The organism is Lysobacter sp. M2-1 (assembly GCF_022662495.1).
Classification (GTDB): domain Bacteria; phylum Pseudomonadota; class Gammaproteobacteria; order Xanthomonadales; family Xanthomonadaceae; genus JAKPBU01.
This window is the reverse complement of record NZ_JAKPBU010000005.1, coordinates 340,119-397,789: the sequence shown is the minus strand read 5'-3', so window position 1 is coordinate 397,789 and position 57,671 is coordinate 340,119. Positions and strand designations below refer to the sequence as shown.

Below are 57,671 nucleotides of genomic sequence, written 5' to 3'. Positions count from 1 at the left end.
GATTGCTGTTGACCAGGATCACCCGGTAGCCCTCGTCGCGCAGCGCCTTGCATGCCTGCGCGCCGGAGTAATCGAATTCGCAGGCCTGGCCGATGACGATGGGCCCGGCGCCGATGATCAGGACGCTCTTGATGTCGGAACGGCGCGGCATCTCAGTGCGTCTCCATTGCGGCGATGAACTTGTCGAACAACGGCGCCACGTCGTGCGGACCGGGCGATGCTTCCGGATGTCCCTGGAAGCTGAAGGCGGGTGCGTCGGTCAGCTCGATCCCCTGGTTGGAGCCGTCGAACAGCGAGCGATGGGTCACCCGCGCGTTTTCCGGCAGCGTGGTTTCGTCCACCGCGAAGCCGTGGTTCTGCGAGGTGATCATCACCCGGCCCGACGCCAGGTCGATCACCGGGTGGTTGGCCCCGTGGTGCCCGAACTTCATCTTCATCGTCTTCGCGCCCACGGCAAGGCCGAGCAGCTGGTGGCCGAGGCAGATGCCGTAGGTCGGCAGCTTGCGGTCGATGAACTCGCGGATCGCGGCAATCGCGTAATCGCAGGGCTCGGGATCGCCGGGGCCGTTGGAGAGGAACACGCCGTCGGGTTTCATCGCCAGCACATCGGCGGCGGATGTCTGGGCCGGGACCACGGTGACGTCGCAGCCGCGCTCGGCCAGCATCCGCAGGATGTTGCGCTTCACGCCGAAATCGTAGGCCACCACCTTGTACTTGCCCCCGCCCTCGGCGAAGGCATTGCGGTCCAGATCGAGCTGTCCGGCGGTCCATGGGTACGCCGCGGCGGTGGTGACTTCCTTCGCCAGATCCATGCCCTTCAGGCCCGGAAATTTGCGCGCGGCCTCGATCGCGCGATCCGCATCCGGTTTCCCGTCCGCAGCCGCACACGCCATCAGTGCTCCGTTCTGCGCACCCCGATCGCGCAGCAGGCGGGTCAGCTTGCGCACGTCGATGTCGGCGATCGCGACGATGCCGCGCGCCTTCAACCAGTCCGGCAGCGATCCTTCGCTGCGCCAGCTGCTGGGGCGCCGCGGTACGTCGCGCACGATCAGGCCGGCGGCCCAGACGGTGTCGGCTTCGTCGTCCTGCGCCGTGCAACCGGTGTTGCCGATATGCGGATAGGTCAGCGTCACCAGCTGGCGCGCATACGAGGGGTCCGTGAGCACTTCCTGGTAGCCGGTCATGGCCGTGTTGAACACGACTTCGCCTACGCTCAGGCCGTTTGCGCCCACGGAAATGCCCTCGAAGACCGTTCCGTCTTCAAGCGCGAGGATGGCGGGATCTGTCACTGGCTTCGCCTACGTCTGGTTGCGGAAAGCAAGCTGCAAAAAGCCGCCGAAGCGGTCTACACCGGTCCGGAGGCATGAGGAATCAGGCGAGCGAGAATTCTATCGGGGATCGGGTCGCGATGCCAGCGCGGATTATCCGAACAGCAGATCGCGCAGCCGGTAGACGCCGGCCGGGCGGCTGGCCAGCGCCTCGGCCGCGTGCAGCGCGCCGCGCGCGAAGATGTCGCGGTCGGTCGCGCGGTGAATCAGCTCGATGCGCTCGCCCGCGGCGGCGAACTGCACCACGTGCTCGCCGACGATGTCGCCTGCCCGGATCGAGGCATACCGCGGCCGCGCGCCGCCCTGCGTGGCCGAATGCCCGAGTGCCAGGGCCGTGCCGGAAGGCGCATCCTTCTTGTGCGTGTGGTGCTGCTCGAGGATGTCGCAGTCCCAGCCTGGCAGCGCGCGCGCCGCGCGCTCCACCAGCTCGTCCAGTACGGCGACGCCGAGGCTGAAGTTGGCCGCCCAGAGCACCGCGATGCGCGTGCCGGCCAAGGCGATCGCTTCGCGCTGCGCGTCGCCGAGACCTGTGGTACCCGAGACCATGGGTCTGCCGCGCTGCACGCACAGGGCGAGCACCGGATCGAAGCCCTCCGGCAGGCTGAAGTCGATCGCGACGTCGAACTCGGGTGTGCCCGCCAGCTCGGAGGCGGCGAATTGCGGAACACCATCGATCACCCGCTGCCCGACCTTGCGCGACACAGCGCCCACGACGCGGCAGGCCCCGTTACCGGCGCATAGCCGTTGCAGGGCCTGGCCCATTCGCCCATTGGCGCCGTGGATCAGCAGTTTCACCGGTTCGCTCATGCGCTCAGGCTAGCGGCAGCGGCCAGCCGCCCACAAGGGGCTTACCTGTCTTGCGTAGGAGCGGCGTCAGCCCGAGTTCTTTGGGAGGTTCTAGATATCCGACAACAGCAGGAACTCGCGGCTGACGCCGCTCCTACACGAGGCCGATGCGTCAATCGCCCTGGTCGGGGTCGCGCACGACCTCTGCGCTTTCCGGCAGCGGTCCGGCGGCGAAGGCGGCCCGCATCTGCGCATCGTTGCGCAGGCCCTCCCACTTCGCCACGACCATCGTGGCCACGCCGTTGCCGATGAAATTGGTGATCGCGCGCGCCTCGGACATGAACCGGTCCACGCCCAGCACCAGGGCCACACCTTCTACCGGGACTTTTCCGCCCAGCGCGGCCAGGGTCGCGGCGAGGGTCACGAAACCCGAGCCGGTTACGCCGGCCGCACCCTTCGAGGTCAGCAGCAACACCCCGATCAGGGTCAGCTCCTCGCCCAGGGTGAGGTCCACGCCCACCGCCTGGGCAATGAAGATCGCGGCCATGGTCAGGTAGATGCAGGTTCCGTCCAGGTTGAAGGAGTAACCGGTCGGCACGACCAGGCCCACCACCGCGCGGTCGCAGCCGACGTCCTCCAGACGGTTGAGCAGGCGCGGCAGCGCGGATTCCGAACTCGACGTGCCCAGCACCAGCAGCAGCTCGCCGCGGATGTACTTGATGAATTGCCACAGCGAGAAGCCGGACAGCCGCGCCACCAGTCCGAGCACCACGAACACGAACGCAAAACAGGTCAGGTACACCGAAGCCAGCAGCCAGCCGAGCGAGGCGAGCGAACCCAGGCCGAACTTGCCGATGGTGAAGGCCATCGCACCGAACGCACCGATCGGCGCCAGCCGCATGATCATGCCGACGATGTTGAAGAACACGTGCGACAGGTCTTCGGCGATGTCCAGCATGCGCTGGCCCACCCTGCCCATCTGGGTGAGCGCCACGCCGGTAAGGATGGCCACCAGCAGCACCTGCAGCAGCTTGCCCTCGGTGAACGCGGACAGGAAATCGTGCGGGATGATGTCGAGCAGAAAGGGGATCGTGCCCTGCTCGTGCGCGGCCTGCTGGTACTGGGAGACGCCCGAGGCATCGATCTGCGCCGGATCGATGCCCATGCCGGCGCCGGGCCTGACCAGGTTGGCCACCACCAACCCGATTACCAGGGCCAGGGTGGTGAGCACCTCGAAATAGATCAGCGCCTTGAGCCCGATCTTGCCGACATGTCTCAGGTCCCCGATCTTGGCGATGCCGGCAACAATGGTCAGGAAGATCACGGGGGCGATGATCATCTTCACGAGCTTGATGAAGCCATCGCCCAACGGCTTCATCTGCTGGCCGAGCTCGGGCCGGAACTGGCCCAGCACGATGCCGATCGCGATCGCGATCAGCACCTGGACGTAGAGGTTCTTCCACCAGCCTTTCGCCATGCTGGCGAGGCTAGCATGCGTAGGTCGGGGCTACGTCCCCGACGGATGCGTGGTGCCGCGCGGGGCGTGATGTCTCGTACGCGTAACCGGGAAGCGTCGGCCGCGTAGGGCCGACCTACGACACCATGCGATCCCAGAACCCCTTCACCCCATCGATGAAGGTGCTGGATCGGGGCGAATGGCGACGCGCGCCTTCGCCGCTGAAGGTCGCTTCGAACTTGTCCATCAGATCGCGCTGTTCGGCGGTGAGATTGACCGGGGTTTCCACCACCACCTTGCAGTACAGGTCGCCGGGCGCGCGGCTGCGCACGGACTTGACGCCCTTGTCGCGCAGGCGGAAGACCTTGCCGGTCTGGGTCTCGGCGGGAATGCGGATTTCGGCCTCGCCGCCCAGCGTGGGGACGCGCACCGTATCGCCGAGCGCAGCCTGGGAGATGCGAATCGGCACCTCGCAATGCAGGTCGTCGCCATCGCGCTCGAAGATCTCGTGCGGGCGTACCCGCACTTCCACGTACAGGTCTCCGGGCGGTGAGCCCGCAGGCCCCGCCTCGCCCTCGCCGGCCAGGCGGATGCGGTCTCCGCTGTCCACGCCTGCCGGGATCTTGACCGACAGGATCTTCTCTTCCTCGACCCGGCCGTTGCCGTGGCAGATCTTGCACGGGTTGGCGAAGGTCTTGCCGCGGCCGCCGCAGTGCGGACACGGCTGCTGCATGGTGAAGATGCCGCGCTGCATGCGCACCTGGCCACGGCCGTGGCAGGTGGCGCAGGTGTCGAGCTTGCCGTCTTCCGAACCGGTGCCCTTGCACGGCTCGCAGGCCGCGAGCGTGGGCAGCTCGATGCGCTTCTCGACGCCGGCGACGGCCTCCTCGAGATCGAGCTCCATCACATAGCCCACGTCGGCGCCGCGGCGCGGGCCACGCGAGGCACCGCCACCAAAGATGTTGCCGAAGATGTCGCCGAAGATGTCGCCGACGTCGTGGAAGCCCGGCCCGGCGTTGCCGCCGCCCATCCCGTGCTCGAACGCAGCGTGCCCGTGCTGGTCGTACATGCGGCGCTTGCCGCCGTCGGACAGCACTTCGTAGGCCTCCTTGCACTCCTTGAACTTCTCGAGCGCGTCGGTATCCGCAGAATTGCGGTCCGGGTGGTACTTCATCGCGCAGCGGCGATAGGCCTTCTTCAGCTCATCCTCGCTCGCGTTGCGCGCGACGCCGAGGACTTCGTAGTAATCGCGCTTGCTCATCGCCGCCTGCTCATTTGCAACCTGCCTTCCTCAACACAACGGGCAGGACCTGCCTGCCCGTTGTCAGCTGCCATCGTCGATCAGGCCTGCTTGTCGTCGTCTTTCACTTCGGTGAACTCGGCGTCGACAACGTCCTCGCCCTTGGCGGATGAGGATGCGCCTGCACCACCCTGGCCTTCCGTGCCCGGCTGCTGGGCGGCGGCGGCCGCTGCGAACAGCGCCTGCGCCGCTTCTTCCAGTGCCTTGCTCTTGGCCTCGATCTGGGCCTTGTCGTCGCCCTTCATCGCGGTCTCGACCTCGGCGATCGCGCCCTCGGCGCGCCCGATCAGCTCGCCTCCGACCTTGTCGCCGTTGTCCTTGATCGCGCTGCGGGTCGCATGCACCAGCGCGTCGGCCTGGTTGCGGGCGTTGACCAGCTCATGGAACTTCTTGTCCTCCTCGCGATGGGCCTCGGCGTCCTGCACCATCTTCTGGATCTCGTCGTCCGACAGGCCCGAGCCCGCCTTGATCTCGACCTTCTGTTCCTTTCCGGTCTTCTTGTCCTTGGCAGTGACGTGGACGATGCCATTGGCGTCGATGTCGAAGGAGACCTCGATCTGCGGCATGCCGCGCGGAGCGGAATCGATACCGGTCAGATCGAAGCGGGCCAGCGACTTGTTGTAGCGGGCCTGTTCGCGCTCGCCCTGCAGCACGTGCACGGTTACCGCGGACTGGTTGTCCTCGGCGGTGCTGAAGGTCTGCGAGGCCTTGGTCGGGATGGTGGTGTTCTTGTCGATGATTTTGGTGAACACGCCACCCAGGGTCTCGATGCCCAGGCTCAGCGGGGTCACGTCGAGCAGCAGCACGTCCTTGACGTCGCCCTGCAGCACGCCACCCTGGACCGCGGCGCCCACGGCGACCGCCTCGTCCGGGTTCACGTCCTTGCGCGGCTCCTTGCCGAAGAACTCGGCCACGGCCTGCTGCACCTTGGGCATGCGGGTCTGGCCGCCGACCAGGATCACCTCGCTGATGTCGCTCGAGCGCAGGCCGGCATCGTTCAGCGCCACGCGGCACGGCTCGATGGTCTTCTTCACCAGATCGTCGACCAGCGACTCCAGCTTGGAGCGGGTCAGCTTGATGTTGAGGTGCTTCGGACCCGAGGCATCCGCGGTCACGTACGGCAGGTTGACGTCGGTCTGCTGCGAGCTGGACAGCTCGATCTTGGCGCGCTCGGCCGCATCCTTCAGGCGCTGCAGCGCCAGCGGATCCTTGCGCAGGTCGATGCCCTGCTCCTTCTGGAACTCGTCGACCAGATAGTCGATGACGCGCTTGTCGAAGTCCTCGCCGCCCAGGAACGTGTCGCCGTTGGTGGACAGCACTTCGAACTGCTTCTCGCCGTCGACTTCGGCGATCTCGATGATCGACACGTCGAAGGTGCCGCCGCCCAAGTCGTAGACCGCGATCTTGCGGTCGCCACCGGCCTTGTCCAGGCCGTAGGCGAGTGCCGCGGCGGTGGGCTCGTTGATGATGCGCTTGACGTCGAGTCCGGCGATCTTGCCGGCGTCCTTGGTCGCCTGGCGCTGGCTGTCGTTGAAGTAGGCCGGCACGGTGATGACCGCTTCGGTCACGGTCTCGCCCAGATAGGCCTCGGCGGTCTTCTTCATCTTCTCGAGGATGCGCGCGGAAACTTCCTGCGCGGACAACTTCTTGCCGTCGCTGGTCGCGACCCAGGCATCGCCGTTGTCGTGCTCGACAATCGCATAGGGCACCAGGTCCAGGTCCTTCTTGACTTCGGCATCGCTGAACTTGCGCCCGATCAGGCGCTTCACCGCGTAGAACGTGTTCTTGGGATTGGTTACCGCCTGGCGCTTGGCCGAGGCGCCGACCAGGACCTCGCCGTCCTTGGTGTAGGCCACGATCGAAGGCGTGGTGCGGTCGCCTTCGGAATTCTCGATCACGCGGGTCTTGCCGCCCTCCATGATCGCCACGCACGAATTGGTCGTGCCCAGGTCGATGCCGATGATCTTGCCCATGATGCTGCTCCCTCTCGATTGCTTATGTGTGCGGGCGCCGCTGCGCCGATGTGCGGTATTTAGGGGTTCGGGTGGTCGATTCAAGGGCCGGGGCCCAGCCGCGTGCGCCTGTGTCGCAGGACGGCAGGCCTGCCTCGCTCAGGGCAAAAGGCCGCACCTTCGAATCGACACCCGTTCCCGCTGCGCTAGTCCTTTGCCACCACCACCAGCGCCGGACGCAGGAGGCGATCATTCAGCACATAGCCCTTCTGGAAGGTCTGGGCTACCGCGCCAGGTGGGACGCCTTCGGCTTCGACCACGCTCATGGCCTGGTGACGCTCGGGGTCGAAACTGTCGCCGGAAGCCGGGGCGATTTCGCTCAGCCCGTTCTTCTCGGCGATGGTGTGCAGCTGCTTCAGGGTGAGCTCCAGGCCGGCGCGCAGCGGATCGTTCTGGGCGGCGTTCGCCAGCCCGGCTTCCATGCTGTCGAACAGCGGCAACAGCTCGCCCAGCAGGCGCTCGTTGGCGAACCTGCGGGCGTTGTCGACGTCGCGCGCCAGGCGCTTGCGCTGGTTCTCCAGGTCGGCGCGCTCGAGCAGCGATTGCGCCCGGAGCTGCTCGAGCTCGCCCTTCAGCGCCTCGATCTGGTCCTCAAGGCTGTCCTGGGCGGCAGTGGCAGCACCGTCGGTTTGGGGCAAGCCCTCTTCGTCGGCCGCGGGATCGGTCGTATGGTTCATCGGTCGCGAGCTTCCAGGCGGTCGGTCGGCCGCCCAACCCCGTCCCTATGAGGGCTGCCCTTCCGGATTCAAGGCGCCACCCAGGACATCGGCGGCCGCCTGCACCAGCGGGATGACCCGCTCGTAGGCCATGCGCGTGGGGCCGATCACCCCCAGCACCCCGAGCACCTTGCCGCCCGATGCGTAGGGCGCGGTCACCAGCGACACGCCTTCCAGCGGTGCCAGCCCGGTTTCCTCGCCGATGAAGATCCGCACGCCCGGCGCGCGGATGGTGCGTTCGAGCAGCTGCAGGATCTCGCGCTTGCGGGCGAAGGCCTCGAACAGTTCGCGCAGGCGATCCAGGTCCGAGAGGTCCTGCACCCCGATCAGCCGGTTCTGCCCGGCCAGCAGGATGTCCTCCGCCCCCGTGCTGCCGGCTGCCAGCGCCTGCTCGGCCAGCTCCACGCTGCTTTCCAGCAGCCTGCCCATCTCGTCGCGGGCATTGCGCAGCTCATGCAGCAAGCTGGCGCGGATCTCGGTCAGCGGCCGACCGGCGAAGTGCTGGTTCAGGTAGTTGGAGACCTTTTCCAGCTCGCCTGCGTCGAACAACCTCCGTGTATGGATGATCCGGTTCTGCACGTCGTTGTCGGCGAACACCAGGATCGCAAGCACCCGCTGGCCATCCAGCGGCACGAAGTCGATGTGCCGGAACGCGAACTGTTCGCGCTTGGGTGCACTGACCACGCCCACGAAATGGGTCATGGCCGAGAGCAGCTCGGAGGCGTTTCCGAGCAACGACTGGGTGCTGGTGCCGCTGGCGATTTCGCTGCGCAGTCGCGCCAGTTCGGCCTCGCGCAGCGGCTTGACCTGCAACAGCGAGTCGACGAACACCCGGTAGCCCTGCACGGTGGGGACGCGCCCGGCCGACGTGTGCGGCGCGCTCAGCAGCCCGATGTCTTCCAGGTCGGCCAGGATGTTGCGGATCGTGGCCGGGCTGACGTCCAGGCCGGCGTGCCGCGCCAGGGTCTGCGACCCGACCGGCTCGCCATCGTGGATGTAGCGGCCGATCAGGGTGCGCAGCAGCTGTCGCGCCCGGGGATCGAGCCGGTCGGGGGCGGTGCCGCTGTCGTCGCGCCTGCTGCGAATCATGGATGGCATATATGCCGACCACGCTGCCGGCGCAAGCCGACGCCCACCTCGGCTCAGGCACAATTCCAACCGCATGCTGACCCAACTATCCATCCGCGACTTTGCCGTCGTCCGCGCTGCCGAGCTGGAGTTCGGGCCTGGCCTCACGGTGATTTCCGGCGAAACCGGCGCCGGCAAGTCGTTGCTGGTCGATGCGCTGGGCTTCCTGTCCGGCCAGCGTGCCGACAGCGGCATGGTCCGGCACGGGGCGGAGCGCGCCGAGTTGTCCGCGCAGTTCGACCTGATCGACGCGCCGTCGGCTCGCGATTGGCTGAACGAGCAGGACATGCTAGACGACGCCAGCAGCAGGGAGTGCCTGCTGCGTCGCACCCTGCGCGCCGATGGTGGTTCGCGCGCGTGGATCAACGGCCGCCCGGCGACCCTGGCGCAGCTGGCCGCACTGGCTGCATGCCTGGTCGAAATCCATGGGCAGCACGAACATCAGGCATTGCTGTCGAAGGCGGCGCAGCTCGCGCTGCTGGATGATTTCGGCGGCCACGGCGCGGCGCTCGCCGCAGTCCGCGACGCCGCAACGACCTGGAGCGCCCTGCTGCGCGAGCGCGAACACCTGTCCGGCCAAGGAGATGTGAGCGACCGCATCGCCCTGCTCGAACACCAGCTGGGCGAACTCGAACGCGAAACCCTTGAGCCCGATGCCATCGCCGAACTGGTGGCCGCGCATCGCCGCCAGGCGCATGCGGCGGCGTTGATCGCTGCCTGCGAATCCGCAGCCACTGGCCTGGGCGACGACGACGGCTCTGGAATCGGCAGCCTGCTGCAGCGGGTTCGCGGCGACCTGGCCCGGGTCAGCGAACACGAAGCCCGGCTGGGCGAGGTCGAAGCCATGCTCGAAGCCGCGTCGATCCAGCTCGACGAGGCCCTGCTCCTGCTCGAGCGGGTCCGCGACGACCTGGACCTGGACCCTGCCCGCTTCGACGAACTCGATCAGCGCCTGGGCCGCCTGCATGAGCTGGGACGCAAGCACCGCGTCGCGCCCGACGCGCTGGCCGGGATGCGCGACGCCGTCTGTGCAGAGCTCGAAGCCCTGTGCGGCGCGGGCGAGCGCCTGGTGGCGCTCGACGCGGAAATCGACGCCGCTGCGGCGCGCTGGCGCGATGCCGCGCAGGTCCTGACGGACGCCCGGAAACAGACCGCGGCCACCCTGGGACAGCGCACCACGGCCTTGATCGGCGAACTAGGCATGGGTGGCGGACGCTTCGAGATCGCGGTCGAACCCGCCAATCGCGATCGCCCCGACCCGCACGGCGCCGAGCGGGTGGAATTCCTGGTCTCCGCCAATGCCGGCCAGCCCCCGCGCCCGCTGCGCAAGGTCGCTTCTGGCGGCGAACTTTCACGGATCTCCCTCGCGATCGAGGTTGCCGCGCTCGGCCACGACCTGGTCCCGACCATGGTGTTCGACGAAGTCGATTCGGGCATCGGCGGTGCCGTCGCCGAGATCGTCGGCCAGAAGCTGCGCGCCCTGGGCGCGCAGCGGCAGGCGCTGTGCGTGACCCACCTGCCGCAGGTGGCCGCGCAAGGACATGCGCATTACCGGGTGAGCAAAGCCGAAGCCTCCGGCATGACCCAGAGCGCGGTCGTGGTGCTGGATGGCGGTGCCCGCGCCGAGGAACTGGCCAGGATGCTCGGTGGCGTGGAGGTCAGCCGCGAAGCGCGCGCTGCAGCCAGGCGCCTGCTGCAAAACGCACGTTGAGCGCGATGCAGGCGCGCTCCTGCCGATCGGCGCTCTTTCGCGAATGCAACCCCGCGCAGCGCCTCAGCGCTTCTTGCGCACGTACAGGACCAGCGAATGGTCCTCGATCTGGTAGCCGTGGCGCGTGGCGATCTCGGCCTGCAGGCGCTCGATCTCGTCGCTCTGGAATTCGATCACCTTGCCCGTGTCCATGTCGACCATATGGTCGTGGTGCTCGCCGCGGTCCAGCTCGTAGACCGCGTGTCCGCCCTCGAAATTGTGCTTGAGCACCAAGCCGGCCGCCTCGAACTGGGTCAGGACCCGGTATACCGTCGCCAGACCGATCTCCTCGCCGTTCTCCAGCAGGTGCCGGTAGATGTCCTCGGCGGTCATGTGCCGCGGCCGGGTCTGTTCCAGCAGGTCCAGGATCCGCATCCGCGGGTGCGTGACCTTCAGGCCGGCCTTGCGCAGTTCTTGCGATTCCATCGTGGCTCCGTTGCGGGGCAACGCCCGCTAAACAGCGGTCGCTGCAGGCCGCGAATGCAAGCCTGCAGTGTATCATCCGCGGGTTTCCGCACCGACCCCAACGCATGCGCAAGTTCCTGCCCCAGATCGCACTCGTCGCCCTCCTGGCGTCCGCCACCGCCGGCTGCGGCATCCTGTACAAGCAGCCGATCTACCAGGGCAATTTGCTGGAGAAGGCACAGGTCGACCAGTTGCAGGCCGGCATGAGCAAGCAGCAGGTCGACGCGCTGATCGGCTCGCCGTCGATCGCCGATCCGTTCCACCACGATCGCTGGGACTACACCGCCACCGAGCGCACCGACCGCCGCGGCACCACCCAGGTCAAGAACATGACCCTGTGGTTCGAAAACGACGCGCTGGCCAAGTGGGAAGGCGAGTACTTCCCCGAGCAGGACCAGGAACTGTCGACGTTAGTGATCCGCAAGTTCGGCCGCAATCTCGCCAAGGACGACAAGGACAAGCGTCGCGCACGCTAGTTCCGGCCGCGCTGCGTTCGTTCAAACCGTGTCGGTGCCCTGCCCTGACCGCGCCCCAGCGCGGCGCCGGCGTGCTTCCTTGGGATCGGCCTGCAGCGGGCCGAGCAGTTCCACCCGGTCGCCTTCGCGCAGTCGGTGCGTCGGCTCGACCCGTTCGCCGAATACGGCCAGGCCTGCGACCCCGCCACAGTCGATTCCGCTGAGGGCGATCGCTTCCGCGACGGTGGCTCCGTCGGCAAGTTCCATTTGCCGGCTGTCGTACCGGCGCGGCCATGCACGCACGACTTCGACCTTCATGCGACTCAGGCCTTGCGGTCGGCCACGCGGACGAAATCGTCGACCATGCGATCGGCAAGCGCCTGCATGCCCAGGCTCAACGCCGGCAGCAGCAGCAGGCTCTGCGGCTCGAAGTCGAGGGTCAGCGTGACTTTGCAGGCCGACTCGTCGAGCGCATGGAACTGCCAGCGCCCGTCGAGCCGCCTGAACGGGCCGTCGCGCAGCCGCATGTCGATGTGATGCGGCGGCGAAAGGGTGTTTTCGGTCGTGAACCAGGTATGGAAGCCTCCAAGACCCAGATCCAGGCGCGCGACGACCCGCTCCTCATCGGCATGCACGATCTCCGCCGCTTCGCACCAGTCGAACCGGCGCGGGTAGGCGGCAACGTCGTTGACCAGTGCGAACATGCGGGTTGCGGAGTGCTCGACCAGGGCGCTGCGCTGGATCTTCGGCATCGATCGATTGGCCCGGGTGAGTCGATTCGGTGACAATGGCCGCGATGGCCAAGCAATCGGGCAAGGATAAGGGAAAGAACGGCGCGGGCGGGACCATCGCGCTGAACAAGCGTGCGCGCCACGATTACCACCTCGAGGAGAGATTCGAAGCCGGCCTGGCCCTGCAGGGATGGGAACTCAAGGCGATTCGCGCTGGCCGCGCACATATCGGCGAGAGTTATGCAGTGGTCCGCGATGGCGAACTGTTCCTGTTCGGTTCGCAGATCACGCCCCTGATCTCCGCTTCCAGCCACGTCGTGGCCGACGACCGCCGCACGCGCAAGCTGCTGCTGCATCGGCGCGAGATCGACCAGCTGGTCGGCAAGGTGCAGCGCGACGGCTACACCGTGGTGCCGACATCGCTCTACTGGAAAGGCAACAAGGTCAAGGCGGAACTGGCGCTGGCCAAGGGCAAGCAGGCGCACGACAAGCGCGATGCGAGCAAGGAGCGGGATTGGGAACGGGAAAAGCAACGAGTCATGCGCCGGCATAACCGCGACGCCTGAGAACAACCCATCCCGGCGAGCGTGCGGCGACGCGCGCTGCGGCATTCCGGCGCACTGGAAGCATCAGCTACGCGGGCAGGGTCGCATCGCGGATTCGCGGCGCAGCCTATTCGGCAACCGGGGCCTGGGGCAGTCCGAACACGAACGTGGCACCCTTCCCCACTTCGCCTTCGGCACGGATGGCTCCGCCGTGCCGTTCGACGACCCGTTTGACCGATGCCAGGCCGATGCCGTGACCGGCGTATTCGGCTTGGGTATGCAGGCGCTGGAACGGCCGGAACAGCTTGGCGGCGTATTCCGTGGCGAACCCGGCGCCGTTGTCGCGGACGAAGAATTCTCCCTCGCCATTCCTGCCGACCTCGATCCGCGCATCCTTGCACGCGCGGGTGAACTTCCAGGCATTTCCCATCAGGTTGTCCATCAGGTTGCGCAACAGCGCGGGATCGCCGTGCGCGACCAGGCCCGGTGCGATGTCGAAGGCGACCTGGCGCGATGGCTCGCTGTTGCGCAGTTCCGCGGCGATATCGTGTGCCATCGCGGTCAGGTCGACTTGCGCATACTTCAGTTCACCACGGGACACGCGCGACATCTTCAGCAGCGCGTCGATCAGGTCGCTCATCCGCGCGCTCGCGCTGCGGATGCGTTTCAGGTAATCCTGGCCGCTGACGTCGATCGAATCCCGGTAACGCTCGCTCAGCAAGCGGCTGAATCCGTCGATTGAACGCAACGGCGCACGCAGGTCGTGGGACACGCTGTATGCGAACGCCTCCAGCTCCTGGTTGGCATGGCTGAGCTCGCGCGTACGCAGCGCAACGCGTGCTTCCAGGGTGCGGTTGAGCGCCTGTACCCGGGCTTCCGCGCGCATCCGCTCGGTCACGTCTTCGACCTGGACCAGGCTGGCGAAGTGCTCTCCCACCTCGCCCGGCACCATCGCAAAGGTCAGGCTGGCATGGCGCACGTCGCCGTCGCTGCGGCGCAGGCGGCGGGTCACGCGATAGGCGCCTTCGGACAGCGCCTCGCGTTCGACCGTGCGCATGGTGTCGTATTCGCCGTCGACGAAGTGCTGGCCCAGCGTGGTGCCGACCAGCGCCTGCTCGTTGATGCCCAGGATCTGGCCCATGGCCGGGTTGGCCTCGACGATCCGGCCATCGCGGTCGAGCAGCGCCTTGCCGATGGCGGAGTAGCGCATCGCACTCCGGAAGCGTTGCTCGCTGCGTCGATACGAAGCGCTCATCTGTGCCGCGAGGGCTTCTGCGCGCGACTGGGTCCGCGCCAGGTTGAGGGCGATCCCGAACAACAGCAACGAGCCAAGCAAGCCTCCGAGCAGGGTCGTCCGCAATCCCGGGATCGTATTGCGGACTTCAGCCATTGGCTCCGACTCGAAGTCGACGCGCCAGTGGCGTCCCATGATGTCCAACCGCAAGCTCTGCACGAACGCCGGGCGCATCGAGTCGTCGAGCTCGCCCGCTCGTTCCCCCAGGAAGTCCTGGTCCGCGTAGACGAGGCGCCCCTCACCGTCGGTCGCATCCACGATCCGCAGCTGGCTGGCCCGCTCGAATGCCTGCAGCGCGGCCCGTACGAAGCCCGCCGCGTCGACTTCGATGAACACCCAGCCACGCAGATCCTGGAGATGCGGTCCGTCCCGTCCCGGGGCGTAGACCGGGGCAAACACGACGAACTCGCGTGCCGGATCGTCTTCCGCCGCCAGGATCGGGGGGACCGGAGCGCTGATGCGCAGTTCACCCGTGGTCGCCGCCTGTTCCATGGCGTGCCGGCGACCCGGGTGCGCCGCGAGGTCGATGCCTGAAATGCCCTTGTTGGCGCCCTGCTCGGGCGCGGCGTACAGGACCAGCGCGTGGCGTCCCTGGGCATCGGTGAAGTCCGGGGTCGATGCGCCCCACACCACACCGGGCAGCGCCTGGCGCAGGGCGTCGAGCTGCTGCGCGTTGACGTCGAGGGCGAACCCCAGCGCCTGCACAGAGGGGAACCGCCTGACCATGTCCAGGCCGGCGACATAACGCTGCCACTGCTCGCGACTGGGCAGCGGCAGCGATGTCTGCAGCGATGCGCCGCCGCGTACCAGCAGCTCGAAGTTGATGATCCGCTGCTGCAGCAGGCGCAGCACCTGGCGGTTGGTGCTCTGGAAATCGGCCTCGGCAGTGCGCAGGCCGCGTTCCTGCATGTTGTGCCAGTAGACCAGCACGAGCAGCAGCGATGCCACGAGCACCACCGTGGCCAGCGCATGGCTGATCCAGCCGTGCCGCGCCGCCGGCGGCGCCTGTTCGGGCGGTTCCAGATTGCTGGGCATTTGCGCAGGATAGCGGCTCGCGGGTGCACCGCCTCCGAGGCTGAACCGTCGGCGATTCCAGCCGTCGGTTCCCTTGTGCCGGCGCCGCCCGCCCCTATACTCGTCGGGTCAGCGCTTTTGTTGTTCCCCGGGGGTGCACCTGGCTTCGACGGGGGTTGCGAAATCGCCTGGCGCATGCCGAGGGGGCAGCTTTCCTCGTAAATCCAGCGGCAAACTTCTAGTTGCCAACGACGACAACTACGCTCTGGCCGCTTAAGGCCTAGCCCCGAAACTGCTTGTGTCCGTGTTCGCAGCGTAGGGTCATTATCACGGAATCGCCGGAGGCGGCTGCCTGTCAGCCTCCGGTCAACTCAAAACAGGCTGGTTCCCGGATGCGCTTCGCGCGCCGTGCTGTCCGGGGGCGAGACCTAACGGAGCGCTAAGCATGTAGTGCCGGGGATGGAGTGCCTTCGGACGGGGGTTCGATTCCCCCCACCTCCACCATCCAATGACGTCCATGGGCGTCCAGTCAAAGGCCGAAGATTCCGCTAAAACGGGTCTTCGGCCTTTCTGTTTCCGGGAATCACAACCACTCCATCAGGAACCAGGCCGCGATCGTGGCGCCAGGCGGCAACCACGCCGGTTCGATGTTGAATCCATCCGGTGGACCGCTCTGTGGCTCGAAGCAGGTGGCATGCGCCACTTCGTCATACACCACCCAGTGACTGCAGCTGGACGTGAGTCGCAGGCTCTGCCCGCTGCGGTGGATCAGCACCGGACGGCGGTTGATGAAGCAGTCGTCCCATGGACCAGGGTCGGGCTGTGCCAGGGGACGCGTGGCGATGCCTTCTGCGTCGCGCGGATACATGTGCGTCGGCGAGAACTCGACCCGGTCGGGCTTGCGGAACCACGGATGCCAGCCGATCACGACGGGCATCGCAAGCGCGCCGGCGCTGACCGACAGCGACATCCTCAGCTGGCGATCGCCTGCCTCGATGCGCTGAAAGCAGGTGCCGCCGAACGGCCAGCGCTCGTCCACGGGCAATGCCAGCGAGAGCTCGGCATGGCTGGGCGAATGCGCTTCGACCCGCCATGGCAGTCCGAACGCGACCCCATGGATCGCATGACCATCGAGGTTGAGAGGAAGCTGGTAGTTGCGGTCGCGGAAAGCGAATCTTCCATGACGGATGCGACCCGCCCAGGGCGCCATGGGATAGCACCCCCAGGCGATCATCGCGCTCTGGCCTGCGCTACCGTCCACCAGCCAGTCGGTCCCTTCCCAAGTGATCTGCGCAAGGCGTCCACCCGCCTGCGCTGCGATGTCGACGGCAAGCGGCCCTTGGCCAATCGTCGTCAACGGCCCCGGTGGGAACGGGATCATTGCGCCGGAAGGAGGCGCTTCGGACTGGTGATCAAGCTCCATGAAGTCAGGATTCCGCATGTTTTGTGCAGCGATCGGTGAACTTGCTCGATGGCAGATCGGCCCGTTCGAGCTTCCGCTTACCGCAACCCGGATCGGGCTTCGGCGCGGCAGCAGACTCTAGCAGCGAACGCTGCAATGGGTCCGCTGCAATACACATCGCCGCCATGGCGCCGCTGAAACATGCCGTCGACGGCCTCGTTCCGCGCCCATTCGGAGGCGGTACCCAAACGAAGAACGGGCCGCAAGCGGCCCGTTCTGTTTTTGCGTGTAACGAGTCGGGTCAGCCCTGCATCGGCACCAGGGTGATCTCGACCCGGCGGTTCTGCGCGCGGCCGGATTCGGTGTCGTTGCTGGCCACTGGACGGGTTTCACCGGCACCGCTCACGACCATGCGGCTGCTGGCGACGCCGCGGCTGCCCAGATAGCCGGCGACCGCATTGGCGCGATTCTGCGACAGGGTCATGTTGTAGGCGTCGGTGCCCTTGCTGTCGGTATGTCCAGTGACCTCGATCCGGGTCTGGTTGTACTCGTTCAACGTATTGGCGAGGTTATCCAGCACCGGGCGGAACTCGGGCTTCAGATCGGCCCGGTCGAAGTCGAACGTGATGCCACTGGGCATGTTGAGGGTGATGTTGTCGCCCTGGCGTCCAACCTCGACGCCGGTACCCTCCATCTGCCGGCGCAACGCGGCTTCCTGGCGATCCTGGTATGCGCCCACGCCGGCACCGATCGCGGCGCCCGCTGCGGCACCGACGGTGGCGCGCTGGCGGCGTTCGGTGGCATCGCCGCCGCTCGCGGCACCGAGCACCGCGCCCGCAACCGCGCCGATCGCGGCGCCACGTCCGGTGCGGTTCGGATCATTCGGATCGCTGGTCTGGCCGGTGTAGGTCGCGCAGCTGGTGAGCAGCAGCGCGCCGGCGATGGCGGCGGTCAGGCCGGTGTATGCGAACTTGTTCATGGGGAGCTCCTCGTCGTTCGGGGGCGGCCCGGTTACGGGCCGGTTGCAAGCGGCGACAAGCTAAACACGGGTCCATGAGCGAAGAGTGACGGGGCGCCGCCTATCGCAAGGCCGCGTTCAGGCACCGTCCATGACCGCTTCCGCGTCGACCGAATCGAACGGGCGTTCCCAGTCCGACATCAGCGCCAGATACAGCAGCTTGTCGAATTCCGGTCCGAAACGACGGATGACCGCATCCGGATCGGGAATGAGCTTTGCGTCGGCGATCAGGCCGAAGTGGACGCAGTTGTCGTAGCTCAGGATCGAGATCCCCAGGCCGATCGAACCGGTCTGCGGCACCCAGAACATCAGCTCCCGGATCGGAATCCCGGCGAGATATAGCGGCTGCTGCGGCCCGGGCACATTGGTCGCCACGGCCGTGGCCTTGCGGCTGAAAAGCTCCAGGGCGACTTCCTGCAACGCTTGAGGTGCCATCCCCAAGGCGGCGAGGAGTCCAAATGCAACAATGGCTTGGCGCGAATTCTTCAATTGATTCATGCACTCGGCGACGCGCTCCAGCCGGCGCACGGGATTGGCCTCGCCTACCGGCAGGTCCAGGAACACCAGACCGAAGTGGTTGCCCAGCTTGCGGGCGTGCTCCAGCGGACGCAGGTTGACCGGCACGGTCGCGCGCAGGGTCATGCCGGCGACGTCGTCGCCACGTTCGAGCATGTAATCGCGCAGCGCACCTGCGGCGGCGGCCATCAGCACGTCGTTGACCGTGCAGCCGCAGGCACGGCCGACCGCCTTCACCTCGTCCAGGTCCAGCGGCGGCGCCCAGGCGACGCGCTTGCTGACGCCCAGCCGGCCGCGCAGCATCGACGGCGGATCGTCCGGCAGAGCCAGCGCCACCAGCAGTTCCCGCGCGATCTCGCCGCCCTCTTTCGCCAGCATCGCCGCAAGGCTCGGGTCCTGCACCATCTCCATGCCCTTGCCGAGCATCTTGCCGCCGAGCCTGGTATAGCGCTCGATCGCGCCGACCCGCCGCGCGACCCCGGCACCGTCATCCTTGAGCCAGGTTTTGGCCAGCGGCCTGGCCTTGTGCGCATCGGCGGAGGTATCGGTCAGCGACAGCAGCACCTGGATCAGGGCGATGCCGTCGGCATAACAATGATGGATGCGCACCACCAGCGCCGATCCGCCCTGGTAGTGCTCGACCAGATGGAACTGCCAGAGCGGCCGACTCTTGTCGAGCGGACTGGAGGCGAGCTGGCTGACGAATTTCTCCAGCGCCCGCTTCTCCGATCCGGCCGTGTTGCCGCGCGCCGGCAGTGCCGAAAGCCGCACATGCCAGTCCAGGTCGAAATGCTCGTCGTCCTGCCAGGACGCGCCTGCGGGCGCATCGACCGGTTTGCAGCGGAAGCGCGGATAGGCGTCGACGAAGCGGCGCTGGATGACCTTCCGCAGGCGCGCAACCGGCATGCGCTCGGCGAGCATCAGCACGCCGGTGATCATCATCGGATTGGTCGGCCGCTCCATGCGCAGCCAGGCGGTGTCGACCCGCGACATCGGTTCGCGCCTGCTCCTGCGCGGTGCGGTTCCTGCCGTGGCCATGCCGGTCTCCTCGAGGCTGGCGCGAGTGAATCACGCGGGCGCGAAGAGCGTCAACGCGAGCGCACCCATTGAGCCGGGCAGACCACAGGGTTCTCGTCGCCCACCTTCGGGATCACGGACGTGCCCGTGCAACTGCCACCGCGCCTATCGCGAAGCCTGATACGCCGCCAAAGCCTCAGCGCGACCCTGCTCCAGATCGACGATCGGCCTGGCCGGATAGCGCGGCGCGAGCGTTGCGGCGAGTGCAGCATGGGTCCACGGCGCGAACCGCGCTTGCGGCGGAAGTCTCGCCAGTTCGGGCACCCAGCGCGCGATGTAGTCGCCGTGCGGATCGAATTTGCGGGCCTGGGCAACCGGATTGAAGACCCGGAAGTATGGAGAGGTATCCGCGCCCGTGCCCGCGATCCACTGCCAGCCGAGGGTGTTGTTGGCCAGGTCCGCGTCCAGCAGCGTGTCCCAGAACCAGCGCGCACCCTCCAGCCAGTGCTGGCGCATGTGCTTGCACAGCCAGCTGCCCACGAGCATGCGCACGCGGTTGTGCATCCATCCGGTCTGCCACAGCTCGCGCATGCCGGCGTCGACAATCGGAACGCCGGTCAGGCCGCGCTTCCATGCCGTGAATTGGCGCGGCTCGCGCCGCGCCCATCCGAACCGGTCGAAACGCGGATTGAGATTGGCGTCGGCGGTGTGCGGAAAGTGATGCAGGAGATGATGCGCGAACTCGCGCCATCCGAGCTGGCGGACGTAAGCGTCGATTCCTGCACCGGTTCCGACCCGCCGCTCGCCCTCGATCGCCGAGACGATCCGCCACGGAGCGATCTCGCCGAAGTGCAGATGCGGCGACAGCCGTGAGGTCCCGGTCCGATCCGGGCGCTCGCGCTCACTGCGGTAATCGCGCAGCGCACCGTCGATGAACACCTCCAGAGCCTCGCGCGCGCCCTCCTCGCCGGGCGACCAGGACTCCCAGAAACCGCTGTCCCAGCCGCCGGCTGGCGCCAGCTTCAGGACTTCGAGCCCGATCCCGTCGGGGCCATCCTCGGTGTCTGGAATCTGGGTGGGCACATCGGTGCATGGAGCGAGCTGCCACTGCGCTATCGCCGTGCGCCAGAACGGCGTGAAGACCTTGTAGGGCCCGCCGGCTTTGGTTTGCAGTTCCCAGGGTTCGAACAACAGACTGCCGTTGAAGCTCTGCGCATGCAGGCCCTGGCGGCGCAATGCTGCCTTGATCGCGGTGTCGCGCTGTTCGACCGCCGGCTCGTAGCGCCGGTTCCAGTACACCGCTTCCGCATCGCAGGCGAGCGCGAGCGTCTGCAGGGTCTGCAGACTGGGACCGGCGAACAGGCGCAGCCGGCTGCCCCTGTCACGCAAACGCGCATCGAGCGCCGCCACCGAACGATGTCGCCACGCATTCGACGCAGCGCCCGGGGCCCATGCGCCTTCCTCGTCGGGCGCATGGATGTAGACGCAGACCGGCGTCTGTCCTGCCTCCAGCGCAGCCTGCAGCGCAGGGTTGTCGGCAAGGCGCAGGTCGTTGCGGAACCAGACCAGGGCGTTGGGCATGGCGCAGTATCCGGCGCCGGCGTGGATGCGGCGTCAGCAGCCGCGGGTCAGGCTTCGACGAAACGCACCCTTCGCGTGATCGAACACACCGGCTCGTAGCCGATCGTGCCGGCATCGTCGGCGATCACTTCCACGGGCAGGCCTTCGCCCCACAGCACCACCGGATCGCCCGCCTTCGCGTGCGGCTGTTTGCGCAGGTCGATGGTCATCAGGTCCATCGACACGCGGCCGATGACCGGTGCCATCTGGCCATTGACCAGCACCGGCGTGCCGGCCGGTACCCGGCGCGGGTAGCCGTCGCCATAGCCGATGGCGGCGACGCCGACCGGCATGTCTTCCGGCGTTTCCCAGGTGGCCGCATAGCCGATCCGTTCGCCGCGGGGAATGCGGTTCACCGCAAGCAGGCGCGTCGACAGGGTCATCGCAGGTTGGAGGCCGAAATCCGCACCCGACTTGCCGGCAACGACCGAAATTCCGTACAACGCGCCGCCCGGGCGCACCCAGTCGCCGTGCGCCTGCGGCCAACCGAGCACCGCGGCGGAGTTGGCCAGCGAGCGTGGTCCCGGCAAACCGGCGGTGGCCTGCTCGAACACGCGCAACTGCTCGCGGGTCTGGGCCTTCTCGAATTCGTCCGAACTGGCGAAATGGGTCATCAGCACGATCTCGCCTCCGCCGAGTGCGGCCAGGCGGGCATGCGCCTGACCCACGTCGCCGGGCGCGAAGCCCAGGCGGTGCATTCCGCTGTCGACTTTCAGCCAGCAGCGGATCGACGACGCGATCGCGGGGCCGGACTGTTCCAGCATGGCGATCTGCTCGTAGTGGTGGACCACGGTTTGCACGTTGAGGCGCTGCAGCTGCACCAGGTCCTCGGGGGCGTCGAACCCCGACAGCAATACGATCGGCTGGCTGAGCCCCTGCGCACGGATGCGCTCGGCGTCCGACAGCGCCGCGACCCCGAAGGCATCGGCGCTCGCCAGCGCGCGCGTCACGCATTCCAGGCCATGGCCATAGCCGTCGGCCTTGACCACGGCCATGACCTGGCTGGCCGGTGCACGGCGGCGGATTTCCGCCAGGTTGTGGCGTAGTGCACCGGTATGGATAGTGGCGGATGTCGGTCGGGCCATGCATGGATTCTAGCCGGTGCCTTGCGCCCGCCGACGGCGGCTGGCCCGTGCGATGGCCGTTGCACGTTGGTTCGGATCATGCCCGCCACGAGCAGCCGCAACGGCCGCAGGCGCGCGACCGGAGGGGACATGACAAGCAATGTGCGGATCGAACCGGCGGCGACCCGGATCCTCGTGTTCGAAGAGGTGTACCAGGCACGGGCCGCGCAGGAACAGGCCGAGAAGAGCAAGCTCGACGCCTTCGGCACGCTTGCGCGCCTGAACCCGCTCAATCGCCCGAAGCACGACACCGTGCTGCTGTCGAAATGGGAGCTGCGGCATGAGCCGTTCTGGCATGTGGTCGCCCGCCGGGAAGTGGACTTCAACCACGAGGCCAACTATTCGCTCCCGATCACCAATCCGCACGCCCAACGGATCGAGGTGGCCGGACGCAGCTTCGAAGTGCTGTCTGCCGGCAACAAACCCCGCGTCGACCTGCCGTGCTCGGAAGTCTGTCACCGCAAGGTGGAAGCGATCGTCTACCAGGATGCCCTGAAGCGACCGGTCAAGTCGGCGGCATTGCAGAACTACGTCGAGAAGTACAAGGCCACCGAGCAGGAGCAACTCCAGCTGAGCGGAGCAATCGAACCCACCCTGTCGTCGGCTGCCGCATTGCAGATGGCCCTCTCGCGTCTTGCCGGCGAAGCCATCGACGCCAGCGCGATCCACGAGGACCGCTACGAGGTCGACAAGCTGCACCTCTACTACCGCCCCGTGTATGCCTTTGAGTACGTCTGGAATCCGGCCGGCAAGGTGGGCGTGATCGAGATCGACGGGCTGACCGGCAATGTCGTCGCCAGTGGCGAATGGTTCCGCGACAAGATCGACCGGGTCATGACCCGCGACATGCTGTTCGAAATGGGTGCCGAGGTCGCCTCTGCAGCCATTCCCGCGGGAGGTGTCGCGGTGAAGGTATTGCAGAGGCTGACCCAGTAGCGGCCAGACCGGCGGCAGGTCCCTTCAGCCGACGCGCTCGAACTCGAAACCCGCGTCGCGGATGTGGGCGGCGAAGAAGGCACCGTGAGAAACAGCGGTCATCAGCCCGACATGCAGCTCTGGCGGCACGTCGAAATAGCGATACACATCGCCGCTGCCGAATTCGAGCTCCAGGATGTTGCGATCCGGATCGTAGCCCACGCCGCGCAGCACTTCGGACGCGACCGGCTCCCGCTGCACGGGGACCTCAGACCTCTGCGGGGGCAAGCTCGCGCAACCTGCCCTCGTGCAGTTCGACCACCCGATCCAGTCGCCGCGCCAGGCGTCTGTCGTGCGTCACCAGCACCAGGCTGGTCTTTTCGGCGCGGTTGAGCCCGAGCATGAGTTCGAAGACGTTGGCGGCGGTCTTCTCGTCGAGATTGCCCGTGGGTTCGTCGCCGAGCACGCAAGCCGGCTTGTTGACCAGCGCACGCGCCACCGCGGCGCGCTGGCGCTCGCCTCCGGACAGCTCGCCTGGCTTGTGCTCGAGCCGATGGCCGAGGCCGACCGATTCGAGCAGAGCCTTGGCGCGCGCGCGCGCATCGGCCACTGCGGTCCCGTTGAGCAGCACCGGCAACATCACGTTTTCCAGCGCCGTGAATTCGGGCAGCAGGTGGTGGAACTGGTACACGAAGCCCAGCGCGCGATTACGCAGCTGGCCGCGCGCCGCGTCGGACAGCGCGCTCATCTTCTGCCCGGCCACGAACACCTCGCCCGCCGTCGGCGTATCCAGCCCGCCCAGCAGGTGCAGCAGGGTGCTCTTGCCGGCCCCCGAAGCGCCCAGGATCGCGACCGTCTCGCCGGCCTGCACCGCGATGTCCAGGCCATCGAACACCGGAGTATGCAGCGTGCCTTCGCGATAGGTCTTGCCGAGGCCCTCGGCATGGATGACGGGTTCACTCATAGCGCAGCGCCTCGGCCGGGGCGGTACGGGCAGCGCGCCAGGCCGGATAAATGGTGGCCAGGAAGGCCATCAGCAGGGCGATGAGCGCGATGATGGTCACGTCGTCGGCCTTGAGTTCGGTGGGCAGCCCGGTCACGTAGTACACGTCCCCCGGCAACAGCTGCACGCCGAACACGCGCTCGATCGCCTTGAGGATGTGTTCCAGGTTGAGGGTCAGCAGGATGCCGCCGACCACGCCCATCACCGTGCCGATCACGCCGATCAGGCTGCCCTGGACCATGAAGACCTGCATGACTCCGCGCGGTGTGAGCCCGAGCGTGCGCAGGATCGCGATGTCGGCCTGCTTGTCGGTGACCAGCATGACCTGCGAGGACACCAGGTTGAACGCGCCCATCGCGATGATCAGCGACAGCAGGATCGCCATCATCGTCTTCTCCAGCTTGAGCGCGCGGAACATGTTCGCGTTCTCATGGCTCCAGTCGCTGACCCGGTAAGCAGCGCCACGGCGCGCCAGGCGACCCGCCAGGTCGTATGCCACGTCCCAGGCCAGGTTCATGTCGTGCAGCCGCAGGCGCACCCCGGTGGCCGCATCGCCCATGCGCAGCAGGCGCTGGGCATCGCGGAAATTGATGATGGCCAGGTTGCGGTCGTATTCCTGGTAGCCGGCCTCGAAGATGCCGCTCACCGTGAAACGCTTCAGCGGGGGGATGGCGCCGACAGGGGTCGCGCGTGCGTCGGCAAGGGTCAGCACCACCTTGTCGCCCACGCCCACGCCTGCCCACAGCGCCAGTTCCTTGCCGAGCACGATGTTGAAGCTGCCCGGCGCCAGGTCGGAGAGCTTGCCCTGCACCATGCGGTCGGCGATCACCGAGACCTTGCGCTCCTCGTCCGGGATCACCGCCCGCACCAGTGCGCCCTCGGTGCGTGGGCCGGCGAGCATGGCCGGGATCTCGATATAGGGCGCTGCGCCGGCCACGCGCTTGTCCTCGCGCGCTTCGTCCACCGCCAGCTGCCAGTCGTCCATCGCCCCGTCCGAACTGACGGTGGCATGCGCCGCCATCTGCAACATGCGGTCGCGGATCTCGCGCTGGAACCCGCTCATCACCGCCAGCGTCGTGATCAGCGCGGCGACGCCGATGGCGATGCCGAGGATCGAGGCCAGCGAAATGAAGGAAATGAAGCCGTTGCGGCGCTTGGCGCGCAGGTAGCGCAGGCCGATGGCGACAGGAATGGGTTTGAACATCAGGCCTCGGGCGCCAGTGCGGGAGAGGCCCACACGGATCAATCCATTATGGTGCCATCGAAGGTCCCGTTCGCGAAGCCGCGGGAGGCCCGGCGGCCAGTCGCAGTTCACGTCGCGCCTTCCGGTCCAGCGCGTCCGGCCAGAACGCCAGGCAGCGTCTGCGCCGCGCGCCGTCGCGCCAGTGCAGGAAGGCGATCGGGCCACGCCACTGCAGCGAAGCCTCCCCGGTCGCGACGCCATCGATCGTCGCTGTACCCAACCGGCCGTTCCAGACCACGGGCACCCTTCCGAGCCGCAGATGCCGATCGGACAGCAGTGCCGCGTACACCATGGCGGCGGCCGCGATCAGCCATGCCGCGGTTCGTGGCATCTCCGAGGCCAGCACCGAGCATGCGCCCAGCACGCCCAGGCTCATCTGGGCGACGACGAACGCCCTTGAGGGCCGCCATTCAAGCCGGCAGGTTTCGGATCCGTGTGACAAGCGTTGCGAGTTCGGCATCCTCGGGGACCTCATAGCCCATGAACCAGCGCCAGAGTCTGTCGTCTTCGCAGTCCAGGAGCCTTAGGAAAACCCCGCGCTGCGCCTCGGAATCCGCCGCCCAGACCTGGTCCAGATAGCGAGACATCAGCTGGTCGAGCTCGCCCATCCCACGGCGGCACCGCCAGCGCAGGCGTCCGAGTTCGACGTTGTCGTTCGCCATATGGCACCTGCCTCAAGAGAGGAAAATGATACGTACCCGTGCGGCCAGGCGCGGAAATCCCGCCGTTCAAGCCAATGGTTATGCGCCGCGCGCTGCATCGAAGGGGTCGGGATCGCCCGCAAACAGCCGGCGCGACACCCGTCGTTCATCGGCGACGATGCCATCGATGAACCCGACCGGATCGTCCAGGGCGGCAAAGGCTTCGAAACCCCGCTCCAGGAAGCCCTGCAATTCCGACAGTCCGGCCGCGCGCGCCGGGCCCCGGGCCAGACGCAGCAAGGTCGCCACGCCGTGGGTCCGCAGCGCCGACCCCAGACCGCGACCGACCTGGCCGATCAACGCGATCTGTCGATCGCGGCGCGCCTTTCCGCCTACCTCCCGATAGGCCTGCGCATACAGCGCGGCATCCAGCACCCGGCGCCGGGGCGCGAGGCGTTCAAGCACTGCGGCCATGTCCAGGTCCAGCGCATGGGTCAGCGCGCCGAGCTCGATGCCGGCCGCGATGGTCTCCAGCAGCGGGGCCGGCAACAGGCGCTGCATCATCGGCATGACCCGGGCGATGTCGGCATCGCGCTGGGTGAAGTCGCGGTCCCCATAGATGTCGGTCAGGAAGAATTCGGCGGCCGGCCGCTGGCCGGGGTCTTCGAGAAAACCGGCGAAACTGGCGCGCAGGCGCTCCGCCTGCCAACGCCGCAGCACGGGCAGCCAGTCCAAACCGTTGCGCGGCTCGCGCACGGGATCGTTGAGTTGCCGATGCCGCTCGATGAGTTCCACGATGCGTGTGGCGAGGGGCATTTCGGGCATCGGAACATGATACGGGTCCGGCATTCGCTACACTCGCCCGACTTCCGCTTTTACCTTTTCCATGCTCTCAGTCCACGCCGCCCGCAACCGGGCGAACGATCGGGGCGCCCCGCGCATCGGCCTGGCCGTCGCCGGGGGCGGACCGATCGGCGGCATGTACGAACTGGGCGCCCTGCGCGCGCTCGAAGAGGCGATGGAAGGCCTCGACCTGTCGCGTCTGGACTGCTACGTGGGCGTCAGCAGCGGCGCATTTCTTGCCGCGGGCCTCGCCAACCGGATGTCCACTGCCGAGATGTGCCGGATCTTCATCACCGGCGACAGCGACGACGTGCAATTCCGCCCGGAGACCTTCCTGCGGCCGGCGGTGTACGAATACCTGCGTCGCGCCGCCAGCCTGCCAAGGCTGACGTTCGAATGGTGGCGCGGGCTACTGTTGGAACCGAAGGAGTCGCGTTGGTCGGAACTGTTGACGCGCTTCGGCGGCCTGGTGCCGACCGGACTGTTCGACAACACCGAAGTAGAGCGCTTCCTGCGCGACGTCTTCACCCGTCGCGGGCGCAGCAACGACTTCCGCCAGTTGCAGGGACGTCTCGCTGTGGTTGCGGTGGATCTGGACAACGGCGAGACGGTCACTTTTGGCGGCGAAGGCTGGGACGACGTGCCGATTTCCAGGGCCGTGCAGGCCAGCGCCGCACTGCCCGGCCTGTATCCGCCGGTGGAAGTACGCGGACGCCAGTTCGTCGACGGCGCATTGCGCCGCACCATGCATGCCTCGGTGCTGCTGGATCGCGGCATCGACCTGCTGATCGGCGTCAACCCGCTGGTGCCGTTCGACTCCGGTCACGCGCCGGCGGACGCGCGCGCGCCCGGCACGCGCAGGCGTGGCCTGGCGCAAGGCGGGCTGCCTGCGGTGCTGTCGCAGACATTTCGCACGCTGCTGCAGTCGCGCATGCAGGTCGGGCTGTCCCGGTATGCGCAGCAGTATCCGGACGTGGACCAGCTGGTGTTCGAACCCAACGCGGCCGATGGCGAGCTGTTCTTCTCCAACGCCTTCAGTTTCAGTGCCCGCCGCCGCATCTGCCAGCTCGCCTACCGCAACACCCTCGACGATCTCGGGCGCCGACGCGAAACACTGCGCCCGCTGCTGGCCGCCCATGGCATCGGCCTGCGCGATGCCATCCTCGACGACCCCGAACGCACGATCCTTTCCGGCCTCGAGCGGACACCGCCGCGCAGCACCGAAACCACCGCGCGGCTGCGGCGCGCGCTGGACGATACCGAGCATCTGCTCAAGCCCGCGCACAGGCGCCGCCGCTCGCGGCGCTGAGCGCATGGTGTGAATGCTCTAGCGATGCGGAAGATGCTGCACGGCACGCAACCGATCCCCGGGAGGGATTCCAGATGGCCAAGTTCAAGAAAGCGGGCAAGAAGACCGGTCCTTCCAGCGCACAGGCGCAGGCCGACCAGCTGTCGAAGAAGCTCAGCGAATCCGCGCAGCAGGTCTGGCTGGCCGGCGTCGGCGCGTTCGGCCGCGCCCAGGCCGAAGGCACCAAGCTGTTCGAGGCGCTGGTGAAGGAAGGCATGAATTTCGAACAGGGCGCACGCAGGTTCGCCGGTGGTCGCGCCGATGTGGTGCGCGATGCCGTCGAGGCCCGCGTCGGCCAGGCGCGCGAGCGGGCCAGCGACACCTGGGACCGCCTGGAGAAGGTCTTCGAGGACCGCGTGCAGCGCGCGCTCGTGAAACTGGGCGTGCCAGGCCGCGAGGACCTTGCCGATCTGGCGCAGCGGGTCGACACGCTTACCGCAGAATTGCGCCGTCAGCGCACGTCCGCCGCACCGCGCAGCGCGCCAGCGCGCAAGGCGCCGGCTAAGAAGGCCGCGGGCAAGAAGACCGTCGCGCGCAAGCGCAAGGGCGCGCCCACCGCCTGAGGCCGCGCAACTTTCTCGCCCGCCAGTCCGCACGAAGACCGTATGCTCCCTCCCCTTGCGGCCTTGGACTGGCGGGCGACCTGATTCGCACCCACGTCCGGGCGCAAGGTTCGCGACGTTGCCTTGAACCGGTTCCGTTATCCTTGGCGACCCCGCATCGAACAGGTCGCGCATGAGCGGCATCCTTCTTCCTATCGTCGTATTCCTGCTGATCGGCGGGCTGGCCAGCGCGTGGCTGCTCGGCGTTCGCCTGCGCCGCGAGCAGCAGGCCACCGGGATCATGGCGCTGGCAGGGATGCACTGGCGCGAATTCCAGCGCCTAGTACTCGAGGTGATGGCCCGGCGCGGTTACCGCCAGACCGGCAGCACCGACATGTCCGACGATCACGGACTGATCGAGCTGGAACACGGCGGCCGCATGTCGCTACTGTCCACCAAGCACGGCACCGCTTACGTCCTGGGACCGGCAACCATCGCGGAATTTGCCAGTGACCTGCAGCTGCGCGGCGCCACCGGTGGCTGGATGACCACCCTGGGCAGCGTCGCGGCCGATACCCGGTCGCTCGCCCGCGTGCAGAAGATCGAGCTGCTGGATGGCCAGACGCTGTGGAAAGAAATTGAACCGCAGCTGGATCCGGCGCAGCGGGCCGAGATCATGGGCGCTGTCCGTGCGCGAGCGAACCGGCATGTGATGCTTGTCTGGGTCCTGGCCGGAGTCGCAGGCATCGCCATATTCCTACTCTCAGGACGCGATGCGCCGGCGCCGGCAGCTTCGCAACAAGCTGCCACGCCGGCGGCAACCCCTGCTGCTCCCCCACGCCAGCCCGCATCGACCGCGGCGCCGCCGATGACCGCGCCTGTTCCCGAAGATCCCGCCGCACTGGCCAGCCGCCGACGCAAGGTCGCAGATGCCGTGGCGACCCTGCCCTGGGTGGATCGCGCCGTGTGGTCGACGCGATCGACCCTGGTCGTGCATCTCGCCGGCGCACCCGACAGGGCCGGGCTGTGCGCCCTGCTCGAGCCGTATGCCGAGCTGCGCGCGTCGCGCCTGCAGCTGCAGCCGCCGCGCGACAGCGATACGCCGGTGCGCTTCATCCAGTGCCACGCCTACTGACGCGGCCGGCTCACGCAGCCGATGCAGGCCCAACCAGCCGACCGCAATCGCGCGCCCGCACCGGAGCAGGCCCGGGAGCCGGTTACCAGTGCACGCCCCGCATCAGCGCGGCGAAGGCGATCTGCTCGTTGCTCGGCTGCTCCTCGCCCTTGAGCGCTTTCTTGTCGCCCTTGGCCGCGGCCGAATCCGGGAACAGTTCGAACGCGGTGTTCATGATCACCTCGTAGGCCTTCGGCGCCAGCGCATTGATCAGGGCAGAGAAGATGCCCAGGCGGGTGGCGATGCGGCTGGGCTTCTCGATGATCGCCTTGACCAGCAGATCCGCGGCCTCATCCGGAGTCAGCGTCGGCACGCTGTCGTACATCTTGGTCGGCGCGATCATCGGCGTCTTCACCAGCGGCATATTGACGGTGGTGAAGCTGATGCCCTTGCCCGAGAGCTCGCCCTGGGCGCAACGGCTGAACGCGTCCAGTGCGGCCTTCGAGGCCACGTAAGCGGAGAACCGCGGCGAGTTCGCCAACACACCGATCGAACTGATGTTGATGACATGACCCTTGCGTCGCTGGGTCATCGACGGCATGAAGCCCATGATCAGGCGCAGGCTGCCGAAGTAGTTCAGCTGCATGGTGCGCTCGAAGTCGTGGAAGCGGTCGTAGCTGAGCTCGATCGACCGCCGGATCGAACGGCCGGCGTTGTTGATCAGGATGTCGACGTGCCCGTGCTCCTTGAGCACCTTCTGCACCAGGCGGTCGCAGTCGGCCATGTCCGATAGGTCCGCGGTATAGGCGAAGACCTTGCCGCCGGCCTTCTTCATTTCGTCGCGGGCCTTGTACAGCTCGTCCTGCCCGCGCGCCACGATGATCGTGGTCGCCCCGGCTTCGGCCACGCGCTGCGCGGTCGACAGGCCGATACCCGACGAGCCGCCGGTGATCACCACCACCTTGTTGCGCACCTTGCCGCGCAGGGTGCGGTCGACGAACAGGTCCGGATCGAGGTGCCGCTCCCAGTAGTCCCACAGCCGCCAGGCGTAATCGTCGAGCCGCGGCACGCCGATGCCGCTGCCGCGCAGTGCGCGCTCGGTCTCGCGATTGTCGAACCGGGTCGGATAGGTGATGAATTTGAGCACCGATTTCGGAATGCGGAAATCGCGCAGCAGCATGCCGATGAAGCGCCGCACCGGCGGCAGGTTGCCCACCGCCATGCGGATACCACCGGGCACGAAGGCGAACATGCGCGCATCGATGCGCATGGTCATCTCCGGTGCATGGCCGGCGCGGGCGAAGGTATTGAGCACCTCGCCCACGCGCATGGGCTCGGGGTCGGTCAGGTGGAAGGTATGCCCGTCCAGCTTGGGCTTGTGCGCGATGTGGTCCATTGCGTCGGCGACGAAATCCACCGGGACGATGTTGATCCGTCCGCCTTCGATGCCGAGCACCGGCATCCACGGCGGCAGCAGCTCGCGCAGCTTCTTGAGCAGGGTGAAGAAGTAGTACGGCCCGTCGATCTTGTCCATTTCGCCGGTCTGCGAATGACCCACCACCATCCCGGGGCGGTAGATGCGCCATTTGATCCGCTTCTCCGCGCGCACCAGGCCCTCGCTGTCGTGCTTGGTGCGCAGATAGGGATCGTCCAGGCCCTCGGCTTCTTCGAACATGTCCTCGCGGAATACGCCCGGGTACAGCCCGGCGGCCGCGATCGAGCTGGTGTGGTGGAAGCAGCCGGCATCGATCGCCACCGCCAGCTCGAGCGCATGCGCGGTGCCATCGATATTCGCCGCCCGCTGGCTCTCGGCGCTTGCCTGCAGGTCGTAGATCGCCGCGAGGTGGAAGAAATGCCGGACCTTGCCGTGCAACGCCTTTATCTGCGCTGCGCTCAGGCCGCACCTGGGCGCGGTCATGTCGCCCACCACCGGGACGATGCGGCGCATGTCCCAACCCATCTTCTTCCCGACCGTCTCGAGTTTCTTCTGCGAATCCTTGCGCACCAGCACGTGGATCGTGCCCTTGCGCCGGAGCAGGTTGCTGACGAGGTAGCGGCCGATGAAACCCGTGGCGCCGGTTACGAAATAGCTCATGCCTGCAGTCCGGTCGGGGGAGGCCGCACTCCGCGACGTCCGTGCCGCTTACGGTGCCAGAGCGCAAGCGCTGCGACAATCCGCAGGTGTATTGACCCTTCACCGGGCCCGTGCTGTCATGCCGGTCCCCCAGGAGGTGCGCCATGGCCACGACCGGCGATCTGAAGCGGCAGTTCGAACAGGCGGCAAAGGATGTCCAGAACCTGCCGGAGCGCCCCGAGAACGAGACCCTGCTACGCCTGTACGCGCTCTACAAGCAGGGCGCGGAAGGCGATGTCAGCGGCCCCAAGCCCGGCTTCTTCGATTTCGTCGGTACCGCCAAGTACGAGGCGTGGGCCAAGCTCAAGGGGACCGACCAGGACGAGGCTATGCAGAAGTACGTGGACCTGGTGAAGAAGCTGACCAATTGAAGTTTTTCCCACCAGGGGAGGAACCTGGGTCCGCAGGTGCCTTGCCCGTGACGCCAACCCGCTCCCGCCCCGCACGCGCCTTCCCCGCTGGAGGGAAGGAATAGACACCGATGGCCCGCGATACCCGCCAGCGCATCCTCGACTGCTCGCTTGCGATGTTCAACGCGCAGGGCGAGCCCAACGTCACCACCAACCACATCGCCGACGAGCTGGAGATCAGCCCCGGCAACCTGTACTACCACTTCCGCAACAAGGACGACATCATCGAGCAGCTCTTCGGCAAGTACGAGGAGCGGATCGATAACGCGCTGACGCCTCCGAGCGGGCGCCTCCCTGGCCTGGAAGACGTGTGGCTGCAGCTGCACCTGGTGTTCGAGTGCATCTGGGATTACCGCTTCCTGTATCGCGACCTGGTGGACATCCTCAGCCGCAACCGGCGCCTGCGCATCCGCTTCGCCCGGATCCTCAAGCGCGCCGACGACCAGGCCCACCTGGTCATGCGCGGCCTGTCGCAGGCCGGGGTCATGCGCGCGTCGGCGGCCGAGCTGGATGCGGCATCGACCAACATCCTGGTGATCGCCACGTTCTGGCTCAACTACGCTGCGGTGCGCGGCGACAAGGACGAACAGGCGGCGATCCGCGACGGCATCGTGCAGGTGATGATGTCGCTGGCGCCGTTCTTGCGCGACGCCGAGCGCATGCACCTCAACACGCTCACGCGGGCCTATCGCGAATAGCGGGAGGGCCGGCGGGTGCCGGCCTGGTACTAGGCCCCGCGCCCCTTGCGCGCCACCCGTACGGCCGCCTGCGTGCGCGGGCTGGCGCGGCGCTGGCCCGGCTTCTTCGCGGCGGTACGCGCCTTGCGTGCGGGCTTGCGACCAGTCCTCGGTACGCCGAGCTTGTCCAGCACCGGAGCGAGGCGTGCCTCGATGTCGGTGCTGAAGCGTCCGACCTGCGGCTCGGCCTTTTCGCCCAGCGTCATCGCGACGCCGCGGGCGAGATCGCGCGCATCGCCGGCGAACTGCGCGGCCTGGCGTCCGAACCTTCCGGCTTCGTCCAGGGCGATGCCTAGCGCGGTCCGCGCTTCGCGGCGCGCCACCGAGATCGCGCCGAGGGCGGCCAGCCACAGGTGGCGGGGCGTGGTTTGCCGGTACGCACCGGCTGCACGGCGGACGGATCTGCGAACGACCATCGTTGACTCCTCTGGCCCTGAGGCCGATATCGACCGCTACAGCCTGACCGCCTGCGATGGAGCAATCACACTATCGACGCGCGCGCGCCAGGCTTGCCAGCAACGTGGCAATGGCGGGATGCTGCGCGCCTCGCCAACCGCAAGGACACCGCATGGCCGCCAGGACCGGATGGGCTGCATTCCCGCACGACGCCAAGGCCTACGCCTACCCCGGCGATGCGCTGAAGAAGGCCTGGCCAAAACTGCACGCGGGCGACGCCGAGCCCTTCCCCGACGACAAACGCGCCGCCGCGCTGATCAAGGCCGCCGGCAAGGCCGCGCCCAAGCTGGACGCCTCCACACTGGCGTCGGCGCTGCAGGAGGCCTGGCGCGCGTTCCATTCCGGCGACTTCAAGGCCGCCTTCGACGCCGGCGAGAAACTCGGCCCCATCGGCGCGTCGGTGGCGGCCAAGGCGATCGGCATCCATGCCACTTACCTGGTGGACGACGAGGCCGAGAAACTCAAACGTTTCGAACAGGCCGCCAAACTGGCCGAGGGCGCGATCAAGGCCCTGCCGGAGGAAGCCAACAGCCACTACCGCCATGCTTTCGCGCTGGGCCGCTACAGCCAGGGCCTGAGCATCGCCAAGGCGCTCAAGCAGGGCATCGCCGGCAAGGTGCGTGAGTCGCTCGACGCCGCCCTGGAGCTCGCGCCCAAGCACGCCGAAGCGCACACGGCACTGGCCCTGTATCACGCCGAGATCATCGGCAAGATCGGCGCCATGATCGGTGGCCTGACCTACGGAGCAAAGGCCAGCGAGGCGGAAAAGCACATCAGGGAAGCGCTCAGGCTCACCCCCGCCTCGCCCATCGCCCACATCGAGCACGGCAACGTGCTGATGCTGCTGTACGGCGACCGCAAGGAAGACGCTGCGGCCGCCGCCTACGAGAAGGCGGCCGGCCTGAAACCACAGGACGCCATGGAAGCTCTGGACGCCGCCTACGCCCGCTCGCAGATCGAATGAACGCGGCAACCGGCCTTGTCCCGCCCTGCCCCGGCCCGTAGAATGCGCGGCCCGAGCGCAGCATCGGGCGGTTAGCTCAGCGGTAGAGCATTGCCTTCACACGGCAAGGGTCGCAGGTTCGATCCCTGCACCGCCCACCATCAATTTCAACGACTTAGGCCACCTTTTAGGTGGCCTAAGCGTTTATGCGGCGTGACTTCGCTTGCAGCGAAGTGTCGCGCAGGCCGCGAGCCTGTCAGCCTTCCATCTGCTCCAGTTCCTTGCCCTTGGTCTCGTGCACGTACTTGAGCACGAAGAACACCGAGATGACCGCGGCGATGGTGTACAGGCCGTAGGCACCGGCCAGACCGATGCTGGTCAGCAGGATCGGGAAGGTCATGGTGATCGCGAAGTTGGAAGTCCATTGCGCCGCGCCGGCGACCGCCAGACCCGAGCCGCGAATCTGGTTGGGGAACATCTCGCCCAACATCACCCACATCACCGGCCCCCACGACATGTTGAAGAACACCACGTACACATTGGCCGCCACCAAGGCGAGAACGCCCATAGAATCGGAAAGCGCCAGCTTGCCGGCCGCATCCAGGCCGGCAGTGGCGAATGCATACGTCACCAGCGCCAGTGATACCGCCATGCCTGCCGAGCCGACCCACAGCAGCGGCTTGCGTCCGATCTTGTCGATCAGCACCACCGTCACCAGGCAGGCACCGATGCTGAGCGCGCCGGACAGCACGTTGATCAGCAGCGCATCGCTTTCGGAGAAGCCCACCGCCTGCCACAGCACCGCGCCGTAGTAGAACACCACGTTGATACCGACCAGCTGCTGGAACGTCGCCAGGCCGATGCCGACCCAGACAATCTTGCGGATCTTGCCGGTCGACTTGTTGATCAGGTCGGACAGGCGCGGACGATGGTGGTCCGCCGACAGCGAGGCATCGATCTCGGCCAGCTTGGTGTTCGCCTCCGTCGCGCCGTAGAGCCGGGTCAGCACCTGCAACGCGTCCTGCTTGCGGCCTTTCACCACCAGGTAGCGCGGGCTTTCGGGGATGAACAGCAGCAGCAGCAGGAAGACCGTCGACGGAATCGCCATCATCCAGAACATCCAGCGCCATGCCGCGTATCCGAGCCACAACGCCTCGGTGGAAGCGCCCGCGGTCTTCGCCAGCAGATAGTTGCTGAGGAAGGCGCAGAACAGGCCGCTGATGATCGCGATCTGCTGCACAGTCGCCAGCCGTCCGCGATAGCGCGCGGATGCGACCTCCGCGATGTAGGCCGGCGACATGACGCTCGCGGCGCCGACGGCGAAGCCGCCCAGCACCCGCGCGGCGATGAACATCAGCGAGGTGTTCGCCATGCCGGAACCGATCGAGGACAACAGGAACAGCACCGCCGAGATGATCAGCACTGCACGCCGGCCCCAGCGGTCGGCCAGGCGACCGGCGAAGAACGCACCGACCGCGCAACCCAGCAACATCGACGCCACTTCGAAGCCGGTGCCTGCCGAGCTGGACTGGAAAGTCTGCTTGAGTCCATCGACCGTGCCGTTGATCACGCCGCTGTCGAATCCAAACAGGAATCCGCCGATGGTGGCCACGCAGCTGATCAGGATGATGAGGCGGGTGTTTTCACCACCGGCTGCGGCTGCTTGCGGTAGGGAGACGCTCGTCATGAGGACACCTTGGTTGTGTTGGGGTTGCCGGACCGACGCCGGGCGTTAAAGGGGTACAGCGAACAACTTTGCGCTCGTGTTTCCCGCCCCGGCGGGAATGACAGTGCGGAAATCCCGCACATTCCGATTTCGAGCGCCTGGATCAACGGAGCAGGTACTGGTTGAACAGGTTCTCGTACACCTCCTGCCGGCCACTGCGTTGTTCCGGCTCGCCTGCCTGCGCCGCCAGGTCACGCAGGTCGGCCAGCGTACTCCTGCCGTCCTCGAAATCACGCCCGGCGCCCTGATCGAAGCTGGCATAGCGCCGCTGGCGCCAGCCCTCCATCGGCGAAGCCGTCAGCAGGGCATGCGCCACCTCCAGGCCGCGTGCGAACGCGTCCATGCCGCCGATATGCGCCAGGAACAGGTCCTGCGGATCGGTGGATTCGCGCCGCACCTTGGCATCGAAGTTCAACCCGCCCGGCTGCAGGCCACCCTGGCGCAGCACCACCAGCATCGCGGCCACGGTGTCGTACAGATCCACCGGGAACTGGTCGGTGTCCCAGCCGTTCTGCGGATTGCCGCGGTTGGCGTCGATGCTGCCGAGCAGGCCCGCATCCGAGGCCACCTGCAGATCGTGTTCGAAGGTATGCCCGGACAGCGTGGCGTGATTGGCTTCGATGTTGAGCTTGAAGTCCCGGTCCAGGCCGTGCTCGCGCAGGAACCCCACCACCGTGGCCGAGTCGAAATCGTACTGGTGCTTCATCGGCTCCATCGGCTTGGGCTCAATCAGGAACACGCCATCGAATCCGATGCTGCGGCCGTAGTCGCGAGCCATCGTCAGGAAGCGTCCCATATGCGCCAGCTCGCGCTTCATGTCGGTGTTGTGCAGGCTGGCATAGCCTTCGCGCCCGCCCCAGAACACGTAGTTCTCCCCACCCAGCTCCACGGTCGCCTCCAGCGCCGCCTTGACCTGCACCGCGGCGCGCGCGACCACGGCGAAATCGGGATTGGTGGATGCACCGTTCATGTAGCGCGGATGGCTGAACAGGTTCGCGGTGCCCCATAGCAGCTTGACGCCGGTCGCCTGCTGGCGCTCTTTCGCCAGTGCGACCATGTGCCTGAGGTTGCGCTCGTACTCGCCTACATCGCTGGCGTCCGGTGCCAGATCGATGTCATGGAAGCAGTAGTAAGGCACGCCAAGCTTGCTGAAGAATTCGAACGCAGCGTCGACCCGTGCTTCGGCGCGCCCCATGGCCGTGGCCGGCGCGTCCCATGGATAGGCGCGGGTGCCCGGACCGAACGGATCGTGGCCGGCATTGCAGAAGCTGTGCCAGTAGCACACGGCGAAGCGCAGGTGCTCGGCCATGGTTTTCTCGCCGATCCTCTTGCCGGCGTCGTAATGCTTGAACGCCAGCGGGTTGTCGGAGCCGATGCCCTCGAACGGGATGCGGCCGAGGCCGGGGAAATATTCTCGGGTGCCGATGAAGAAGTCGTTGCTCATGATCCTGTTTCCGCCGTGGGATGCGCCGGGAAGCAGCGCGTTTGATTTCGAAATCGATCCATATCAGGTGTTAGCGGCATGACCGCATCGATCGGATGAGAAAGCGCCTGCCGCATCACGTACGCCAGGCTCATAGCCGAACCAGCCTGTCGCCGCGCAGGCCGAACTCAGCCGAATGTCCCGCCTGCAATGTCGTCTCCACGACCTGCTCGCCGTACACCAGGGAATAGTCGCCGCCCTTATCGCTGGACAACCGCGCCTGCACGAGCCGTCCGTTTCGCCATTTCAGATCCATCCCGGCCGCGCCGCGCACTCGCAGCCCGCGCACTTGCCCCATCGGCCATTGCCTGGGCAACGCCGGCAGCAGGAAGATCGACCCGCCCCAGCTTTGCAGCAGCATCTCGGTAATGCCGGTGGTGCCGCCGAAGTTGCCGTCGATCTGGAACGGCGGATGCGCATCGAACAGATTCGGGTAGGTGCGGTCGGGACTCAGCAGCATCCCCAGTATTTTGTGCGCGTGTTCGCCATCGCCCAGTCTCGCCCACAGGTTCAGGCGCCAGCCGATGCCCCAGCCGGTGGCTTCGTCGCCGCGGATTTCCAGCGATTTCTTCGCCGCCGCCGCCAGCTCGGGCGTGTCGCGCACGTTGATCTGCGAACTCGGGTGCAGAGCGTACAGGTGGGAGACATGACGATGATGGATTTCCGGCGCCTCCATGTCCCAGTCCTCACGCCATTCCTGCAGCTGCCCCGCCCTGCCGATCCGGTCCGGTGGCAGCTGCGCGCGCAACGTGGTCAGGCTCTTCGCGAAGTCCGCATCGACGTCGAGGAGGCCCGCCGCTTCGATGCATTGCGCAAACAGGTCCCGCAGCAGCTGCGAATCCATCGCAGGCCCGGCGCACAGCGATGCGCCGTGCGGGTGCACGTTCTCCGGGGACATCGAAGGATTGGTGACAATCTCGCCGCTGGCAGGATCACGCACCAGGGTGGCTGCGAAGAACTCGGCCGCACCCTTGAACAGCGGGTAGATCCTGGCCAGGTAGGCGCGATCGCGGCCGTAGTCCCAGCGATCCCATAGCTGCTGCAGCAGCCAGGCACCACCCATCGGCCACAGGCCCCACTGCGCACCGTCGATCGGACTGCTCTGGCGCCACAGGTCGGTGTTGTGGTGTACGACCCAGCCTGGAGCGCCATACATATGCTTCGCGGTGCGCGCGCCGGTTTCAGCGAGATCGAACAGCATGCGCTCCAGCGGCTCGACGCATTCGTGCAGCGCATTGGCCTCGCTGGGCCAGTAGTTCATCTCGGTGTTGATGTTAATGGTGTACTTGCTTCCCCACGGCGGATCCATCAGGTCGTTCCAGACGCCCTGCAGGTTGGCCGGCTGGGTACCGGGTCGCGAGCTGCAGATCAGCAGGTAGCGGCCGTACTGGTGGTAGAGCGCGGCGAGCGCGGGATCGTTGCCGTCGGCGAACCGCTCGACGCGCTCGTCGGTCGACAGCTTCTCCGCCTCGCTATGGCCCAGGTCGATGGCCACGCGGCGGAACAGGCGCCGGTGCTCGGCCACGTGTGCAGCGCGCAGTGCGTCGAAGCCGCGCTTGTGAGCTGCCGCCAGCTGCCGGCGAGTGATTTCTTCCGGATCGCCGCCGACGTCGTCGTAGCGGCGGTAACCCGTGGCGGCGGTGGCCAGCAGCACCACTTCGTCCGCCCCTTCGATCTCGATGCGCCCCCGATCCATTTTCAGCGTGCCGCCCCGGGGCAGCACGCGCACCCGCAGCGCGAACTTCAGCCTGCCCTCGACGCCGTGGGCCGATCCGTTGCGGCCACGCAGCAGCAGGGCGCCGTCTTCGACCCGCACCTCGTTCTCCTGGTCGCTGTCGAGCCCAACGCGCAGGTTGACGCCGCCAGGGCCGTCGGTGGCCACGCGCACCGCGATGCACTGATCGACCGGCGACACGAAGGCCTCCCGCGTATGCAGTGTCTTCCAGGTCCGGAACTGGGTGCAGGTGATGGCGGTATCGAGGTCGAGCTCGCGGCGGTATTCGGATGTGTCGGGAACGTCGCGGAAATCCAGGACCAGGTCGGCCAGCGGCTGGTACGGCATCTGCTTGAGCGGGCGCGACATCAGTTTCGCATCCGCCAGCGCCTCGGCTTCCGCATACCTCCCAGCGAAGATCAGCCGGCGCACCTCCGGTAGCGCGGCCAGCGCCTCCGGATTGTTGGCGTCGTAGGGGCCGCCGGCATACAGCGTGTCCTCGTTGAGCTGCAGTCGTTCGTGTTCGATGCCACCCCAGACCATCGCGCCAAGGCGCCCATTGCCCAGCGGCAACCCTTCGACCCATCGCGTCGCCGGGCTGCGGTACCAGAGTTTGAGCGCTTCATCTCCAGCCGCAGCGGCGCCTTCCTGCGCGCGCGCGATCGCGGACGGCGCAAGGCCCGCGATCGCGACGCCCGCGCCTATCGCTTTGCACAACTCCCGCCTGGTGAGGTCGGCGCTCATCTCAGGCCGCGATCACTTGCCGGACCCGGTTGCCGGCGCCTTGCGCACGGTGACTGCCTTGCCGTCGTACTGCACGGTGGCATCGGTCGCCGGTTCCAGGGCACCCGCATCGTTGCGCGGACCGTCCACCCAACGCACATGGATCGTGCGCGTGGCCTGCATGCCGGGCCACGATCCTTCGCGCGCACCGATCGTCAGCTCGCCGCTCTTTTCGCTCCAAGCGAGCGGGATACGGCTGAACTGACCTTTTTCGTAGCCGTAGCTGCGGCCGTCGTCCTCGTACAGCGAGAACTTCCCGTCGGCGCCGGTATAGACCACGACCGTGAGCGGAGCGTTTGGCTGCTCGTCGACGTGTTGCAGCACCGGACCCGTCGGCACGATCGAACCGGCCCGCACGAACAACGGCATCCGCGCCAACGGCGCATCGGCCTGGATCGCCTGCCCGCCATCGAAGCGCTTGCCGGTGTTGAAATCGATCCACGACGTGCCCGCAGGCAGGTAAACCTCGCGGCTGGTGGCCTTGAACTTCGTCACCGGAGCGACCAGGAACGCGGGGCCGAACAGGTACTGGTCGTTGATGTCGCGCACCCTGGCATCACCCGGAAAGTCCATCGCCAGCGCACGCATGAAGGTGCCGTCGCGGTGATGCACGTCGCCGGCCAGCGTGTAGATGTACGGCAGCAGCGTGTAGCGCAGCTTGTCGTAGTAGACCAGACTGTCGTAGACCGGCGTGCCTTCCGGCGAGATGTTCCAGATCTCGCGATACGGCAACTGCCCGTGCGAGCGGAAGATCGGCGCGAACGCGCCGAACTGGAACCAGCGCAGGTTCAGCTCGCGCCACTCCGGCAGATGCGCGGGATCCTGGTTCTCGTAGCGCTTCTCGACCGCGAAGCCGCCGATGTCGAAGGTCCAGTTGGCCAGGCCCGACATCGACAGGTTGACGCCGGCCGAGATCTGGTCGCGCAGGTCGTCCCAGCGCGAGACCACATCGCCGCTCCACACCGCCACCGCGTTGCGCTGGGTGCCGGCATAGCCCTTGCGCGAAAGGATGAACACGCGCTTGTCCGGATCCTTCGCCCGATCGCCCTCGTAGACGCCCTGGGTGTGCGGCAGCGGATAGGAGTTGAAGAGTTCCGTCGACGGGCCCAGCGCGGTCGGCGTGGTGCGCGCCTTGCGTTCTTCGACATCGAGGTTGGAATGCAGGTCGGGCTCGTCGGCGTCCAGCCACCACGCGTCCATGCCGATCGCGTTGAGCTTCTCGTCGATCTGGCGCCAGTAGATGTCGCGTGCCTGCTTGGCGTAAGGATCGTAGAACGACGAGGTGTAGCCGGGGCCGATCCAGTCCTTCTCGCCGACTTCGATGTTGCGCTTGTACATGTAGCCCTTGCTGTCGAGCTCCTTGAAGTTGGCGGTGCTGGGATAGAACTTCGGCCACACCGAGATCATGATCTGCGCATTGTTGGCGTGGACATGGTCGACCATGCCCTTCGCGTCCGGGAAACGCGCCTTGTCGAAATCGTGCGAGCCCCAGGCGTCCTCCGGCCAGTACGACCAGTCCATCACGATGTTGTCGATGGGCAGCTTGCGCTTGCGGTATTCGTCCAGCGCGCCGGTGAGTTCGTCCTGGGTCTTGTAGCGTTCGCGGCTCTGCCAGAAGCCATAGGCCCACTTCGGCAGCAGCACCGACTTGCCGGTGAGCTGGCGATAGCCGGCGACCGCCGCGTCGAGGGAGTCACCGGCGACGAAGTAGTAGTCGATCATCTGCCCGGCTTCGGACCACAGCGACAGGTCCTTCGCTTCGGCCGACGGCAGCGGGTCGCGGTGCAGCAGGGCGATGTAGCTGGGATCGATCAGGTCCCATTCGATCTTCAGCTTGTGGCGCTGGCCGGGCTTCATCTCCAGTGCGAACTCGTGGTGCCACGGGTTCCAGTTCTGGCGCCAGCGGTCGATCACCAGCTTGCCGTCGACCCACAGTTTCGCGTACTCGCTGGAATACAGCGAGAACGTATGCCGCCCTGGCGTCTGCGCCTCGATCTCGCCTTCCCAGGTCGCCTGCAGACGCGGCGGCGCCTGCCCCTGCTCAGCCGTCGCCTTCGCTTCGGCCGGCCACTGCTTGAGGTCCTTGATGTACTGGTAGTTGATCTCAGATTCGCGCCGCTCGACCTTCTGCACGCCGCCCACCGAGTAGCGCGCAGTCAATGCGCCCTCCTTGCCGTTGGCGTCGTACAACGTCAGCGACTTCGGCAGCGGCTGCAGGCCGCGCGGATCGCCCATGCGGGTGATCGAATTGTTGTCCCACAGCAGGCCGTAGTTACGGCTCGATACCAGGAACGGCACCGCCATGTCGATGTTGTTTTGCTGCAGTTCGACGTCGCGGCCCTTCTGGTTCATCCAGCCCTGCTGGTGCTGGCCGAAGCCGTAGATCGCCTCGTCGTCCGGCGACTCGAAGCGCTGGCGCACGCTGAGATAGTCCTTGCCTTCGACCTTCAGCGGCGTGAACGTACGGCCACCGGGCACTTCCGACAGGATCGGCTTGCCGTTCTGGTCGAGAAAGCTGACACGGCCGGTGTCCTGCGCCACCTCCGCGGTCACGCGCGCGGTCGCCAGGCGCACCTTGCCGTCGCTGCTGGTGACCTCGAACGAAGGCGGCGCCCCTTCGTCCTTCACCCGCATCAGGCTCTCGGAGCGAGCGAAGTCGCCATCGGGATCAGCGCTGACCCGGATGATGCCGTCGTTCACCACCTGCAGCCGCACGTCGGCGGCGCCTTCGGCAGTCGGATGCACGACGATGCCACGGTCGGTCTTCTCATAACCCTGCGACGCGGCGGCTTGCGATGCCGGCGAGTCCTCCGCCGCTGCGCATGCCGACAGCAGTGCGGCCATCAGCAATGGCGCCCAGCGCCGGATGGTCGGAACCGCAAGCGGCTGCGGCCGCGACGGTGCTGGGAGCGAACGCGGGATATGGATCATGCCGATAAGCCTCTGTGAGACAGGAGTGGGATGACTCGCAAACGGTGGGAGATTCGGGGGCTTCATGGCCCACCTGTGCTGTCGTAGGTCGCCAGCTTCACCCGCAGCAACTGCACGGCGCTGGAGAAGTTGAGTCCGTAATCGGTCTGGTCGCCGTTCCACACGCGCATGAATTTCCATGCGCCGCGTTGGTCGTACGTGCCTTCTTCGACGCGGTCGTAGATCATGTGCACGTCATCGTCGGCCGGATGGATCGATACCCGCGCGTGGTAGCCGGTGACGAGGAACTCGTCCGGCGCCAGTTCGACGATCAGGGCCGCGCCGGTCGGCTCCGGGTTGCCCGGCGGCGGCCCCTGGAACCAGAACTGGGGCACGCCGTAGGTGATGGTCGCGTTCCAGCGCTCGTTCAACGTCAGCTGCTGCTCGGGTTCGCCCGCGCGCTCCGCCGTGCCGTGCACCTTGCCGGCAAAACTCTGCTTCGCGATCAGGCGCGCCGCCGGCTTGACCAGCTTGTAGTTCAGCGCGAACGGCGCCAGCGTTTCGGCGTCCATGCGCCTGGCGCCCAGCGGCCAATTGGAATATCTGGTGAAGTCGATCCCGAACGGCGACCAGCCGATCGCCTGCTGCCCGAGCGCGGCGAAGAAATAGCGGGCGAACGGTGTGTCGTTGCCGGTTTCCGAGACGAACAGCGCATTGTCCGGGCGCGAATAGCGGTCGAGCACGGTGGTGTGTTTCTCGTACTCGCGCATGTAGATGTCCGGCGTCAGCAGGTCGATGTTGGGCGCCGCCAGCTTGTAGATGTCGAGTACGTTGTCGGTTGGCCCGCCGCTCTCGTACTGGCCCGGCAGGCCGGGCGTGAACGGGTCGCGCAGCGCAGCGTTGACGTACATCGGCAGCGGATATTCGGCCTTGCCGGCCGCGGCGACCTGGTCGATGTAGTGGGCGACGTGCCAGGCGTGGAAGTATTCATCGGCATCGGTGCCGAACACTTCCCGCCATGTGCCCGGCTGTTTCTTCAGCCCTTTGACCAGCACCTCCGGCACCGCGGCGTCGAACACCTGCTGCGCCAGCGGCGAGAAGTCGCGCGGCGAACCATAGGTACCCGGTTCGTTCTGCGGCTGCACCATGATCACCGTACGCTGCGGATCGGCCTGTTTCAGATGCCGCATCAACTGCACGAACGCCTTCCTGTCCGCTTCCAGCGTGGCCCCGGCATGCGGCGACAGCGAGTTGAGGGTTTTGCCCTCGGCGGTGATCACGCGCGGGAAGCGCTTGTTATCCAGCTTGACCCAGGCCGGCGCGTAGTTGGGGCCGTTGTTCTTCCAGGTGGCGAACCAGAGCAGCACCAGGCGCTTGTCGCGCTCGCGCGCCTGCGCCAGCAGGGTGTCGAGGAAGGAGAAATCGAACGTGCCTTCCTTCGGCTCGATCTGCTCCCAGGCGATCGGCACCATCACCGTGTTGGGATCGAGGATCTCGATCGCAGGCCACACCTGCGGCAGCACTGCCGGATAGTTGCTGGAGTTGTTGACCTGCGCGCCGAGGATCAGGAAGGGCTCGCCGTCGACCAGCAATGCGTGGCGGCCATGCTCGGTGACCAGCTTGGGAATCGGCGCCTCGGCCTTCCTGGCCGCTGCAGCGGCGGTGGGGGTTTCGGCCGCATCGGCGCCATTGTGCGTGGCGGACGGCGGGCTGCAGGCGGCGAGAACGAACACCGCGGCCAGCGCGATGTGCCTCAAAAGCGCATGCGCTCCTACACACCTGTTCATCATGCAATTCCCGGTCACTGCCAGTCGTCCGTCCGGAACGGCGAAGCCGGCAGCCCTTCGCGATTGGCCAGATCCGCGTCTTCCGGATTGTCACGCCACGCATAGCGTACGGCCTTCGGCTGCGCGACGGCCTCGCTACTCACCACGACGCCATCGCCTTCGATCGTAGCCTGCGCCGGATGGAAGCTGCGATCGTCGCCGGCGACCTCGAAGCCTTGCACGGACTGCCCGCCGCCGCGCACTGCCAGCGTGCTGCCCTGCGTGTCGAATGCGATGCGCGCGTTGCGGCCGTCGAATTGCACGGCGCGATACACCGGCCCGGAATACACCAGCGACTCGCCATAGGCGACATGGCGCGCCGCCAAGGCCATGCGCCGGCCGACTTCCTGCTTGTTGCGCGGGTGGATGTCGTCGGGATCGCCGATGTCGATCGTCACGACCTGGGCGGTCCCCGGCAGTCCGAGCGTCGCCGACTGCGACTCGCGCAGAACCGACCACGGGCTCTCGCTCGCGGTGTCCGCGCCTGAGCGGAAGCTGGCCAGCTGCACCCACAGGAACGGCAGATCCGGCTGCGCCCAGTCGGCGCGCCAGCCGCGGATCAGGGATGCGAACTGATCGCGATAGCGATGCGCCTCGGCAACGGTGTTGGCGTTGGCTTCGCCCTGGTACCACAGGAATCCGCCCAGCGGATAGGGCTGCAGCGGGTGGATCATGCGGTTGAACAACAGGGTCTCGATCTGGTTCTTGTCATCGTCCACGACGACGGTGACCGCCGCCGGACGGAACTTCCATTGCCCGGGCAGCGCGCGCCGCGAGCCGCCCAGCGGTTGCACGTAGGGCAGATCGCTTTCGGCGTGGCGGTCGGAATCGCTGTGGGTGTCGTGGATGCCACCACCGCCGCCGGTGTCGGTCACCCGCACGGCGATGTGGTTGGTCCCGGCGCGCAGCGCTTCGGGGCCGACCCGGTATTCGCGTGGCGCATCCCATCGATTGCTCAGCCCGCCGACGCGAATCCCGTTGACCCAGGTGTCGTCGCTATCGTCGATCATCCCCAGGCCGAGCGTGACCCCTTTCGCCGCCTCCGCGGCGCTCAGCTCGAAGCTGGTCCGGTACCAGGCCACGCCATCCATCTTGTAGCCCGCGGCCTCCCACAGGCCTGGCACGGGAATCGTGTCCCAGTCGCCGTCGTCCAGATCGACATCCTTCCACGAGGCATCGTCCGGGTTCGCCGGCCAGCGTGCCAGGCGCGCACGCGCCTCCGCCAGGGCGCGATCTTCGGCGGCGCGTACCTCATGCATCTTTGCCGCCATCGCCGCGGGCTCCACGCCCAACGATTCCGCATCCATCCACGCCTCGATGCGGCTGCCGCCCCAGGTGCTGTCGATGATGCCGATCGGCACGTCGCGGTCGCGGGCGCGCAGCTCGCGCGCAAAGGAATAGGCGACCGCAGAGAATTCGGCGACGGTCTGCGGCGAAGCGGTCCGCCACTCGCCGCCGGCGAGGCGCGCCTCGGGTTCGCCGGACCAGGATTTGGGTACCTTGAAATGGCGGATGCCGGCGTCGTGCGCGCTCGCGATCAACTGCTCGGCGCCCTGTGCCTGCGCCACCGGCCATTCCATGTTCGACTGACCCGACGCCAGCCATACGTCGCCGATCAGTACGTCGCGCACGGTGACGACCTCGTCTTTGCCCTCGCGAACCGTCAGCACGTAAGGTCCGCCCGCCGCGTGTGCAGGCAGCTCGATGCGCCATGCGCCATCGCCTCCGGCCACCGTCGTGGCCTGGGCACCGTCGAACCCGACTTCGATCCTGGCACCCGGTGTCGCCCAACCCCATACCGGCAGCGGCCGGTCGCGTTGCACCACCGCGCCGTCGGTAAACAGCAGCGGCAGGTTGATCTCGGCGTGTGCCGGCGAGATCGCAAGCAGCACCCCGAGCAGGGCGAAATGGCGTTTCAAGGTTCGAGCTCCCTGTGGTCGTCACGGATGTAGTGGTCCCGTATCACCGACCAGGCCAGCTTGCGCTCGCCGCGTTCGGACAGCAGCCCCTTGCGGTTGTAGCCGGCCTGGAACGGATGCATGCGCACCGGCGAGCGGAAATCCATCATCACCCAGGGCGCGGTGCCGCGCAGGAACGGGATCCGCGCCAGCATGCGCAGCTGCTTGCGATAGAACTCGGCCTGGAACTCCTCGTTCCAGGCGCTGGCGATGTCGTCGGCGCCGTGGCGGCCATGGCGCGACTCGGCGCCGAATTCGCTGACGATCAACGGCTTGCCGAACGGCGTCCACGTCACCTGTTCGGGCTCGGCCGGCCACGGCACGTACCAGCCGAAATATTCATTGATGCCGACCACGTCCAGCGCGGCGACCAGCGGGTCGCTCACGGTTACCTTGCCGCCATCGATTCCGGGCGCGTAGAGCGCCGCCGCGACCAGCCGCGTCGGATCGAGTTCGCGCGAGCGTCGCGCCAGTGCCGCCAGCGCGGCATTGCGCTCCGGACCGGGGCTGGTTTCGTTGGCGACGCCCCAGAACGCGACACCCGCGCGGTTGCGATCGCGGGCGATCATTTCGCTCAGCATCGCATCGAGCCGGGCCTGCATGCCGGCATCGGCGAAGTCGATGCCCTGGTAGACCGGGATCTCCTGCCACAGCAGCAGGCCCATGCGGTCGGCCATGCGCACCAGGTGCTCGGTGTGCGGGTAATGCGCCAGGCGCACGAAGTTGGCGCCAAGGTCGCGGGCGTGCTGCAGCAGGCGGCGCGCATCTTCCGGCGAATGCGCGCGGCGACCGTCGATTTCTTCGTGGACATTGACCCCGCGCAGGAACAGGGGTTTGCCGTTGAGCAGAATCTCGTCGCCACGTACGGCGAGGCTGCGGAAGCCGATGTCCTCCTCCAGCGCATCGTCCGGGGTGGAGACCTGCACCCTGTAGAGCCTGGGCTGCGCCGGCGACCACAGCGCGAACGGCGCCTCGAAACGCACCGGTGCGTAACCGTCGGCACCGGCCTGCACCTGCTCGTCGACATCCAGCTCGGGAATGCGCACGCGCACGAATTGTTGCGGCGCGCTGCCGGCCAGTTTCACCCAACCCTCGACGCGCCGCTGCGAGCCCGGCGCGAGCTGGATGAAGTAGTCCTGGATGTAGGTGGCCGGCGTTTCCACCAGATCCACGTCGCGGGTCAGGCCGCCGTAGTTGAACCAGTCGAAGCCCAGTGCCGGGATGCCGTCCTTGCGGCGTGCGTTGTTGACGTGCACCAACAGGCGGTTCTCGCCCTGCTTCACCCGCCCCGTCAGTTCGAACTGGAACGGCGTGAAGCCGCCTTCGTGGCTGCCGAGTTTCTCTCCGTTGAGGAACACATCGGTGCGGTAGTTCGCGCCACCGAAATGCACGAACACGCGCCGCCCGGCGCGACGCGCGTCGGCGAGCTCGTAGTCGAACGTCTTGCGATACCAGACCGAACCTTCCAGATACAGCAGCTCGGGCCGTTGGGTGTTGAAATCGCCCGGCACCTGCAGCGTGTTGGCATCGTCGAAGCCGTACTCGATGAACTCGGTGTTGCCGCTGGCGGTACGGTCCTTCCACACCGCCTTCCACTGGCCGATGCCATCGGCGTACGGGTCGACCAGCGCCTGCCAGGTGCCGTTGAGGCTGCGCCGCTGGCGCGCCGGCAGGTTAGCCAGAGGCACGGATCCGGCTTCGGCGTCATCCAAAGCCGGAGCTACATTCGCACTGGCCTGCGGACGTGGCGCGTAGCCCTGCGCGTCCGCCAGCAACGGCAGGCCCGCCAGCAACGCGGCCATCAGCCAGCGTGACGCGCCGATTCGCATGTCAACGCGGATCGCCATACACGATCCCCCGTCCATGCGTTCCCAGGTACACACGACCGTACACACGCGGATCGCCGACGACGAGGCGGACCTCGCCGTAGCGATGCGCATCGTCGTCGATGCGGGTCCAGTGGCGGCCCTCGTCGCCGGAGCGGTACAGCCCGACCTTGCCGTCGAGCTGGCCGTAGACGAACAGCGTCGGCGTGCCGTCTTCTTGTTCCGGCTTGCCCAGGCCCAGTGCCAGCGCGTTCTCCACGCCCGGCAGCCGTTCCAGCCCTTTCGCGCCCAACCGCAGCAGTCCGCGCGATGAAGCAGCGATGTACACCAGGCCGCTGTGGCCGGGTGCGGCACGCAGCTGTACGCGGACTCGCTCGCCGATCGCGCCGACGGGGCGTTCGGCCGATTCGAATTCCAAGCCGCCGTTGCGGCTGACGTAGAGCCTGCCATCGGCTGGATCGAAGCCGTACAAACGCTCCGGGTCGACCCGATCGGCTTCGACCACGGCAGTCGGTGGCAGGCCAAGGACACGGCGCCAATGCGCGCCGAAATCGTCGCTCAGCCAGTGTCCGGCTCTGCGCGGCTGCCAAAGCACCCGTTTGCCATCGGCGGTGATGGCGACCTGTCCGGCGCCCTCGCCTTCCGGCGGTTCGCCCGCCAGCTCACGCCAGCTGCGGCCGCCGTCGCGCGAATACGCCGCATGCACCACGTTGCCCGGATCGTCGTGAAAATGGCCGCTGCGCACGATCAGTTCCGGTGCCTGACCGGCGTTGGCCATGCTCTCGGTGTTGCTGTAGCGCGGCGGCCTGGCGAACTGCACAGTGGTCCGGTCTAGCCTGTCGTGCACGAAGCCGTCGATATCGCCCAGGCCGCTGATCAGCGGCGCGCCCTGCGGTGGGCTGAGCAACGCCAGCGGTACGGTTTCTTCCAGGCCTTCGTTCTCGAAGCGCCACTGCACGCGAGCGCCACGCTCGAATGCGCTGAGGTTACGCGATGCCCAGACCCCGTAGCCGGTGACGAACAGCGCGCGATCGCTGTCGAACGGATCGATCTCGACATCGGCCATCCAGTGCGGCGTCGCCTGCGCCGTCCACGGCGAGGCGCCATGATCGAAATCGGAATGTTCAAACAGCGGTTTCCAGCTCCTGCCGCCGTCGATGCTGCGGAAGATTTCGTCGCGCGGGCCATAGCGGGTGAATGTGCTGGCGATCAGCGCCTGCGGGTTGCGCGGATCCACCGCGACCGCGCCCCAGCCGAAGCCGTCGCCCTCGCTGTCGATCGTCTGCGGCGCCGGTGTGATCTCGGTCCAGCGTTGCTGCGCGGGCTCGTATTTCCACACCGCACCGTCCTGCATCCGGTCCGGGCCGGGCTCGTCGCCGTAGCTGAGGTAGTAGCTGCCGTCGCTGGAGCGCACCATGTGGTTCGGGCGCAAACCGGTCGGCTGGCCGGCCACCGGCGACCAGGTCGTGCCGGCATCCTCGGAGACGTACAGACTGATCTCGCGCGTGGATACGCCGGCGTAGATGCGCTGGCTCGGAGTGCCGGCTTCAACGCGTTCCGATGCCGCGCTTTGCGGATCGAACACGACGAAGACGATGCCGATGGCCTGGGTGCGACGGTTGTTCGAAGCACTCGCCGACGGCGAGGTCGCGATCGCCGGAAAGCCATCCACCCGCTGCCAACGCACGCCGCGATCTTCGCTGCGCCACAGCCCGTGGGTGCGCGAACCCAGCAACAGCACCCGGCCATCCTTGGGATCGACCGCGAGCCGTTCGCCGTTGCCCCGGCCCATTTCGTTGCCGCCGAGCTTGAACGGCAGATTGGTGCGCTCGAAGCTGCGGCCGCGGTCGGAGGAACGCAGGATCGCGGCATTGCCGGCGCGTTCGTGGGTATAGGTGCCGGCGGCAAGGTACACGCGCTCGGGATCGGACGGATCGACGGCGAGGCCGTCGATGCCCATCAGGTTGACGTCTTCAAGGCCGAGGCCATCGGTCAGCGCGACCCATCGCCGCGACGCCGCATCCCAGCGGTAGGCGCCGCCGATGTCGGTGCGTGCATAAAGCAGGCCCGGCTCGCGCGGATGGAACACCAGCCCGCTGACGAAACCCCCGCCGCCGATGGGAACATGGTTCCAGGTATACGGCGTTGCCTGTTCGGCGGCGTGCAGCCGGGTCGCGACGCCTGCAATAGCGATCAGAATGGCAAGTGCGGTTGCCCGGAATCCCTTCACTGCCCCGGGCACACCGCGTCGGTCGGATCCGCGACCAGGCGTACCTCCGCGAACGACAGATCCAGCGCCGCAGCCGTGCCCAGCACGAAGGGTTCGTCGACGCGGGCCATGTCGGTCCCCGCCTTGCGGAAGCAGGTCAGCCTGATCTTCGCGGTGCGCCACTGTCCCACCGGCGCGGCCTTCAGCAGCGCCGTGACGTCGACCGTGCCGCGACAGGGCGCATCGTCCGCACCAGCGCAGCCCATCGCCATGGTGACCGGACCCTTGGGCGCCGCATCGACGCGATATTGGACCTGCAGCACCATGTCGGCATTGGCCTGGCGCTGCAGATCCAGCGGCCCGGCATCGGCGCTGCCGATGATCGCCGCTTCGGCCTCGCCGCTGCCGTTCCAGCGCAGCCGGCGCCCGCCTTCCTGCAGGCCGTTGGCATCGACCGCCTCGAGCGACAGCGCGCCGCTGGCGGAGGCCGTGCGGTTGCCTTCGACGACCGTCGCCTTTCCGTCCTCGCGCAGTGCCAGCCGCCATGGCGGTGGTGTGCGGCCGCGGCGGTAGTAGTTGCCCGCGTTGGTGGTCGCTGCATTGACGCCGGATACTTCGGGCAGAACCGGTAGCGTGGTGGTGGACCCGTAATCCAGACCATGGCCCAGGGCGAACAGGGGCTCGTAGTCAGGCTGGCCCTTGTTCAACTCAAGCTGCGCCGCAGTGCGTGGCCAGGAGAACGACAATCTGCCGTGGAAGTCGTGCCGCGGCTTGCCGTCGGCGCCGGCGACGAGCACGTCGGCGATGCCGCCGCCTTCCGTGCCCGGCAGCCACGCGGCGACGAAGGCATCGGACGCATTGAGTTCGGGATTCACCCACAGCGGCCGCCCCGACAGGAAGACGGACACCACCGGAATGCCCTGCGCCTTCAGCTTCCTCAGCAAGGCCAGGTCCTGCTTTTCGCCGGGCTGGAATTCGAGTGTCTGCAGGTCGCCGGCCATCTCCGCGTACGGGGTTTCGCCATAGACAACGATGGCCACGTCGGGGCGCTGCTTGAACGTCCCGTCGATGCCGAGCTCGGCCTGTCCGCCGGCGGCGGCCAACGCTTCGCGCAGGCCCTCGAAGATGGTCTGCGCATTGGGGAAATCGCTGCGCTGGTTGCCCGTCCCTTGCCAGGACAGCGTCCAGCCACCGCTCTGCTGGCCGATGTCGTCGGCACCGGAGCCGGCCACCAGCACCTTCGCCGATGGCTTGATCGGCAGCACGCCGCCGTTGTTCTTCAGCAACACCAGCGACTTACGCACTGCTTCCCGCGCTACTGCGCGATGCTCCGGCGCACCGATCACCCCGGCCTTGCCTTCCCACGGGCGCGCGGAATCGAACAGTCCAAGGCGATGCTTGACCCGCAGGATCCTGCGCACCGCATCGTCGATGCGCGCCATCGGCACCTCGCCCGAGCGTGCCTGCGCCAGCAGGCTTTCGTACACGCCCTTCCAGCTGTCCGGCGCCATCGCCATGTCCAGCCCGGCATTGAATGTCGCCGCGCAGTTCTCGTTGCTGCAGCCGGGAATCTGGCCATGCCCGTTCCAGTCGCCGACAACGAAACCGTCGAAGCCCATGCGCCCCTTGAGCACATCGGTCAGCAGGCTCTTGTTGCCGTGCATCTTCACGCCCTGCCAGCTCGAGAACGACGCCATCACGGTCATCGCGCCGGCTTCGATCGCGGCCGGATACCCGGCGGCGTGGATCCGGATCAGTTCGGCCTCGCTGGACAGGTTGTCGCCCTGGTCCATGCCGTCCTTCGTGCCGCCATCGCCGAGGAAATGCTTGGGCGAAGACGCGACGTGGCCCTGCTGCAGCGGCAGCGATGCGCCGGGTTCGCCCTGCAGCCCGCGCACCATCGGGCCGGCATAGCGACGGACCAGGTCGGGATCCTCGGAATAGCCTTCGTAGGCACGGCCCCAGCCATCGTTCTGCGGCACGGCGAGCGTGGGTCCGAACGCCCAGTCGAATCCGGCGGCTGCGGTTTCGGCGGCGGTGGCCGCGCCGATGCGCTGGATCAGGCCGGGATCGTTGGCGGCACCCAGCCCGATGTTGTGCGGAAAGATCACCGCGCCGATCACGTTGTTGTTGCCGTGCACCGCGTCGATGCCGAACATCACCGGGATCGGCACGTGGCCTTCGCGCTGTTCGAGCGAGACGGCGCGGTAGGCGCGTGCGGTTTCCACCCACGGCCCTGCCGGCGAACGGTCGGGCGCTCCCAGCGGCGGCGAGCTGCCGCCAGCCAGGATCGACCCGAGCGGGTACTTCCTCAGATCCTCCGGCCGCACGCTGGACGTATCGCCCTGCACCATCTGGCCGACCTTTTCCTCCAGGCTCATCTTCGCCAGCAGCTGCTCGACGAACGCTTCGGTTTCCGCATTCTTCAAGCCACGGCTCGCCGCCTTGGGCCACAGTGCCGGATCGGTGACGCCTGCCACCGCTGCTTTTGGCGCCGCCGCTTCATTCTGCGTAGTCGCGGGCTGCCGTTCGCAGCCGCCCAGCATCGGCGCCGCGGTGAGCAGGATCGTTACTAACAGTGCGATCGGTCGTGTCGGAAGTGCGGACGTCGGGGGATTTGTCGGCTTCATGCGGTCACTGGATTCCCGCCAACAACGAAGCTCGCCTGCAAGAGCGAGACGTCTGCTCGTTGTTGGTCTGATGATTACTTCGTCGTTTCAGAAAAGAACGCGACTCGCGTCGCTTCTACATTCGCTCCAGGAGACACGTCTGCATGCGCGCTCCCTCTCACCAACCGCGCGCAGCACTGGCGTCAACGCCAGACTGCCAGGTGGCCCACGATCCGGACATGGTCGTCGACGGTATGGAACGGCCAGACCCAGCGGGCTAGGAAGGGGAGAACGTCTCCCCTTCCCACCGTTCTACACCTCAGAACTGCACGCGCAGTGTCGCCGCATAGCGCGTGTCGTTCACGTACCAGGAAGTGACCCGCCGTCCGCCTCCATTCTGCTCCATGATCGTGCGCTGCTCGGCGTTATTGAGGTTGTTCATCTCCAGGCCGATCTTGACGTTGTCGTTGATGCTGTAGAAGATCGAACCGTCCAGCTGTCCGTACTCGTCGCTGTACACCGGCAGTTTCCAGGCAACGGTTTCGCCAGCGAGGTTGTCGTTGGTGCCGTTGTAGCCGTTGGCGCCGATCCCCAGCAGGTACTCGCTGCGCCAGTTGTAGGCCAGGCGGATCTGCCAGGGGCCCTTCTCGTAGAACGCGGCCACGTTGTAGGAGTTCTTGGACAGGCCGTCGGCCGGCATCTCGCCGTACCTCGAGCCATCGGTATCGACCGGGTCCGCATCCGCTTCGATCGGCACGTCGGTCGAGCTGTCGATGTAGGTGTAGTTCGCCGCGATTCCGAAGCCGTCGAACGGCGCCGGCAGGAAGTCGAAGAACTGGGTCCAGCCGATCTCCGCACCCTGGATGCGCGCGGTGCCGGTGTTGATGGTCTGCGTAACCAGGTACTCGTAGTCGTTGCCGTCGGCGCCCGGATATGTCACCAGCTGCGCCTGGTTGCGGAAGTAGTCCTTGATGTCCTTGTGGAAGAAGTTGACCCAGGCCATGCCGCCCTTGTCCGGATCGAAATACCACTCCAGCGACAGATCGAATTGGTTGGCCTTCATCGGCTCCAGGTAGGGGTTGTCGGTGGAACCGCCTGTCAGGTCCAGACACCCGGCAGGCAAAACCGTCACATCGTCAGCGGGATCATCCGGATCCCCGATTCTGATGTCCTCGCACCTCACCCCACCGACCATGTTGTCGTCATTGACGCTGGCGCTGAGGATTCGGTAGGCCTGCATGTCGCTGAACGCCGGCCGGGCGATGGCCTTGGATGCGGCGAAACGCACGATCAGGTTGTCGATCGGCTCCCAGCGCACGTTCAGGCTGGGCAGCACGTCGGTATAGGAATTGCTGGCGTTGATCGGCTCCGATTCACCGGCACCCAGATACGGCGCAGCGATTTGGCTCGGATAGACCAGGAACCCCTTGGCGGCATTCTCGGTGCGCACCGCGCGCACGCCGACATTGCCGTCCAAACGAATGCTGTCCAGCGCGAAATCCAGCATCGCGTAGGCGGCGGTGGTGCTCTCGTTCTGCACGTTGGTCCACTGCGGATCGCGGATGTTCCGCGGCGTGATCTGCCCATAGCAGCAGCTGTAGTACGGGGTGGCGGCCTCGTGGATGTCCAGATAGCTGCCCGGGAACCCGAGCGCAGTGTCCAGCACGGGCGCGAAGAAGGAGCCCGGTACATTGACATCGCCGCGGTAGAAATTGTCGAAGGTGTTGAGGTGCGTCAGGCTGCCGTTGACTACGTCGTTGAGGTCCAGTCCCGGCAGCGGCTGGTCGCCCGGCAGGGCCCACCACTGCATCCAGGGCTGGAACACCGCTTGCCAGTCGTAGCCGGTATCCCGGCTGGTGGCGGAACGATCGGTCAGGCGCACGCCGAACTTGATCGCACGGAAGAAGCCGTTGTCGAAGCTGTGCTTGAGGTCGGCGCGCCAGGCCAGCTGGTCGGCGACGTTGTCGTCGCGATGGTCCATGGTGAAACCCCAGTAATAGTTGGCGGGGTTTCCCGTGAACTCTTGGTCGATGCCGACCGACGGCGTGCCGCCGGTGAGGTCGACGTCGATATAGGGCACGTTGATGCCGAGCGAGACCGTGGAATCCAGCCTCCGGGTCTCCGCCTTGACGTACTGCAGTTCGGTCGTCAGTTCGGTGCTGTCGGTGAGCGTCCACTTCAGGCCGAGGGAGAAGTCGGTGACCTTGGAGTTGCTGTTCGAGGCGCGGATGTCCGTGCCCATGGGGATATTGCCGTCCTGGACGAGCCGGCCCGAGCGGAACACGCCGCCATCCAGTTCGAACGGCTGGCTGGTGTCGATCCTGACCGCGGTGGGATCGTTGCCGACGAAGATGGCGTCCTCGAACCAGAGCTCGTCGTACCGGCTCTGGAAGCCAGTGGCGTGTAGCTCGACGTCGTCGCTGGGTTGCCATTGCAGGGCGAGGTAGACGCCCTGGCGTTCGCGTTCGAAATCCAGCGTGCGCCAGTCGGCGCCGCGCGGCAGCCAGAGTCGCTCGTTGGTGCCGTCGCCGTCGACATCGGTGTTGTCGGTCTCGAAGAACGGCCGCACGAACATGCCGTCGGTGCGGGTGGCGAGTTCCGAATGCGCGACATCGACCAGGAAGCCGACCTTGCCGAAGTCGGTTTCCCAGTGGTTGCTGTACAGCGCGGAAGCGGACGGCTTGTACTGTTCGGAGAAGTTGCCGTAGTTCTCGCTGACGCTGGCAGCGATCCTCTGGCCGTCGAAGTCGAACGGCTTGAAGGTGCGCAGGTCGACGGTGCCGCCGAGGCCACCCTCGATCATCTCGGCCTTCTGGTTCTTGTACACGTCGACGCCGGCCATCAGTTCTGAGGGCACGTCCTGGAAGCCGATGGAACGGCCACCGTTCGCCGAGAAAGTGTCGCGGCCGTTGAGTTCGGAACGCACCTGGGTCATGCCGCGGACCTGCACGCCGCTGCCTTCGGCGGAGGGGTGTTCCGGATCGCCCGCCGAGAGGAAGCGGTCGATGGTCACGCCGGGGATGCGCGAGAGCGTTTCGGTGACGCTGCGGTCGGGCAGCGCGCCGATGTCCTCCGCGGTGACCGAATCGACAAAGGTATCGGCGTCGCGCTTGATGTCCTGCGCCCGGTAGATGGAACCACGGATGCCGGTCACGATGACCGCGTCGAACTCCTTCACATCCTCGCTGTCCTGCTCGGCGTCGGCAGGAGCCTGGGCCGCCTCCTGCGCGTGCGCGTTGGCGCTGAGGAAGGCGGCAATGGCGAGCGCCATGGCCGAACGCCTCGCCTGGCGGCTGAAACCCTTGTTCGCCCGGCGACTTGCGGGGTGGCTTTGACGGATTGACATGGCTGCTCCCTCCAGAGGAACTGGCGTTGTGTCGAGATGGTTAGTGGCGCGTGGGGAGACTGGTGTTGGAGTAGATCGGCAGGGAGCCGTCTGGCGCGCTGCTGGCGCCATCAATGTCGGGGGCATGGTCCAAACCCGCGGTGTTACCGCTAACAAAATCGCTCGCGGTAGCGAACGCGGAAGACCGCGAGTCGTTCAACTCGCTATGAACCTGGGCCGGGCCGAGGATCGCGAGGAGGTCGACTTCACGGATGCTCCCGATCTGCACACTGGTGAGGCGCTGTAACGGGTCGGAAATGCTGGCGTCGCGCAGCTTTCCGACGGAGCGGCGGCGGCTCTGGCGCGTCGACATGATTGTTCCCTCCCAGGACCCGCAACGATGTCTGGTTGTGGCCGGAGCCTCCCATTGGCTCCGATTGCCGCTTCACGCCGGCTTGCCGATACCCGCTCTCAGGGCGGATTCCCGGTGCCGGATCTTCCGGAATTGCGATGTTCCGCACGACTTTCGAGCCGGAGGATATGCGTCACTCTCATGCCATACCAATGAAATATTCCAACCTAGATATCTTCTTATGGAATAGATTGAGCGCGCCGCGTCGACGCAAGACCCTCAGTCCTCTCCGAGATAGCCCAGCCCCTTGGCCGGACTACGCCGTGTGCCCTGCGGCGGTGGCAGCTCGGCGTACAACCGGCGCGCGGTGACGCGCAGCGCTTCCAGTACCCGTTGCCCCCCCGGGGAAAGTAGATGGTCGCGGCGGCGGACGATACCGAACGATTCGATGCTCACGCCCAGTTCGATCGGCAGCACGGTCAGCATGTTCGCCTGGGTGTACGGCGCGATCGAATCCACCGGCAGCGCGGTCAGCAGATCGCTGGTGCGCAACAGGTTGGTGATGACCGGCAACGCCGAGGTCTCGACGATGTTCTGCGGCCATGGCAGGCCGTGTTCGAGGAACATCGCGTCCATGCGCGAACGCAGCAGGCTGGCCGCAGGCGGCAGGATCCAGCCAAACTCGAGCAGATCGGCATGGTCCAGGCGACGGCGGCGGGTCAACGGGTGGCCTGCGCGTGCGATCAGCGAGTGCGGCTCGTCGGCAAGCGGTTCGAAATCCAGATCTCCCAGCCCGTCGGGCCCAAGGATGCGGCCGACCACCATGTCCAACTGCCCATCGACCAGGCGCGCGACCAGCGGGCGGCTGTAGTCCATTTCCACCCGGATCAGCAGGTCCGGGTACTCGCGCTTTACCGCCGCGATCGCCTGCGGTACCAGGTTGG

The 57,671-nt window shown here is 66.8% G+C and carries 47 protein-coding genes, 1 tRNA gene and 1 other RNA gene (2 of these 49 cut by a window edge); 12 read left to right on the top strand and 37 right to left on the bottom strand.

The window, feature by feature from the left end:
* The 8 genes from carB to hrcA all read right to left on the bottom strand — a co-directional run.
* Positions 1 to 151, bottom strand: partial view of a carbamoyl-phosphate synthase large subunit gene (carB, locus tag MC375_RS12735; RefSeq protein ID WP_242103761.1) — the beginning only. 3,092 nt of this gene lie to the left of the window's left edge; only the first 151 of its 3,243 coding nucleotides appear in the window; it begins with the start codon at positions 149 to 151; the stop codon falls past the left edge of the window.
* A 1-nt stretch (position 152) separates the two neighbouring features.
* Positions 153 to 1,289: a glutamine-hydrolyzing carbamoyl-phosphate synthase small subunit gene (gene carA / locus MC375_RS12730; RefSeq protein ID WP_242103760.1), complete on the bottom strand. Its 1,137-nt coding sequence runs from the start codon at positions 1,287 to 1,289 to the stop codon at positions 153 to 155.
* Between the two features lie 132 nt (positions 1,290 to 1,421).
* Positions 1,422 to 2,135: a 4-hydroxy-tetrahydrodipicolinate reductase gene (locus tag MC375_RS12725; protein WP_242103759.1), complete on the bottom strand. Its 714-nt coding sequence runs from the start codon at positions 2,133 to 2,135 to the stop codon at positions 1,422 to 1,424.
* A gap of 151 nt (positions 2,136 to 2,286) precedes the next feature.
* Positions 2,287 to 3,591, bottom strand: a complete 1,305-nt coding sequence (locus tag MC375_RS12720) for a dicarboxylate/amino acid:cation symporter (RefSeq protein WP_242103758.1) — start codon at positions 3,589 to 3,591, stop codon at positions 2,287 to 2,289.
* Between the two features lie 115 nt (positions 3,592 to 3,706).
* Positions 3,707 to 4,831, bottom strand: coding sequence for a molecular chaperone DnaJ (gene dnaJ, locus MC375_RS12715; protein ID WP_242103757.1), 1,125 nt, complete (start codon positions 4,829 to 4,831; stop codon positions 3,707 to 3,709).
* Positions 4,832 to 4,911: 80 nt separating this feature from the next.
* The gene (gene dnaK / locus MC375_RS12710; RefSeq protein WP_242103756.1) at positions 4,912 to 6,843 is read right to left on the bottom strand and encodes a molecular chaperone DnaK; all 1,932 of its coding nucleotides are present in this window, start codon (positions 6,841 to 6,843) and stop codon (positions 4,912 to 4,914) included.
* Between the two features lie 185 nt (positions 6,844 to 7,028).
* Positions 7,029 to 7,520, bottom strand: coding sequence for a nucleotide exchange factor GrpE (grpE, locus tag MC375_RS12705; protein ID WP_343223539.1), 492 nt, complete (start codon positions 7,518 to 7,520; stop codon positions 7,029 to 7,031).
* 84 nt (positions 7,521 to 7,604) lie between these two features.
* On the bottom strand, positions 7,605 to 8,687 hold the full coding sequence (hrcA, locus tag MC375_RS12700) for a heat-inducible transcriptional repressor HrcA (RefSeq protein WP_242103754.1): 1,083 nt from the start codon (positions 8,685 to 8,687) through the stop codon (positions 7,605 to 7,607).
* Positions 8,688 to 8,760: 73 nt separating this feature from the next.
* Here hrcA and recN point away from each other — a divergent pair, with 73 nt between their 5' ends.
* The gene (gene recN / locus MC375_RS12695) at positions 8,761 to 10,437 is read left to right on the top strand and encodes a DNA repair protein RecN (RefSeq protein ID WP_242103753.1); all 1,677 of its coding nucleotides are present in this window, start codon (positions 8,761 to 8,763) and stop codon (positions 10,435 to 10,437) included.
* A gap of 63 nt (positions 10,438 to 10,500) precedes the next feature.
* Here the strand turns inward: recN and fur are convergent, their stop codons facing one another.
* A complete protein-coding gene (gene fur / locus MC375_RS12690) occupies positions 10,501 to 10,902 on the bottom strand; it encodes a ferric iron uptake transcriptional regulator (protein WP_242103752.1) in 402 nt (133 codons plus the stop codon).
* 116 nt (positions 10,903 to 11,018) lie between these two features.
* On the opposite strand from fur, the gene bamE reads away from it, so the two are divergent.
* Positions 11,019 to 11,417, top strand: a complete 399-nt coding sequence (gene bamE, locus MC375_RS12685) for an outer membrane protein assembly factor BamE (protein WP_242103782.1) — start codon at positions 11,019 to 11,021, stop codon at positions 11,415 to 11,417.
* Positions 11,418 to 11,438: 21 nt separating this feature from the next.
* Here bamE and MC375_RS12680 read toward each other — a convergent pair whose 3' ends face one another.
* Entirely contained in the window at positions 11,439 to 11,714 is a 276-nt protein-coding gene (locus MC375_RS12680) for an RnfH family protein (RefSeq protein WP_242103751.1), read from the bottom strand.
* Positions 11,715 to 11,719: 5 nt separating this feature from the next.
* Positions 11,720 to 12,148, bottom strand: a complete 429-nt coding sequence (locus MC375_RS12675) for a type II toxin-antitoxin system RatA family toxin (protein ID WP_242103750.1) — start codon at positions 12,146 to 12,148, stop codon at positions 11,720 to 11,722.
* A 44-nt stretch (positions 12,149 to 12,192) separates the two neighbouring features.
* Between MC375_RS12675 and smpB the strand changes: the two genes are divergently transcribed.
* Positions 12,193 to 12,693, top strand: coding sequence for an SsrA-binding protein SmpB (gene smpB, locus MC375_RS12670; protein ID WP_242103749.1), 501 nt, complete (start codon positions 12,193 to 12,195; stop codon positions 12,691 to 12,693).
* Positions 12,694 to 12,799: 106 nt separating this feature from the next.
* Here the strand turns inward: smpB and MC375_RS12665 are convergent, their stop codons facing one another.
* Complete coding sequence (locus MC375_RS12665; RefSeq protein WP_242103748.1) at positions 12,800 to 15,001, bottom strand: CHASE domain-containing protein; 2,202 nt, start codon at positions 14,999 to 15,001, stop codon at positions 12,800 to 12,802.
* Positions 15,002 to 15,130: 129 nt separating this feature from the next.
* Between MC375_RS12665 and ssrA the strand changes: the two genes are divergently transcribed.
* Positions 15,131 to 15,484, top strand: a transfer-messenger RNA (tmRNA) gene (gene ssrA, locus MC375_RS12660).
* Positions 15,485 to 15,563: 79 nt separating this feature from the next.
* Here ssrA and MC375_RS12655 read toward each other — a convergent pair.
* The 5 genes from MC375_RS12655 to alr form a co-directional block, all read right to left on the bottom strand.
* Positions 15,564 to 16,403 carry an aldose epimerase gene (locus MC375_RS12655; RefSeq protein ID WP_242103747.1) on the bottom strand — a complete coding sequence of 280 codons (840 nt, stop codon included), beginning with the start codon at positions 16,401 to 16,403 and terminating at the stop codon, positions 15,564 to 15,566.
* A gap of 280 nt (positions 16,404 to 16,683) precedes the next feature.
* Positions 16,684 to 17,361 (bottom strand): OmpA family protein, encoded by a 678-nt coding sequence (locus MC375_RS12650; RefSeq protein ID WP_242103746.1) that lies wholly within the window; start codon positions 17,359 to 17,361, stop codon positions 16,684 to 16,686.
* A gap of 117 nt (positions 17,362 to 17,478) precedes the next feature.
* Positions 17,479 to 18,954, bottom strand: coding sequence for a wax ester/triacylglycerol synthase family O-acyltransferase (locus MC375_RS12645; RefSeq protein WP_242103745.1), 1,476 nt, complete (start codon positions 18,952 to 18,954; stop codon positions 17,479 to 17,481).
* 144 nt (positions 18,955 to 19,098) lie between these two features.
* Positions 19,099 to 20,514 carry a deoxyribodipyrimidine photo-lyase gene (locus MC375_RS12640; protein WP_242103744.1) on the bottom strand — a complete coding sequence of 472 codons (1,416 nt, stop codon included), beginning with the start codon at positions 20,512 to 20,514 and terminating at the stop codon, positions 19,099 to 19,101.
* 47 nt (positions 20,515 to 20,561) lie between these two features.
* Positions 20,562 to 21,638 (bottom strand): alanine racemase, encoded by a 1,077-nt coding sequence (gene alr, locus MC375_RS12635; protein ID WP_242103743.1) that lies wholly within the window; start codon positions 21,636 to 21,638, stop codon positions 20,562 to 20,564.
* A gap of 129 nt (positions 21,639 to 21,767) precedes the next feature.
* Between alr and MC375_RS12630 the strand changes: the two genes are divergently transcribed.
* Complete coding sequence (locus MC375_RS12630; protein WP_242103742.1) at positions 21,768 to 22,613, top strand: hypothetical protein; 846 nt, start codon at positions 21,768 to 21,770, stop codon at positions 22,611 to 22,613.
* A gap of 24 nt (positions 22,614 to 22,637) precedes the next feature.
* On the opposite strand, the gene MC375_RS12625 is transcribed toward MC375_RS12630, so the two are convergent.
* From MC375_RS12625 to MC375_RS12600, 6 genes are all read right to left on the bottom strand, one after another.
* On the bottom strand, positions 22,638 to 22,853 hold the full coding sequence (locus tag MC375_RS12625; protein WP_242103741.1) for a KTSC domain-containing protein: 216 nt from the start codon (positions 22,851 to 22,853) through the stop codon (positions 22,638 to 22,640).
* A gap of 7 nt (positions 22,854 to 22,860) precedes the next feature.
* Positions 22,861 to 23,556 (bottom strand): lipoprotein-releasing ABC transporter ATP-binding protein LolD, encoded by a 696-nt coding sequence (lolD, locus tag MC375_RS12620; protein WP_242103740.1) that lies wholly within the window; start codon positions 23,554 to 23,556, stop codon positions 22,861 to 22,863.
* Positions 23,549 to 24,799: a lipoprotein-releasing ABC transporter permease subunit gene (locus MC375_RS12615; RefSeq protein ID WP_242103739.1), complete on the bottom strand. Its 1,251-nt coding sequence runs from the start codon at positions 24,797 to 24,799 to the stop codon at positions 23,549 to 23,551. Before MC375_RS12615 ends, lolD begins: the two co-directional genes overlap by 8 nt.
* A 46-nt stretch (positions 24,800 to 24,845) precedes the next feature.
* Entirely contained in the window at positions 24,846 to 25,214 is a 369-nt protein-coding gene (locus tag MC375_RS12610) for a hypothetical protein (RefSeq protein ID WP_242103738.1), read from the bottom strand.
* A 34-nt stretch (positions 25,215 to 25,248) separates the two neighbouring features.
* A complete protein-coding gene (locus MC375_RS12605; protein ID WP_242103737.1) occupies positions 25,249 to 25,500 on the bottom strand; it encodes a succinate dehydrogenase assembly factor 2 in 252 nt (83 codons plus the stop codon).
* Between the two features lie 78 nt (positions 25,501 to 25,578).
* The gene (locus tag MC375_RS12600) at positions 25,579 to 26,295 is read right to left on the bottom strand and encodes a hypothetical protein (RefSeq protein WP_242103736.1); all 717 of its coding nucleotides are present in this window, start codon (positions 26,293 to 26,295) and stop codon (positions 25,579 to 25,581) included.
* Positions 26,296 to 26,365: 70 nt separating this feature from the next.
* Here MC375_RS12600 and MC375_RS12595 point away from each other — a divergent pair, with 70 nt between their 5' ends.
* The 3 genes from MC375_RS12595 to MC375_RS12585 all read left to right on the top strand — a co-directional run bounded on the left by MC375_RS12595 (position 26,366) and on the right by MC375_RS12585 (position 29,347).
* Positions 26,366 to 27,631, top strand: coding sequence for a patatin-like phospholipase family protein (locus tag MC375_RS12595; protein WP_242103735.1), 1,266 nt, complete (start codon positions 26,366 to 26,368; stop codon positions 27,629 to 27,631).
* 74 nt (positions 27,632 to 27,705) lie between these two features.
* A complete protein-coding gene (locus tag MC375_RS12590; protein ID WP_242103734.1) occupies positions 27,706 to 28,233 on the top strand; it encodes a phasin family protein in 528 nt (175 codons plus the stop codon).
* 172 nt (positions 28,234 to 28,405) lie between these two features.
* The gene (locus MC375_RS12585) at positions 28,406 to 29,347 is read left to right on the top strand and encodes a restriction endonuclease (protein WP_242103733.1); all 942 of its coding nucleotides are present in this window, start codon (positions 28,406 to 28,408) and stop codon (positions 29,345 to 29,347) included.
* 82 nt (positions 29,348 to 29,429) lie between these two features.
* Here the strand turns inward: MC375_RS12585 and MC375_RS12580 are convergent, their stop codons facing one another.
* Complete coding sequence (locus MC375_RS12580; RefSeq protein WP_242103732.1) at positions 29,430 to 31,421, bottom strand: SDR family oxidoreductase; 1,992 nt, start codon at positions 31,419 to 31,421, stop codon at positions 29,430 to 29,432.
* A gap of 143 nt (positions 31,422 to 31,564) precedes the next feature.
* Between MC375_RS12580 and MC375_RS12575 the strand changes: the two genes are divergently transcribed.
* Positions 31,565 to 31,831 (top strand): acyl-CoA-binding protein, encoded by a 267-nt coding sequence (locus MC375_RS12575; protein ID WP_242103731.1) that lies wholly within the window; start codon positions 31,565 to 31,567, stop codon positions 31,829 to 31,831.
* Between the two features lie 110 nt (positions 31,832 to 31,941).
* Positions 31,942 to 32,568: a TetR/AcrR family transcriptional regulator gene (locus tag MC375_RS12570; protein ID WP_242103730.1), complete on the top strand. Its 627-nt coding sequence runs from the start codon at positions 31,942 to 31,944 to the stop codon at positions 32,566 to 32,568.
* A 29-nt stretch (positions 32,569 to 32,597) separates the two neighbouring features.
* Here the strand turns inward: MC375_RS12570 and MC375_RS12565 are convergent, their stop codons facing one another.
* Positions 32,598 to 33,023, bottom strand: coding sequence for a hypothetical protein (locus MC375_RS12565; RefSeq protein ID WP_242103729.1), 426 nt, complete (start codon positions 33,021 to 33,023; stop codon positions 32,598 to 32,600).
* Between the two features lie 152 nt (positions 33,024 to 33,175).
* Here MC375_RS12565 and MC375_RS12560 point away from each other — a divergent pair, with 152 nt between their 5' ends.
* Both MC375_RS12560 and MC375_RS12555 read left to right on the top strand, forming a co-directional pair.
* Positions 33,176 to 34,027, top strand: a complete 852-nt coding sequence (locus MC375_RS12560; protein ID WP_242103728.1) for a hypothetical protein — start codon at positions 33,176 to 33,178, stop codon at positions 34,025 to 34,027.
* 65 nt (positions 34,028 to 34,092) lie between these two features.
* Positions 34,093 to 34,167 (top strand) — tRNA-Val (locus tag MC375_RS12555).
* 95 nt (positions 34,168 to 34,262) lie between these two features.
* Here the strand turns inward: MC375_RS12555 and MC375_RS12550 are convergent.
* From MC375_RS12550 to MC375_RS12495, 12 genes are all read right to left on the bottom strand, one after another.
* Positions 34,263 to 35,693, bottom strand: coding sequence for a sugar porter family MFS transporter (locus MC375_RS12550; protein WP_242103727.1), 1,431 nt, complete (start codon positions 35,691 to 35,693; stop codon positions 34,263 to 34,265).
* 142 nt (positions 35,694 to 35,835) lie between these two features.
* On the bottom strand, positions 35,836 to 37,176 hold the full coding sequence (gene xylA / locus MC375_RS12545; RefSeq protein ID WP_242103726.1) for a xylose isomerase: 1,341 nt from the start codon (positions 37,174 to 37,176) through the stop codon (positions 35,836 to 35,838).
* Between the two features lie 130 nt (positions 37,177 to 37,306).
* Positions 37,307 to 39,673 (bottom strand): glycoside hydrolase family 95 protein, encoded by a 2,367-nt coding sequence (locus MC375_RS12540; RefSeq protein WP_242103725.1) that lies wholly within the window; start codon positions 39,671 to 39,673, stop codon positions 37,307 to 37,309.
* A gap of 12 nt (positions 39,674 to 39,685) precedes the next feature.
* Positions 39,686 to 42,643 (bottom strand): TIM-barrel domain-containing protein, encoded by a 2,958-nt coding sequence (locus MC375_RS12535; RefSeq protein ID WP_242103724.1) that lies wholly within the window; start codon positions 42,641 to 42,643, stop codon positions 39,686 to 39,688.
* Between the two features lie 62 nt (positions 42,644 to 42,705).
* Positions 42,706 to 44,409: a DUF5597 domain-containing protein gene (locus MC375_RS12530; RefSeq protein ID WP_242103723.1), complete on the bottom strand. Its 1,704-nt coding sequence runs from the start codon at positions 44,407 to 44,409 to the stop codon at positions 42,706 to 42,708.
* 14 nt (positions 44,410 to 44,423) lie between these two features.
* Positions 44,424 to 46,367: a sialate O-acetylesterase gene (locus tag MC375_RS12525; RefSeq protein ID WP_242103722.1), complete on the bottom strand. Its 1,944-nt coding sequence runs from the start codon at positions 46,365 to 46,367 to the stop codon at positions 44,424 to 44,426.
* Positions 46,364 to 48,253 (bottom strand): glycoside hydrolase family 2 TIM barrel-domain containing protein, encoded by a 1,890-nt coding sequence (locus MC375_RS12520; RefSeq protein ID WP_242103721.1) that lies wholly within the window; start codon positions 48,251 to 48,253, stop codon positions 46,364 to 46,366. The genes MC375_RS12525 and MC375_RS12520 overlap by 4 nt, the downstream gene beginning before the upstream one ends.
* The gene (locus MC375_RS12515) at positions 48,237 to 50,462 is read right to left on the bottom strand and encodes a sialidase family protein (protein WP_242103720.1); all 2,226 of its coding nucleotides are present in this window, start codon (positions 50,460 to 50,462) and stop codon (positions 48,237 to 48,239) included. The genes MC375_RS12520 and MC375_RS12515 overlap by 17 nt, the downstream gene beginning before the upstream one ends.
* Complete coding sequence (locus tag MC375_RS12510) at positions 50,459 to 53,071, bottom strand: exo 1,3/1,4-beta-D-glucan glucohydrolase (RefSeq protein WP_242103719.1); 2,613 nt, start codon at positions 53,069 to 53,071, stop codon at positions 50,459 to 50,461. Before MC375_RS12510 ends, MC375_RS12515 begins: the two co-directional genes overlap by 4 nt.
* Positions 53,072 to 53,369: 298 nt before the next feature.
* Entirely contained in the window at positions 53,370 to 56,321 is a 2,952-nt protein-coding gene (locus tag MC375_RS12505) for a TonB-dependent receptor (protein WP_242103718.1), read from the bottom strand.
* Between the two features lie 115 nt (positions 56,322 to 56,436).
* Complete coding sequence (locus MC375_RS12500) at positions 56,437 to 56,748, bottom strand: hypothetical protein (RefSeq protein ID WP_242103717.1); 312 nt, start codon at positions 56,746 to 56,748, stop codon at positions 56,437 to 56,439.
* 258 nt (positions 56,749 to 57,006) lie between these two features.
* Positions 57,007 to 57,671, bottom strand: the 3' portion of a protein-coding gene (locus tag MC375_RS12495; RefSeq protein ID WP_242103716.1) for a LysR substrate-binding domain-containing protein. Its footprint extends 346 nt past the window's final position; only the last 665 of its 1,011 coding nucleotides appear in the window; its start codon lies beyond the right edge, outside the window — the gene reads right to left on this strand; it ends in the stop codon at positions 57,007 to 57,009.

Bases quoted from the DNA above. Each gene is read 5' to 3' on its own strand.
- MC375_RS12725 (WP_242103759.1), bottom strand. From the start codon at position 2,135: ATGAGCGAACCGGTGAAACTGCTGATCCACGGCGCCAATGGGCGAATG.
- MC375_RS12720 (WP_242103758.1), bottom strand. From the start codon at position 3,591: ATGGCGAAAGGCTGGTGGAAGAACCTCTACGTCCAGGTGCTGATCGCG.
- dnaJ (WP_242103757.1), bottom strand. From the start codon at position 4,831: ATGAGCAAGCGCGATTACTACGAAGTCCTCGGCGTCGCGCGCAACGCG.
- dnaK (WP_242103756.1), bottom strand. From the start codon at position 6,843: ATGGGCAAGATCATCGGCATCGACCTGGGCACGACCAATTCGTGCGTG.
- hrcA (WP_242103754.1), bottom strand. From the start codon at position 8,687: ATGATTCGCAGCAGGCGCGACGACAGCGGCACCGCCCCCGACCGGCTC.
- recN (WP_242103753.1), top strand. From the start codon at position 8,761: ATGCTGACCCAACTATCCATCCGCGACTTTGCCGTCGTCCGCGCTGCC.
- fur (WP_242103752.1), bottom strand. From the start codon at position 10,902: ATGGAATCGCAAGAACTGCGCAAGGCCGGCCTGAAGGTCACGCACCCG.
- MC375_RS12680 (WP_242103751.1), bottom strand. From the start codon at position 11,714: ATGAAGGTCGAAGTCGTGCGTGCATGGCCGCGCCGGTACGACAGCCGG.
- MC375_RS12675 (WP_242103750.1), bottom strand. From the start codon at position 12,148: ATGCCGAAGATCCAGCGCAGCGCCCTGGTCGAGCACTCCGCAACCCGC.
- smpB (WP_242103749.1), top strand. From the start codon at position 12,193: ATGGCCAAGCAATCGGGCAAGGATAAGGGAAAGAACGGCGCGGGCGGG.
- MC375_RS12665 (WP_242103748.1), bottom strand. From the start codon at position 15,001: ATGCCCAGCAATCTGGAACCGCCCGAACAGGCGCCGCCGGCGGCGCGG.
- MC375_RS12655 (WP_242103747.1), bottom strand. From the start codon at position 16,403: ATGGAGCTTGATCACCAGTCCGAAGCGCCTCCTTCCGGCGCAATGATC.
- MC375_RS12650 (WP_242103746.1), bottom strand. From the start codon at position 17,361: ATGAACAAGTTCGCATACACCGGCCTGACCGCCGCCATCGCCGGCGCG.
- MC375_RS12645 (WP_242103745.1), bottom strand. From the start codon at position 18,954: ATGGCCACGGCAGGAACCGCACCGCGCAGGAGCAGGCGCGAACCGATG.
- MC375_RS12640 (WP_242103744.1), bottom strand. From the start codon at position 20,514: ATGCCCAACGCCCTGGTCTGGTTCCGCAACGACCTGCGCCTTGCCGAC.
- alr (WP_242103743.1), bottom strand. From the start codon at position 21,638: ATGGCCCGACCGACATCCGCCACTATCCATACCGGTGCACTACGCCAC.
- MC375_RS12630 (WP_242103742.1), top strand. From the start codon at position 21,768: ATGACAAGCAATGTGCGGATCGAACCGGCGGCGACCCGGATCCTCGTG.
- lolD (WP_242103740.1), bottom strand. From the start codon at position 23,556: ATGAGTGAACCCGTCATCCATGCCGAGGGCCTCGGCAAGACCTATCGC.
- MC375_RS12615 (WP_242103739.1), bottom strand. From the start codon at position 24,799: ATGTTCAAACCCATTCCTGTCGCCATCGGCCTGCGCTACCTGCGCGCC.
- MC375_RS12610 (WP_242103738.1), bottom strand. From the start codon at position 25,214: ATGAGCCTGGGCGTGCTGGGCGCATGCTCGGTGCTGGCCTCGGAGATG.
- MC375_RS12605 (WP_242103737.1), bottom strand. From the start codon at position 25,500: ATGGCGAACGACAACGTCGAACTCGGACGCCTGCGCTGGCGGTGCCGC.
- MC375_RS12600 (WP_242103736.1), bottom strand. From the start codon at position 26,295: ATGCCCCTCGCCACACGCATCGTGGAACTCATCGAGCGGCATCGGCAA.
- MC375_RS12595 (WP_242103735.1), top strand. From the start codon at position 26,366: ATGCTCTCAGTCCACGCCGCCCGCAACCGGGCGAACGATCGGGGCGCC.
- MC375_RS12590 (WP_242103734.1), top strand. From the start codon at position 27,706: ATGGCCAAGTTCAAGAAAGCGGGCAAGAAGACCGGTCCTTCCAGCGCA.
- MC375_RS12585 (WP_242103733.1), top strand. From the start codon at position 28,406: ATGAGCGGCATCCTTCTTCCTATCGTCGTATTCCTGCTGATCGGCGGG.
- MC375_RS12580 (WP_242103732.1), bottom strand. From the start codon at position 31,421: ATGAGCTATTTCGTAACCGGCGCCACGGGTTTCATCGGCCGCTACCTC.
- MC375_RS12575 (WP_242103731.1), top strand. From the start codon at position 31,565: ATGGCCACGACCGGCGATCTGAAGCGGCAGTTCGAACAGGCGGCAAAG.
- MC375_RS12570 (WP_242103730.1), top strand. From the start codon at position 31,942: ATGGCCCGCGATACCCGCCAGCGCATCCTCGACTGCTCGCTTGCGATG.
- MC375_RS12565 (WP_242103729.1), bottom strand. From the start codon at position 33,023: ATGGTCGTTCGCAGATCCGTCCGCCGTGCAGCCGGTGCGTACCGGCAA.
- MC375_RS12560 (WP_242103728.1), top strand. From the start codon at position 33,176: ATGGCCGCCAGGACCGGATGGGCTGCATTCCCGCACGACGCCAAGGCC.
- MC375_RS12550 (WP_242103727.1), bottom strand. From the start codon at position 35,693: ATGACGAGCGTCTCCCTACCGCAAGCAGCCGCAGCCGGTGGTGAAAAC.
- xylA (WP_242103726.1), bottom strand. From the start codon at position 37,176: ATGAGCAACGACTTCTTCATCGGCACCCGAGAATATTTCCCCGGCCTC.
- MC375_RS12540 (WP_242103725.1), bottom strand. From the start codon at position 39,673: ATGAGCGCCGACCTCACCAGGCGGGAGTTGTGCAAAGCGATAGGCGCG.
- MC375_RS12535 (WP_242103724.1), bottom strand. From the start codon at position 42,643: ATGATCCATATCCCGCGTTCGCTCCCAGCACCGTCGCGGCCGCAGCCG.
- MC375_RS12530 (WP_242103723.1), bottom strand. From the start codon at position 44,409: ATGAACAGGTGTGTAGGAGCGCATGCGCTTTTGAGGCACATCGCGCTG.
- MC375_RS12520 (WP_242103721.1), bottom strand. From the start codon at position 48,253: ATGGCGATCCGCGTTGACATGCGAATCGGCGCGTCACGCTGGCTGATG.
- MC375_RS12510 (WP_242103719.1), bottom strand. From the start codon at position 53,071: ATGAAGCCGACAAATCCCCCGACGTCCGCACTTCCGACACGACCGATC.
- MC375_RS12505 (WP_242103718.1), bottom strand. From the start codon at position 56,321: ATGGCGCTCGCCATTGCCGCCTTCCTCAGCGCCAACGCGCACGCGCAG.
- MC375_RS12500 (WP_242103717.1), bottom strand. From the start codon at position 56,748: ATGTCGACGCGCCAGAGCCGCCGCCGCTCCGTCGGAAAGCTGCGCGAC.